Below are 44,154 nucleotides of genomic sequence, written 5' to 3' on the forward strand. Positions count from 1 at the left end.
GACAGCGCTGAGCGCGAATACCTGCTGTCCCTCGGGGCGGAAAAAGTCATCGTTACCGAAGAACAAGACCTGCTGATGCAGATCAACAAGTTCACCGACAACCGTGGCGTCGACGTGGTGTTCGATGGCCTGGGTGGCCCGCAGATGTCGCTGCTCGGGGACGTCCTGGCACCGCGTGGCAGCCTGGTGCTGTATGGCCTGCAAGGTGGCAACCAGACGCCATTCCCGGCCTGTGCGGCGTTCCAGAAGAACATTCAGTTCTTTGTGCACTGTATCGGCAACTTCACCGGCAAGCCGGAGCTGGGCATTATCCAGGACCAGGTGGCGTTGCAGCGCGCATTGCGCGATATCAACCAGCTGACAGCCGACCGTGTGCTTGTCCCACTGAAAACCACGGTATTTCCGTTCAGTCAGTTCGTCGAAGCACACCGATACATGGATGAATGCCCGTGTCGCGAACGGGTGGCGTTGCAGGTTGAAGCTGTTTGAGCTGTAGGAGTATTCGCAAATGAATACTCCAGCGCCTGAGCCGATGAGGCAAATGCGCCATTTGACAGGGCTTAACCCGCAGCGGGGTTGAGCCGCCGCAGGGGCGCTGCGCCCCGTAAACAATACCGTTATTGCCTCGCGCCGCCCTGAAATCCAGTGCGGCGCTCCTGTGTGGGCGTCATTTAAATTGGCTGGCAGTTCATCTGAACTGCTTTTTGACGCTGTTCTGTATCTGTTAATCATTATTTGAGTGCCGATAATTGAGCCTTCATTGTCATCTCAAGGATTGAGCCATGATTGATTGCACGACAGTTGCGTTACGCACCCTCAGAACTAACGAAGCTCGGATTGTTTCTCCAGGAAAGTGCAAAACGAATACGCTATTGATTTGCACGGAGCCAGGGTGTGCAGATGATTGATATTCGTCGGATGCTTCTCTGATTTCTTAGTTAAAACAGTGTAGGACGTTGTCGGAATATTCCTAAGGCTAACAGCTATTTCGCTGGAGGTCGCGCAGACGCTGGATTCGCCAGCGGGGCGGCCATGGGCGCCCTCAATGCTCTCACCTGCGCTTTTGTTGCAAGGTGCTAATGTTGACTCCAACTTGTACTGCGCAATGGATGACAAGCCTACAGATGTAATAGGTCGAGCAATCCTGTTTGGTAGTTGCTTGAAACTGATATTTCAACTCAGGTAGTAGAACGATGAGCACTATTCATGAACAAGCCATGAGCTATGTTTACCAGCAAGTTCTGCAACGTTTAATCGGGCACTTTACGCGCGCCGAACGAACGTCACTTCAATTGCTCGTTCAGCGAATCGTGGTGGCCGCAGGCGGCATGGAACAAGTGGGCAATTACAAAGTACTGATCGCCCACGGTGGCGGCGAAGTGAGCAGCTACACCCTCGCGTTGCTGCGTGCGGCGCAACTGACCATCGCCGGACGCTCGCCCAAGACTTTTCAGATACGGGTGGCAACATTGCGGCATGCGGGTATGACTCAGGCAACGCTCGACTCTCTGAATCAAAGTTACGCAGCGCTGTTCTTCCATGACGACCCCCGCGTCGAGCTGTTGATGGTGGAAAATCATGAGGTGCTGCCGTTCAACCATCAGCGCCCGGCGTCCAGTGCCGCTCGGGAAATCAGCCAGCGTAACAAGCTGATGATCGGGCACCTGACGTCCGGCGATATCCGCGCCGCCCTGTGCGATGACACGCTCCTGGCCCTGGGCGATTTCTATCAGCGGGTCGCTACCTGGAACGGCGGCGTGCACGCCTTGGTCAGCGGTGATTCAGCGCGCAAGCAAAGCCAATACATCGCGTGGTTGAAAAAAAGTGCGCTGGCGACCGGCCTTGCATTTGCGCCCGCCAAACCATCGTCGCTCAATGGGTGGTTTGCACGCATGGAGGAATGGAGCGTGGGTTGCTACCGCGACCTCTATGGCGAGCACTATGTCGGCAACGAAAGTCCGGGCGGGGGCGGGCATCGTCATTTGGCCTATATCGGCATCGCCGACCTGCTCAAAGACGCCGACGTCGCCCATGCGCCACTGCTCACCGGGTTCCTCGCCCACAAGCGGGACCCGTTCGAGTTCCATTTCAGCCATCCCGCCTATCCCAACCCATTGCTCATGGCGCATTTGCACGGCGTGCAGGCCCAATGCTTGCGTGAGCTTTCCTACGAACATGGCGTCGCAGGATTTGTTCGACAGGCCGGTGACTACCTGCATCGCAGACAAGTACCGGTCGCGCTGATCAAAGAAGCGTCCGGGCGAGAAGGGCAGCTGTTGTCCACCGCATACATCCAGGAGTTCTCCGGTTTGGACGACAGCCAATTGACCTGCCTGTTGTTTGCACCCTTCGTTCAGCATGGCGAACGGTTGGAGAGTTTCTTGCGTCAATGCCATCCCGGCATGCTGGTGGCACTCCCTGAACTGCACAAGGCACTGCAGGGCAAACCCGCATCGGACATCCTGCATCAATGGCTGGTGGATACCAGTGGGTTGCCGCTGCCGCTGTTGCAGCACCTTTATCGTAAGCGCCCGCTGTTAGGCGAACGTGGCATGCGGGCGCGCAAACAAGCTTTCGCGCGGCCCGAGGCGCGCGTCGCCCAAGCATCGGGGCGTTAGCAGCGTGTATTGGCCAATGAAAGCCGGTGATCAACGATGAATCTTCGGGGGGAGCGGCAAGCAGACTTTGCCTATCAGGCGGTGTACCGGTACATGATCAACCTGATCAACGAAGTCAGCCGGGAAACGCCGGTGAAACTGCCTTCCCTGCGGCAGTTATCGACGCGCATGAATGTGTCGATCTCGACGATTCAGTACGCCTATTCGTTGCTGGAAAAGGAAGGGCGAGTGTACTCGGTGGCCAAGTCCGGCTACTTCGCCTGGCCCGTGGCTGCAAACGCGCCCCTTATGGCGGGTACAGACTTGCTCGAGCGTTTGTACACGGCCGCCCGGCGCCCGGCGATGGTGGTGCTCAGTGGCGATGAGCCGGCGCTGTTGGGGTCGCTGGATGGCGCGTTGCTGGCGTTGGAGCGTCAACTGGTACGCCGGTATCCCCATCACCTGCAACCTTCGCAACCCTGCGGTGTGTGGGAGTTGCGCGCGGCCTTGGCCGCACGCTATACCTCGTCGCCCACCCGTTGCTGGCAAGCGGATGAGGTGTATGTGGGGGCCGACCTTCAAGGCGTACTGGACATCTTGATTGATGCCCTGGGCCTTAAAGGCACCGTGGTGGTGGTTGAATCTCCCTGCGATTACCTGGTGTTGCGCCTGCTACAGGCTGCTGGCGTGCGGGTCATTGAATGGCCCTGGCGCGCCGACGGTCGCCCCGATTTGGCCACTTTTGAGCACCTGCTGCGCCATGAGCCGGTGCACCTGGTGCTGCTCTCATCCGTGGTCAGCATGCCCTCGGGTAACGCCATGACCGAGCCCGAGCGGCTGCACGTAGCGCGTCTGCTCGACCAGCACGGCTGTTGGTTGCTGGAGAACGATACCTTTGGTGACGTGAGCTTTGCGCCGCCCGGTCCGGCCTTGCGCAGCCTGGTCAACCCAGAACGGCTGATCGTATTTTCTTCGTTCGAAAAGGTGTTGGGCCCGGAGGCTCCCTTTGGTTACCTGCTGACACGGCAGATGAGCAGTGAATTGCAGCGCCAATTCTTACTGCGTTCGTTTCGACTGTCCGCTATCCGACAACGCGCCATTGCCCGGCTGTACGAAAGCGGTCGGTTCGACCAGCACCTGCAGACGTTGCGCCAGCGCCTCCATGAGCAGGCGCACGCCATGAGTCACCGCTTGGATGCGCGTATGCAAGGGCGCGTGCACTACCGGATGCCCGTGGCTGGGGCGAGTTTCTGGTTGCAGTCGACGGCGCCGGTGGACATGCGCCTGGTGTTTCAGCGCATGCTCGCCCAGCAGGTGGTGATTGCCCCCGGCGAGCTGTTCAGCCTCAGTGGTTTACATCATCAGCATATGCGCTTGAGTCATACCTTCAGCGGCCATCCCAACCTGGACATCGCCCTGAATACGTTGGCGCAGTCACTACAGCAGGCGCAGACTGAGTAGGAGCGAGCTTGCTCGCGAAAAACGTCAACGATAACGCAGGCTTCCTGGATAAACGCGGCGCCGGTGAGTTTTTCGCGAGCAAGCTCGCTCCTACAACTATCCAATGTGGGAGCTGGCTTGCCTGCGATAGCGGCCTGACAGCCGATCAGGATGTAGTGTGTGAAATTTCTCTTCAGACCGTCGGATCGATACCGTCGCGCAGTAGTCCAAGTCTCAGTAAACTGTCATTTTTTCCGAATCCTTCTTTTCGAGGTTTATGCATGACTATCAGTCCTTTTGCGGGCAAACCGGCGCCAGCCCAGTTGCTGGTGGATATCCCGCGACTGGTCACGGCCTACTACACCGGCCAGCCTGATGCAGCGATCTCCACTCAGCGCGTGGCTTTTGGTACCTCCGGGCACCGTGGCAGTTCGTTCGAACTGAGTTTCAACGAGTGGCATGTGCTGGCTATCAGTCAGGCCATCTGCCTGTACCGCGAAGCACAGGGCATCACTGGCCCATTGTTTGTCGGCCTGGATACCCATGCATTGTCGACGCCAGCCGGTGCCAGTGCCTTGGAAGTACTGGCGGCCAACGGCGTGCACGTGATGCTGGCCGAGGGCGACGAGTACACGCCGACGCCGGCGATTTCCCACGCCATTATCTGCTACAACCGCGGTCGTACCAGCGGCCTGGCGGACGGCATTGTGATTACACCGTCCCACAACCCGCCGCAAAGTGGCGGATACAAGTACAACCCGCCTAACGGTGGCCCGGCCGATACCCATGTCACCAAGTGGATCGAAGCCAAGGCCAACGAACTGCTCGCCAACAAGCTGGCCGGGGTCAAACGCATCACTCACGCCCAGGCGCTCAAAGCCGACACCACCTATCGCCATGACTACCTCAACAGCTATGTGGCCGACCTGATCAATGTGATCGACATGGACGCGATCCGCAGTGCCGACCTGCGCTTGGGTGTGGACCCACTGGGCGGAGCAGGGGTGCGCTACTGGTCGGCGATTGCCGAGCATTACCGCTTGAACCTGGATGTGGTGAACACCGAGGTCGACGCAACCTTCCGCTTCATGAGCGTTGACTGGGACGGCCAGATCCGCATGGACCCATCTTCCAGCTATGCCATGCAAAGCCTGATCGGTCTCAAGGAGCGTTTCGACGTTGCCTTCGCCTGCGACCCGGACCACGACCGCCACGGCATTGTCACGCCTTCCGGAGGTTTACTGGCGCCCAACAACTACCTGGCGGTGTCCATCGACTACCTGTTCCAGAACCGTCCGCACTGGCGTGCCGACGCAGTCGTGGGCAAGACCGTGGTGAGCAGCGGCCTGATCGACCGCGTCGCGGCGCGTATTGGCCGCCGCCTGTACGAAGTGCCAGTGGGCTTCAAGTGGTTTGCCGATGGCTTGTTTGAAGGTTCGTTGGGGTTTGGCGGCGAAGAAAGCGCCGGTGCCTCGTTCCTGCGCAAGGACGGCAGCGTGTGGAGTACCGACAAGGACGGTCTGATCCCGGCCTTGCTGGCTGCGGAAATGACCTCGCGCAAAGGCCAGGACCCTAGCCAGATCTACCGCGGCCTGACCGATGCCCTGGGTGAGCCGTTCGCCATCCGCGTGGATGCCAAAGCCACTCCAGCGCAAAAAGCCCTGCTGGGCAAACTGTCGCCGGAGCAGGTCACGTCCACGCAATTGGCCGGGGAGACCATTCAGCAGATCCTCAGCCATGCGCCGGGCAACAACCAGGCGATTGGCGGCTTGAAAGTCATGACCGAAAACGGCTGGTTTGCCGCACGACCCTCGGGCACGGAGGACATCTACAAAATCTACGCCGAGAGCTTTATCGGTGAAGACCACCTCAAGCAACTGGTGGAAGAGGCGCAGGTGTTGGTAGACGGCGCGATCAGCCAATAACTGACACTGTATGTAGGAGCGAGCTTGCTCGCGAAAAACGTCAACGATAACGCGTGCTTCCTGAGTGAACGCGGTGCCGGTGAGTTCTTCGCGAGCAAGCTCGCTCCTACATGATCAGGCCAGGTCCACCAGCACGATTTCGCTGTCCTCAATCGCTGTCACCCGCAATACCTGTTCATCCTCAACCGCCACACCATCTCGCGCCTGTGCCTGCACACCATTGACGTCAATCACGCCCGTGGCGGGCACCAGGTACGCCCGGCGGCCGCTGTCCAGTCGGTATTCCGCGCTTTCCCCTGCCTTCAGGTTCGCCGCCACCAAGCGTGCATCCGCACGAATCCGCAAGCTTTCACTGTCGCCAGCCTTGCCGCTGGCCAGGGTTACAAAGCCCTCGCGGTTGCCTTGTGGAAACGGTTTGGCGCCCCAGGACGGCGGCAAGCCGGCCTCATTGGGGATGATCCAGATCTGGAAGATCTTGGTTGGCGTAGCCTCCAGGTTGTATTCGCTGTGGGCAATGCCGGTGCCTGCGCTCATTACCTGCACGTCGCCGGCTTCGGTGCGGCCTTTGTTACCCAGGTTGTCGGCATGGCTGATGGCCCCTTCGCGCACATAGGTGATGATTTCCATGTCGCGGTGCGGGTGCTGGGGAAAGCCGCTGCCGGGGGCGATGATGTCGTCGTTCCACACCCGCAGGTTGCCCCAGTGCATGCGCTGGGGGTCGTGGTATTCGGCAAAGGAAAAGTGGTGATGAGCGTCAAGCCAGCCATGGTGGGCGCCGCCCAGTGTGTTGAAAGGTCGAAGTTCAAGCATGATCGTCTCCTGTTGATGGGCCTATCATCCAGCAGCGCATGATCGAGAAAAAGCGTAAAAAATGCCTATTTATGATTCATTTATTCGATGGTTAACCCAGGTGTTCACTTTCACTTCATCGCCTAACTGCATGACAGCAAAGCATTTGGCTGGAACTGAGCGGCGTTTCCGGCGACCATGACGGCTTGGTCAAAACAAGCTCAACGCAGGAGTCCGCGTGTCGCAACAACAGCCTGATCTACCCCCCGAACTGCGCCCCTTGGCTGAAATGCCGCTGTTGAAGCGGCTTGCCGCTCGCCTGTTCGGCCATGGCCTCACCCGTTTGCGTGCGCAGCACAGGTTTTCCTGGTTGCATGGCCAGGCCGACGGCTTTCGCAGTGGGCATGAGGCAGGCGTTGAGTACGGTTACCGCGAGGGTAAGGCTGATGGCATCGAGGAGGGCCGACAAGTCCTGCTGATTCGTGACTTTCGCCCCGATGAGCACCGTGCGCCAGGCATAGATGACAGCCTGTTCGACGATTGGCGATTGCCGCTCACCGCAGAGGTGAAGAAACGCATGAAGGCCGATGTCGCGCGCCTGCTGCCAGCCCATGCGCAGCCAAGTGCGGCGCAATGGAAGATGATCTTCAGCGATACCCCCTCGACCTCAGTGATCGCCGGCGCCGGCGCCGGCAAGTCGACGTCTTTGGTACTGCGTATCCTGCTGCTCAGCCATTACCTGGGCTTCGAGCTGAGTTCGATGACGGTGGTGACCTTCACTCGCGAGTCGCGTAAGGACTTCATCAACAAACTCATGGAAATTCTCAGCCTGTGGGGCCAACCCCTTGGCAGCAAAGAAGCCCAGGCCGTGGTGCGCACCTTTCACTCGCGCATCCTGCCGATGGTGCGCAGCCTGCCGGGTTTTGAGCGGCTGCAGGCCTTTGAGAACCTCAGCGGTGGTTTTGAAGATGCCGACAGCAACGCCTTCGACCTGCGTATCAGTGACGCCCAGCGGCAGCAGATGAACGCTTGTTATCACCACTTGTATGGCCGCCATCAGCGTTTTCGCGAGTTGATTGCACCCTTGGCCCGCCATGGCCTTCAGCTCAAGGAGCTGGAGCGCGATCATCCGGACGTGCAAAAGCGCATGGCCGTGACTGAATTGGCGGCCAAGCGCGATGAAGAACTCTGTGATGTGATTGAAGACCTATGGTTTCGCGCCGGCGCCTGGCCGATCAAAGGCATCGAACCCAGCCGTCAGGCCTTTGAAATCAACGGCGCGCAATTTCATTGCCACGGCTACATCCCGGAGCTGGATGCCTGGGTGGTGCTGGGGTTCGATGGGCGTGAAAACCCTCAGATCAGTCGGCCGAACTCGAAACTCTCGGTGCGTGCAGAATGGGCGGTGAAGCGCACGTTGTTTCAAGCTTTCTGCAATAAGCCGCTGATATGGATTGATAATTACGAATCTTCCAAGCGCCTTTTGAGCAGCCTGGGCGGCGATGCTACGGCCGGGCCAGGCTTTGATTACAAGGTTAAAGGCGAGCTCGCTTCGGCGCCCCTGTTGGACAGTTTTGTCATGGCAGCCGGGTTTATCGAGAACCTTGGTTTGGATGTGCCTACGGCGGTTGGCCAGATGAGCTTCGCCAAAGACGACCCGGACCGGCTGTTCTTCGAGGCTCTGAGCATTTTTTGGAAGGCCCTGGAAGATCACCTGCTGGAACAATCGCCGCCGATCATGACCTACAACCGGATGTTCTCGCTGTTTGGCGAAAATACCCCGGAGAACCTCAAGCTGCTCAGCGATCCGCTGTTGCGGCCGATGTCGCATCTGATGATTGATGAATTCCAGGACGTATCGCCGCAGATCGTGTCCTGGATCCGCGCCAGCCTGCGCGAAATCCGCAGCCGTGGGCCGGCCATGCACGTCGGGCGCGGTGCGCAACGCTCCTCCTTGCTGTGCGTGGGGGATGACTGGCAATCGATCTATGGCTGGCGCGGTAGTTCGCCCAAGTACTTCATGGAGTTCAACAAGGAGTTTGTTTCGCCCAGCACCACCCGCGTGATGCTGGGGGAGAACTACCGCAGCCACCAGCACATCATCGACGCTGCCGAACATATCGTCCGTAGCGCGCCGGCCATCCCGGGCAAGAAGGCCAGGGCCAGTGGCGAGCCCAAGGCGCTGGTGCCCGTCACGGTGTTGGAACGTGACGACGCGGCACTGGGGCAGCGGTTGCAGGAGCACTATCAGCGGGGCGATTCGATCCTGATGCTTTATCGAAAAAGTAGTGATAAGTTATTGATTCATGAGCAAATTCAGTCTGTGGTTAATGTGGATTCTAGCTTGGCGCCTCAGGCGCGCAGGTTGAAACAGCTGACGTATCACAGTGCCAAGGGCCTGCAGGCGGATGCGGTGTTTTTGCTGGGTGACTGTCAGCATGTCACCAGCTCGCCGTACAAGAATCAGGTCTATCGCATGGCGGGTTTGGGTAAGGATGGCGACAGCGAGCCTTATGACAATGCCCAGAGAGACGAAGTGTTGCGCCTGGCCTATGTGGGGATTACCCGGGCGGTCAGCCATTGCTATTGGTATGTGGAGAAGCCGGAAGGTCAAGGCGTGAATGTGCCCAGGGCGTCTGAGCGGGTGGATGGCAGGAAGGCGTTTTTTGATGATCAGCGTGCACCGAAGGGGGCTGGCTGACCTGCGATGGCGGCCTGCCAGCCGACGCCTACCTACCTGACACCCCAACGATCGAAAATGTGGGAGCTGGCTTGCCTGCGATGACGGCCTACCAGCCGATACCTATCTACCTGAAACCCCACGATCAAAAATGTGGGAGCGGGCTTGCTCGCGAAGACGGCCTCACAGTCGACACCGTTATACCGAGAGCATATCCATTCCTGCGGTAACGGCCGCTTAGGGTTCCGCTCTGACAGCGGCTCACTTTGCAAAAGCGGCAAAGTAAGCAAAACGCTCTTGCCCCACCACTCGGCACCTCGCCTAGGCTCGGTGTGCCCGAACGCAGGCTTGAATCCGTGGGCCGCCGCCACGCGCCATCCATGGCGCGGGGCGGCTAACCCGGCGTCCTGCCGGGTTAGCCACGAATTCAAGCCTGCATTCGGCCAGCGTGGTTTAACGGGGCGCCTGAGATCAAGATCAAAAGCAGATCAAGATCAAGAGCGACTCGCTTCGCATCGTGGTTACCGTCAGAGTGGGCGGTTAGCCCCGCCTCACGCCCGCAACGACAACGGCGGTACGAAACTCTCCAATTCATCCTCCACGGCCTCGATGATGCGCTCCACATCAGCCGCGTTCATCACCGTAGCGCACGGAATCCCCGCGATAGCGATCAACGTCTCGCCACTGGCCCGGTCGAACAGGCGGGCGATCATGCTGCCGGGGGCGTCCATGCTGCCCTCAAAACCCATCGGGTGAAAATGCCAGCGCATCAGCTGGCAGGCGTTGGGAAATGTCACTTTGTTCATGTTGCCCACCTTGTTCATTGAGCGCTTCCTTTAGCTCGCGGCAGGGGCCAAGACCTTCGCTGGTCATGACATCTAAGGGCTTAAAAATAGCATTCGTTCGCAACTGCAAGGTGACTTTTTTGAGCCCGTTCGGCGGTTCTTTCGCCTAATTTTGATATGGATCATGTCCTACAGAGGAATAGGCAAAAGGCCATTAGTCAGGCGCTCGATTTGACCATTGAAGGGGCGGGTAAACTTCGGCACTCTCAAGCATTTTCTCCCGCCGTAGAGCCCAATATGCCCGACATCGCCCCAGACGATGAGTGTCAGAGTTCCCACGCTACCGGCGCGCTGGTGCTGCGCCACCACCTGTGCTGGCGCCATCGCGATCTGGACGGGGTGATGGCTTACTACCATCCCGAGATCCAGTACCACGATTTCTTCCAGAACCGTGTGGTGGGCTATGCCGAGTTGCGCGAGTACTTGCAAGCCAGCATGCCCCGTGAGGCAGATGAGGCTATTGAACACACTGACCGCATCCGCGCCGATGGCGATACGGCGTTTATCCAGTACCGCATCACGTTGCGTGGCGGCCAGGGCCTGGTGTCGTTTCGTACCAGTGAGGCCATTACGGTGCGCGACGGGTTGATCTGGCGGGTGAATGAATATGCGTCCCTGGTGCACGAGCAACCCGCCCAGGCACTGCGCCCTACGGTCAGCCGCCTGGGCCTGTCGCCCCAGCAGTTGGGTTATATGGCCAATGACCTGCAACAATATTTTGAGCGTCAACAGCCGTACCTGGACCCGGAGCTGGACCTGCAGCGGGTCTCCAAGGCCTGTGGCTACAGTCGCAACCAGATGTCCTACCTGCTGAACCAAGTGCTGGGGCAGAGCTTCTATCGCTACGTCAACCAGGCGCGACTCCAGCATTTACTGGCCGCGCTGGACCACGCCACCGCGCCGGTCAAAGTCGATGAGTTGGCCTTTGCCGCCGGTTTCAATTCACTCTCGGCGTTCTACAGCGCTTTTCGCCAGCACACCGGGCAATCGCCCAAGGCGTACCTCAAACAAATTTCTGTGCGTGCACGCGCGCAAGACAGCCTCTGACGCTGCGCTCTAGGATCGACCCTATCGAACCGATGTAGGGGAACCTGGCATGCCAGCATGGCGCAGTATCAGTTTATGGATGGACCAGTTGGACGACCCGCTGGTAGCGCGCCCGTCGCTGGAGCACGACTTGGACGTCAATGTGGCGATTATCGGCGCCGGCTACACCGGCCTGTGGACCGCCTATTACCTGAAGCGCCAGGCCCCCGAGCTGAAAATCGCGATCATCGAGGCACAGACTGCTGGGTTTGGCGCATCCGGTCGCAATGGTGGCTGGTTGATGGGTAACCTCTTGGGGGAAGACCGCCTGCTGGCTGAGCTTGCCCCTCAGCACCGGCGCGCTTCGTTTGACCTGCTGCACGGTATTCCCGATGAAGTGGCTCGGGTGCTGGCTCGCGAGGGCATTGACTGCGACTACCGCAAAGGCGGCGCCTTGTATTGCGCGGCACGCTACCCCGAGCAGGAGGGCAGCCTGCGCCGCTATCTGGACAAGCTTTACGCCCAGGGCCTCACCGAAGACGACTACCGCTGGCTCAACCCGCAGCAATTGGCCGAGCAGGTCCGCATTGCCAAGCCTTATGGCGGCATCTATGCCCCCCACGTCGCGACGATCAACCCGGCAAAGCTGGTGCGTGGCCTGGCGCGGGCCGTTGAGAGCCTGGGCGTGACCATTTACGAAAACAGCCCCGTGACCCATTGGCAGTCCGGCGGCCTGCGCACCGCCAAGGCCAGCGTGCGCGCCGCCTGGGTGGTGCCTGCGGTCGAGGGTTACGCCAATACCTTGCCCCTATTGGGCCGCTACCAGTTACCGGTGCAGAGTTTGATCGTCGCCACCGAACCGCTGCCGGCCAGCACCTGGGCAGACATCGGGCTCAGTCAGGGTCAGGCCTTTGGCGAGAGCAGCCGACAAGTCACCTACGGCCAGCGTACGGCCGACAATCGTCTGGTCTTCGGCGCCCGTGGTGGCTATCAATTTGCCGGCAAGTTGCGGCACAACTTCGACCTGACCGACAGCGAAGTGGAGTTGCGTCGCTACCTGTTTGGCGAACTCTTCCCACAGCTGAAAAAGGCCAGGATTACTCATTCCTGGGGCGGCAACCTCGGCATGTCGCGCCGTTTTCGACCACACATGCTCTGTGACCACAGCACCGGCGTCGCACTGTCCGGCGGCTATGGCGGGGAGGGCGTGGGCGCCACCAACCTCGGCGGCCGCACCCTGGCCGATTTGATCCTCGGCCGCGACACCCTGCTGACCCAACAACCCTGGGTAATTCGCGAAGGTGGCCTCAAAGCACTCAAGGCCTGGGAGCCGGAGCCGTGCCGCTGGCTGGGGTACAACGCGATCATCCGTAGTTTTGTCCATGAAGACCAGGTTTTGGCCAACCCCAACACTGCGCCCTGGCGCCGCAAGCTGGCGACCAGCCTTGCCGGTTTCATGGAAGGTTTCATGCACTGACTCGTCACCCACAGGGGAAAAACCATGAGCATCACCCAATTCAAAGACACGCTGAACACCCCTCTGCCAGACGCACTGATGTTGCCAGCCAATAGCACCGGTATCTGGGATATCCAGGAAACCGTGCGCAAGACCTATGTCCTGATTCTGTAACGCTTTGATCCTTGATCGCCTGCCATAAAAACAGCCCTAAAACCGCCAGGAAATCGAACCATGAAAGCCATTGCCCTGTTGCCCTTGATGTTGGTGGCCTCTATCAGCCAGGCCGCCGAGACCGTGAAGATCTATAACTGGTCGGACTACATCGCGCCGGACACCACCAGGAATTTCCAGAAAGACACCGGCATCGGTTTCACCTATGACGTGTACGACAGCAACGAAACCCTCGACGGCAAGCTGATGACCGGTAAATCGGGCTACGACGTGGTGTTCCCCTCCAACCATTTCATGGCGCGACAGATCCAGGGCGGCGCCCTGAAAAAGCTCGACAAGAGCCAGTTGCCCAACTGGAAAAATCTCAACCCGGTGCTGCTCAAGGCCCTGGAAAACAACGACCCCGGCAATGCCCACGGCTTCCCGTACCTGTGGGGCAGCACGGGTATCGGCTACAACATCGACAAGGTCAAGGCGGTACTCGGCGCCAACGCCCCGGTGGATTCCTGGGACTTGATCTTCAAGCCGGAAAACATGGCCAAGCTGCAAAAATGCGGCGTCGCCATCCTCGACAACGGCCCCGAACTGCTGCCAGCCGCGCTGAATTACCTGGGCTTGCCGCACCACAGCAAAAAAGCCGAAGACTACAAGAAGGCCGAAGCCTTGCTGATGAAAGTGCGACCTTACGTGGCGTATTTCCATTCCTCGAAATACACCGCCGACCTGGCCAATGGGGACATCTGTGTCGCCGTCGGTTTCTCCGGCGACATCCTGCAGGCCGAAAGCCGCGCCAAAGAAGCCAAGAACGGCGTGAATATCGGCTACAACATTCCCAAGGAAGGCGCGGCAATCTGGTTCGACATGGTCGCCATGCCCGTCGACGCACCCAATGAGAAAGCCGGCTATGCGTTCATGAACTACCTGCTGCGCCCGGACGTGATGGCGAGTATCACCAACTACGTGCACTACGCTAACGGCAACGCGGCGGCCGACAATCTGGTAGACCCGGCGATCAAGGCCGATACCAAGGTGTATCCAAGCGCGGAAATGATGGGCAAGTTATTTGCACTGCAAGCCATGCCGTTGAACATCGACCGGGTGCGTACTCGGGTTTGGAATACCATTCGTACGGGGCGTTGATTAACATGAAAACAGCGCCCCCAGGAAGGCCGACAAGTCATTGGTACTGGGCGGGATAAATAATCACGTCATAGTTAAGACATGTGATGTCAATTATTTGGAGTGGAAAGTGTTATTGCCTGCGTGAGAGATTTCAATCCGCAACGCGTAACACTTTCACATACACTCATTATCTGACAGGTGACTTATATGTCTTCCATACAAAGCCTCCCCACTGGCGGCACGTGGACCCAACCGGAAAACAGCCCGCCCACTTTGCGCGGCACAGACCAGCGTGAGCGCCTTGAAGCCAGGCGTGGCGAGCCCTCGGTGCTCATCGGCGGTGGCGGTGCCGACCAGCTGGTGGGGCGCCAGGGTGAAAACACATTCAAATATGAAAAAAGTACCGACTCCCTTAGCGATGACCCTGACACCCTCTTGAACTTCAACCCCAAGGAGGATGAAATCGATGTGTCTGGGGTATTAAAAGACCACAATATCTCAGCTATTAATATTCAGCCTGGCCCACCCGTGGAAGTGGGGGATGTGCAACTGACTCATGAGTTTGGCGTGAGCACTTTGACTATCAAGGTCAACCCTGAAGGGCCGAACTTTTCTATACGCGTTGATGGCGTAAATCTTTTGCCGCAGCATATTAATTTCTTTCACTCTGACTAAGCCTATGGATTCTCCAAGTCATGCCCCAGCGACTGAATGAATAACGAAAACAGCTCGGGTTGCGACGAAATGTCCAGCTTGGCGTACAAATGCCTGCGGTGCACTTTTACGGTGTCCGGCGAGATCTTCAGGCGTTCGGCCATGGCCTTGGAGGAGAACCCACGCAACACCAGGCGGGCGATTTCCAGTTCGCGGTCCGACAGTACACCGCTGCCGAAATGACTCAGGGCATCGCGAATCTGGCTGTCCATGGCTGGTGCTCGCTCGGTGCTTTGCTGCCAATGCTGCTGCATGAGCGGCAACACCCAGGCCGACAGCGTGGTCAACAGCCCGGTTTCTTCAAAGCTGAAGCGCCGTTGCATGCCCAGTGACAGCGACAGGGTGCCGGCGCCGGGCAATTGCAGGATCAATTGCACTTCGTCTTCCAGCACATTGTCATGGAAATAATTGAGGAAGTACTCACTCTGGCGAAAATGGTCCGGCGCCACTTCCTCCAGGCGGTAAACGCCGCTGGCATAATGCTCGCGGCAGGCTTGGTAAAACGGGTCAAGCAGGTACAGGCCGTTGAGGTACACCAGCATCGACGCGGGCTTGCTGCTGGGCTGGGCGTCGTACTCTTCCAGGGCCTGGGGCGGACCATCCAGCGGGTAGAAAATCGCCAGGGCATTATCGAAGGGCAGGCATTGGTGCAATAACAGCACCAATTGCTTCCAGAACCGCTCGGTGCCGATCTGAGACAGGGTGCGGCCCAATCCCGCGTGCATACCTATTTCCCGGAACAGGTTCATCTCAACATCCCCACCCTCAAATGATCGGCCAAGGGTTAGGCTTCTGGCGGGCACCGTCAAGGGGAGTACGCCAATAGGGGAATTGGCCGACAGCCCTGCCAACCGATAACGTCGTCACTGTCCAACGGGAAGCATATCCCGAGGAAAAATCATTTTTCGTTTCTGCCTCACACCAAAAACAACGACAGAGGATAACGATATGAGTGCTACCCCCGCGCCCGATGGCGTGCTCAAGCCCACCCTGAGCGTCTTTGATGTAGTGGCTATTACCGTTTCAGCGGTAACGCCGGCCAGTTCCGTCTTTGTGATCGCCCCATTTGCCATCCAGCAGGCGGGCAGTGGCGTGTTCCTGGCATTCGTGATGGCGGCGTTGCTCGCGTTGATGTTTGCTTTCTGTTACGCCGAGCTCGGCCGCGCCCATAACAGCGCCGGTGGCGAGTACGTATATGCCAAGCGCGTGTTTGGTGGCATGGCCGGTTATGCCACCTTCCTGACAGTGCTGGTGATGTTGTTGTTTATCCCGCCGGTATTGGCGACCGGTGCGGCGACTTATCTGAATAACGCTCTGGGCACGACATTCGACGCGCAAACTGTCGCCCTGGTGATCGTGGTATGCAGTTACGCCCTGGGCATCCTCAATATCAAGCTCAACGCCTGGATCACCGGCACCTGCCTGCTGTTGGAAGTGGCGGCGTTGCTGGTGATTGTGGTGATCGGCTTCGGTAATCCGGTGCAACCGGCCAGTGTGTTGCTGCAGCCACAAATCGTCGAAAACGGCGTGTTGCACCTGGCGCCCTGGGCGTTGGTGATCGGTGCCGTCGGCATCGGCCTGTTCTCGTTCAACGGCTACGGCCCAGCGGTGTTGCTGGCCGAAGACATGAAGTGCGGCGGCAAGGGCGTGCACAAGGCGGTGCTCTGGTCCCTGGGGTTGGTGGTGGTCATCGAATTGGTACCGATCACCGCGCTGTTGATTGGCGCGCCGTCCCTGAGCGAGATGATCAGCAGCCCCGACCCGATCGGCTACCTGTTGACCAGCCATGGCAATGAAACCCTGTCGCGGTTGGTGAGCGCCGGGATTTTCCTGTCGGTGTTCAACGCGATCGTCGCCATCGTGATCCAGATTGGCCGGGTGGTGTTCAGCAGCGGTCGCGATGCGCTGTGGACGCCGAGTATCAACAAGCTGTTCACGCGTATTCACCCGCGCTGGGACTCGCCGTGGCTGGCGACGCTGTTCCTGGCGATACCCTCGGCGCTGTTGAGCTTCAGTTCTAACCTGGCCGACCTGACCTCATTCAGCGTGCTGCTGATCATGCTGGTGTACCTGGTGGTGGCGCTGAGCGCGCTGATGAGCCGGGTGCTGCTGCGTGATCGCGAGCATCCCTATCGCATGCCGTTATGGCCGCTGCCAGCATTGCTGGCGGTGCTCGGTGCCGGTTACCTGCTGGTCACCTTGATCCTTGAGGCCTCGGTACGCGACATCATGATCATCATCGGCTTGCTGGCCCTGTCGGTGATTTTGTATTGCATCAGTGGCCGGTTGAGTCCAGCGTTTCAGAAACTGTAGGGAGTGGGTATGCGTGCACGTCAATTGGGCATCACGTTGGGGCTGGGCATGCCCGGCGAATTGAATGCCATCACCGATGTTCCCGGCGTTCGCGTCGGCCATGCCACGCTCAAGGCGCATGTCGACGGCAAGCAGGTACGCACCGGCGTCACGCTGATCCAGCCGCGTGCCGGGGAAGCTCGACATCAACCCTGTTTTGCCGGCTACCACGTGCTCAACGGCAATGGCGACGCCACGGGGCTTGAATGGATCAGCGAGGCGGGGCTGTTGACCACGCCGATGGCCATTACCAACACCCACAGTATCGGGGTAGTGCGCGATAGCCTGATCGCCCTGGAGCGCGAGCGTCTGGCGGACCCGGCGGTGTATTGGTGCATGCCGGTGGTCATGGAAACTTATGACGGCCTGCTCAACGACATCTGGGGCCAGCATGTTCGCCCTGAGCATGTGCGCCAGGCCCTGGACCAGGCTGAAAGCGGCCCGGTGCAGGAAGGCGCGGTAGGCGGTGGCACCGGCATGATTTGCCACGAGTTCAAGGGCGGCATCGGCACTGCGTCACGGCAGTTGCCAACGGAGCAGGGCGGCTGGACCGTCGGCGTACTGGTGCAGGCCAACCATGGCAAGCGCCAGGAGCTACGGGTCGATGGCTACCCGGTGGGCCGTCACTTGATGGATATTGCTTCGCCCTTTGCCGAGCGTGGCACTCCCGGCATGGGCTCCATCGTGGTGATCATCGCCACTGACGCTCCCTTGCTGCCCCACCAATGCCAGCGCCTGGCACAGCGCGCGTCCATCGGCATTGCGCGCACCGGTGGCGGCACCGAGGATTCCAGCGGCGACCTGTTCCTGGCGTTTGCCACCGGTAACCGTGATTTGCCACCGGCCGACTATGGGCGCAAGGACCTGCCGCTCAGCACCGGGTTGCAGATGGTCAACAACGATCATATTTCGCCGCTGTTCAGCGCGGCGGCAGAGGCGGTGGAGGAGGCGATCATCAATGCCATTCTGGCAGGTGAAGATATGACCACCCACGACGGCGTCAAGGTGCCGGGCCTGGCTGGCGAAACCCTCTTGGCAGCCCTGCAACAGTGTGGCTGGAGTATGTCCCGGTAATGGGGGGCAGCGCACTTTAATAGTGCGAATAGTGGCTCTTTAATGTTGCTAATGACACCGTGACAATATATTGGATCCATTAATCAAGTCGGCCGCTCACTTAGAGTGCCTTTACTTGTATTTAATATTTAAATAGTGGTGAGCGCCGATTCGGCCACACAAACGCAACGGCCCCCAATAAACACTGCGTGCGACTTCTTCAACTTGAACCTGCGTCACAATTGTGCGATGGAAATAGATGTAGACGAAAGATTTCAAGTTGTGTCAGTTTTCTTACGCCTTCAAAAGAGGTGAGTGATAGGACTATCCTCGCCCGCGAGGTTCCTATCGAACAAAGACTGATGCACTTGCAAACAAGGAAGTACGTTTATGTCAAAAGTAAAAGACAAAGCTATTGTATCTGCCGCGCAAGCCAGCACTGCTTACTCGCAAATCGATAGCTTCAGCCATTTGTATGACCGTGGCGGTAACCTCACAGTCAATGGCAAACCGTCCTACACCGTGGACCAGGCAGCGACCCAGCTGCTGCGGGATGGCGCCGCGTATCGGGACTTTGATGGCAACGGCAAGATCGATCTGACCTACACCTTCCTCACCTCGGCTACCCAGAGCACCATGAACAAACATGGCATCTCAGGGTTCAGCCAGTTCAACGCCCAGCAGAAAGCACAGGCCGCACTGGCCATGCAATCCTGGTCGGATGTCGCCAACGTGACCTTTACCGAAAAGGCTTCCGGCGGTGACGGCCACATGACGTTCGGCAACTACAGCAGTGGCCAGGACGGCGCCGCGGCCTTCGCTTACCTGCCCGGTACCGGTGCAGGCTACGACGGCACCTCGTGGTACCTGACAAACAACAGCTACACGCCGAACAAGACCCCGGACCTGAACAACTATGGCCGGCAGACCCTGACCCACGAAATCGGCCACACCCTGGGCCTGGCTCACCCTGGCGACTACAACGCCGGGAACGGCAACCCGACCTATAACGACGCAACCTATGGACAGGACACGCGTGGCTATAGCCTCATGAGTTACTGGAGCGAGAGCAACACCAACCAGAACTTCAGCAAAGGCGGCGTCGAGGCTTACGCTTCCGGCCCGCTGATCGACGACATCGCCGCGATCCAGAAGCTCTACGGTGCCAACCTCAGCACCCGCGCCACGGACACCACCTACGGGTTCAACTCCAACACCGGGCGTGATTTCCTCAGCGCCACTTCCAATGCCGACAAGCTGGTGTTCTCGGTATGGGACGGTGGCGGCAACGACACCTTGGACTTCTCCGGTTTTACCCAGAACCAGAAGATCAACCTCACTGCCACCTCGTTCTCTGATGTGGGCGGCCTGGTGGGCAACGTGTCCATCGCCAAGGGCGTCACCATCGAGAACGCGTTCGGTGGTTCGGGCAACGACCTGATCATTGGTAACCAAGTCGCCAATACCATCAAGGGCGGGGCCGGCAACGACCTCATCTACGGCGGCGGCGGTGCGGACCAGCTGTGGGGCGGCGCTGGCAGCGACACTTTCGTGTACGGTGCCAGTTCCGACTCCAAGCCAGGGGCTGCGGACAAGATCTTTGACTTCACCTCGGGTTCGGACAAGATCGACCTGTCCGGTATCACCAAGGGTGCGGGCGTGACCTTCGTCAACGCATTTACCGGGCATGCCGGCGATGCTGTACTGAGCTATGCCTCAGGTACCAACCTGGGCACCTTGGCCGTGGACTTCTCCGGGCACGGCGTGGCGGATTTCCTCGTCACCACCGTTGGCCAGGCGGCTGCCAGTGACATCGTAGCCTGATGTAAAGCGCGCGGCGCTTCGGTGCCGCGCTCCAGGCTGGAGTTGGATATGCCACGTTTTTCCCATTTGATCGCCTGTGTTGTGCAGGTGTTGTTCGTGTCGGCAGGAGCCCACGCAATGGCTAGCAGTCTTGTATTACCCACCTCCGCGCAGCTTGCCGGGCAGTGGGAGCTGAAGCAGCAGGGTCAGGTGTGCGCGCTCAAGTTAGTGGAGCAAGCCAACGCCTTGGAGGGTGATATCGCCTGTGCCGAGCAATGGCTGGGCGACAAGCCGCTGACGTGGTCGCCCACGCCGGATGGTATTTGGCTGTTTAACGCTGAAGGCTCTGGGATTACCCATTTGAATCGCCAGAAAGAAGGCGACTATCAAGCCCGCACTAAAGCGGGCGAAGTTGTAAGGCTGCAACGAAAACTTTAATTAAAAGTTATAAGCATATAACTCGATTTGTTAGGCGGCCGTACCCTACTCGGTAGGGGTGACCCTTTTGCGTAATTCGCTGCAAGGAAAAACAATTAATATGGCGAAGTCCCATGGGGTGGCGCCCTTATTCAGGGCGTTGGGTGAATACAAGAGTATTTTGATCAGCGTTGGCTGTTTCACGGCATTGATTAACCTATTAATGCTGGTGCCCTCGATTTACATGCTGCAAGTGTATGACCGTGTGTTGTCCTCCCAGAATGAAACCACCCTGGTGATGTTGACGCTGATGGTCGTAGGCTTCTTTGCGTTTATCGGCCTGCTGGAAGTGGTGCGCAGCTTTATCGTGATCCGCATTGGTAGCCAGTTGGAGCGACGTTTCAACTTGCGCGTGTACAAAGCCGCGTTCGAACGCAACCTGCAGCGCGGCCAGGGGCATGCCGGGCAATCCTTGGGCGACCTGACCGCTCTGCGCCAATTCATCACGGGGCCGGCGCTGTTTGCGTTTTTCGATGCGCCGTGGTTCCCGATCTACCTGTTCGTGATTTTCCTGTTCAATGTGTGGCTCGGCGTGCTGGCCACGGCCGGCGCAGTGTTGTTGATTGGCCTGGCGTGCCTTAACGAATACCTGACCAAAAAGCCACTGGGCGAGGCCAGTGGTTATTCGCAGCAGTCCACCCAATTGGCTACCAGCCATTTGCACAACGCCGAAACCATCCAGGCCATGGGCATGCTCGGTGCGCTGCGCCAACGCTGGTTTGGCGTGCATTCGCAGTTCCTGGGCTTGCAGAACCAGGCCAGCGACACCGGTTCGATCATCACCTCCTTAAGCAAATCCCTGCGCCTGTGCCTGCAATCCTTGGTGCTGGGTCTGGGCGCCTACCTGGTGATCAAGGGCGACATGACCGCCGGGATGATGATCGCAGGCTCCATCTTGATGGGCCGCGTACTCAGCCCCATCGACCAATTGATTGCAGTGTGGAAGCAATGGAGTTCGGCCAAGCTGGCCTACCAGCGCCTCGACGAACTGCTGCGCGAATTCCCGCCAGAGGCCGAGCACATGGCTTTGCCTGCGCCCCACGGCCAGGTCAGTTTCGAGCAGGTCAGCGCCGGCCCGCCGGGGCGGCGCATGGCGACCCTGCATCAGGTCAGCTTCAACCTGGCTGCCGGTGAAGTGCTGGGCGTGCTCGGTGCGTCGGGCTCCGGCAAGTCCACCCTGGCCCGTGTGCTGGTGGGCGTGTGGCCGACCCTGGCCGGTACCGTGCGCCTGGACGGCGCGGATATTCACCGCTGGAACCGCGACGACCTTGGCCCGCATATCGGCTATTTGCCCCAGGACATCGAGCTGTTCAGCGGCAGCATTGCCGACAACATCGCGCGCTTTCGCGAGGCCGACCCGGAGCGGGTGGTCAAGGCCGCGCAACAGGCCGGTGTGCATGAATTGATCCTGCGCCTGCCCCAAGGCTACGACACCGTGCTGGGCGACAACGGCGGTGGCTTGTCCGGCGGCCAGAAACAACGCGTGGCCCTGGCCCGCGCCCTGTACGGCGGGCCGCGCCTGATCGTGCTGGACGAACCCAACTCCAACCTCGACACCGTCGGCGAAGCCGCATTGGCCAGCGCCATCATGCAAATGAAAGCCCAGGGCAGCAGCGTGGTGCTGGTCACCCATCGTTCCTCGGCATTGGCCCAGGCCGATAAATTGCTGGTGCTCGGCGAAGGCCAGTTGCAGGCATTCGGGCCCAGCCAGGAAGTGCTGCGGGCCTTGGCAGGGCAGCAGGAAGCGCCGAAAGAAAAACCCGGTGTCAGCTTCAGTCGTCACTACCAGGCCGGAAGGAATCCAGGCGCATGAGCAGCCTTACTGTTGAACCTCAAATTAAAGAACGCGATGCCGGCTTTTTCGTAAAAATGGGCTGGGTGATGACCATTGTCGGTGCCGGTGGTTTTTTCCTCTGGGCCAGCCTCGCACCGTTGGATCAAGGTATACCGGTCCAAGGCACCGTGGTGGTGTCCGGCAAGCGCAAGGCGGTACAAACCTTCAGCCCCGGCGTGGTCAGCCGCATCCTGGTCAAGGAGGGCGAACTGGTCAAGCAAGGCCAGCCGCTGTTTCGTCTCGACCAGACCCAGAACCAGGCCGATGTGCAATCGCTGCAAGCCCAGTACCGCATGGCCTGGGCCAGCGTGGCGCGCTGGCAGAGCGAGCGTGACAACCTGCCCGGTATTACCTTTCCTGCTGAGCTGAGCGCCAACCCTGATCCAGCCCTGATGCTGGTGCTGGAAGGTCAGCGCCAACTGTTCAGCAGCCGTCGCGACGCGTTTGCCCGTGAACAAGCCGGGATCCGCGCCAGCATCGAGGGCGCCAACTCTCAGCTAAGTGGTATGCGCCGTGCCCGCAGTGACTTGACCGCCCAGGCCCAATCCCTGCGCGCGCAACTGAGCAACCTGCAACCCTTGGCCGACAACGGCTACATCCCGCGCAACCGCCTGATGGACTACCAGCGCCAATTATCCCAGGTGCAGCAGGACCTGGCGCAAAACGCCGGTGAAAGCGGCCGGATAGAGCAGGGCATTGTCGAATCGCGCCTCAAGTTACAGCAGCACAGCGAGGAGTATCAGAAGGAAGTGCGCAGCCAACTGGCCGACGCGCAACTGCGCAGCCTGACCCTTGAACAGCAATTGACCTCCGCCGGCTTCAACCTGCAACACAGCGAGATCAACGCGCCGGCCGATGGCATCGCGGTCAACCTCAGCGTGCATACCGAAGGCGCCGTGGTGCGCGCCGGTGAAACCCTGCTGGAGATCGTGCCCCAGGGCACACGCCTGGAAGTAGAAGGGCACCTGCCGGTGCATTTGGTGGACAAGGTCGGCACACACTTGCCTGTAGACATCCTCTTCACCGCCTTCAACCAAAGCCGCACGCCACGGGTGCCGGGCGAAGTCAGCCTGATCTCCGCCGACCAGATGCTCGATGAAAAGACCGGTGCGCCGTACTACGTGCTGCGCACCAGCGTGAGCGAGGCGGCGATGGAAAAACTCAACGGCCTGGTGATCAAGCCCGGCATGCCCGCCGAGATGTTCGTGCGCACCGGCGAGCGTTCGCTGCTCAACTATCTGTTCAAGCCGCTGCTGGACCGTGCCGGCTCTGCGTTGACCGAGGAATGAGCATGAAGCCAGTGTTCATTTCGCTGTTGTTGGTGTGTGGCAGTGCCCAGGCGGCGATGGGGCCCTTCGATGTGTACGAGCAGGCGCTGCGCAACGACCCGGTGTTCCTCGGCGCCATCAAAGAGCGCGATGCCGGCCTGGAGAACCGCACCATTGGCCGCGCCGGCTTGCTGCCGCGGCTGTCCTACAACTACAACAAGGGCCGCAACAATTCCGAAGCGCACCTGCCTGACGGGCGCGGCGGCAGTTACCGCGACGACCGCAACTACAACAGCTACGGCTCGACCTTCAGCCTGCAACAGCCGCTGTTCGACTACGAAGCCTACGCCAACTACCGCAAGGGCGTGGCCCAGGCGCTGTTCGCCGATGAAAGCTTTCGCGACAAGAGCCAGGCGTTGCTGGTGCGGGTGTTGAGCTATTACACCCAGGCGCTGTTTGCCCAGGACCAGATCGACATCGCCAGGGCCAAGAAGAAGGCGTTCGAACAACAGTTCCAGCAGAACCGGCACCTGTTCCAGCAAGGCGAGGGCACGCGCACCGATATCCTTGAAGCCGAGTCGCGCTACGAGTTGGCCACCGCCGAAGAGATCCAGGCCCTGGATGAGCAGGACGCCTCGCTCCGGGAGCTGGGCGCGTTGATCGGCGTGCAAAGCGTCAATATCAACGACCTGGCACCGCTGAACCAGAGCTTTGCCGCGTTCACCCTGACCCCGGCCAACTACGACACCTGGCATGAGTTGGCGCTGACCAACAACCCCGTGCTGGCTTCGCAGCGCCAGTCCCTGGAAGTAGCGCGCTATGAAGTGGAACGCAACCGTGCCGGGCATTTGCCCAGAATCACCGCGTATGCCACCTCGCGCAAGCAGGAGTCCGACAGCGGCAACACCTATAACCAGCGCTACGACACCAACACCATCGGCGTCGAAGTGAGCATGCCGCTGTATGCCGGTGGCGGTATCTCGGCCTCCACCCGCCAGGCCAGCCGCGCGATGGAGCAGGCGGAGTACGAGCTGGAAGGCAAGACCCGGGAAACCCTGATCGAACTGCGTCGCCAGTTCAGTGCGTGCCTGTCGGGCGTGAGTAAGTTGCGCGCCTATCAGAAAGCGCTGGCATCCGCCGAGGCGCTGGTGGTGTCGACCAAGCAGAGCATTCTCGGCGGCGAGCGCGTCAACCTCGACGCGCTGAACGCCGAACAGCAGTTGTACAGCACCCGCCGCGACCTGGCCCAGGCGCGTTATGACTACTTGATGGCCTGGACCAAATTGCACTACTACGCGGGCAACTTGCGTGACACCGACCTGGCCAAGGTAGACGAAGCCTTCGGCCCGGATGGAAAACTGTAGGAGCGAGCGTTTTGTGGCGAGGGAGCTTGCTCCCGCTCGACAGCGAAGCTGGAGCCGGCTTTTTTGGGGAGCGCTTCGTACTCCACCGGGAGCAAGCTCCCTCGCCACAGGGTAGGGAATAACAATAATAGGGAGTGTGCACATGATCACCGATTCACCACGTTTCAAACCCTTCACCGCAGGTTCCTTGCTCTTGCTGTCCGTTGCGGCACAGGCGCAATACACCGAGACCGGCCAACCGGGTAACCCCGCCAGTTGGCGCTCCGCCGAGTACCAGAGCGACTGGGGCCTGGGCCGCATGAAGGCCGATGAAGCCTACGCCGCCGGGATCAGCGGCCAAGGCGTGAAAATCGGTGCGCTGGACTCAGGGTTCGATACCAATCACCCGGAAGCTTCCAAAGACCGTTTTCACCCGGTCACCGCCACTGGCACCTATGTCGATGGCAGCGCCTTCAGCACCACGGGCGCGCTCAACCCGAACAATGATTCCCACGGCACCCACGTCACCGGCACCATGGGCGCCGCCCGCGACGGCGTGGGTATGCATGGCGTTGCTTACAACGCGCAGGTCTATGTGGGCAACACCAACGCTAACGACAGCTTCCTGTTCGGCCCGACGCCAGACCCCAAATACTTCAAGACCGTGTACACCGCTTTGGTGGACTCCGGCGTGCGCGCCATCAACAACAGCTGGGGCAGCCAGCCCAAGGACGTCAGCTACCAGACCCTGGACAACATGCACGCGGCGTACGCCCAGCATTACAACCGGGGCACCTGGCTGGACGCTGCGGCGGACGTGGCCAAGGCCGGTGTAATCAACGTGTTCAGCGCCGGCAACAGCGGCTATGCCAACGCCAGCGTGCGCTCGGCCTTGCCGTATTTCCAGCCGGAACTGGAAGGCCACTGGCTCGCCGTGTCCGGGCTGGATAAAGCCAATAACCAGAAATACAACAAGTGCGGCATCGCCAAGTACTGGTGTATTTCTACCCCCGGCGCGCTAATCAACAGCACCATTCCTGACGGGGGTTATGGGGTCAAGTCGGGCACCTCGATGGCAGCGCCCCATGCCACCGGCGCGTTGGCGCTGGTGATGGAACGTTATCCCTACATGACCAACGAGCAAGCCTTGCAGGTGCTGCTGACCACCGCCACGCAGCTCGACGGCACGATCACTCAGGCGCCTAACGCCATCGTTGGCTGGGGTGTGCCTGACCTGGGCCGGGCGATGCATGGCCCGGGGCAATTGCTCGGGCCTATGGAGGTGAACCTGGCCGCCGGGCAGGGCGATGTGTGGAGCAATGGCATTTCCGACCAGGCGTTGGTCCAGCGCCAGGCCGAGGACCGTGCCGAGCACAGCGCCTGGCAGCAAACCCTGATCGACAAGGGCTGGCAAAACGGCGTGGGCGCGACTGCCAGCCAGCAGGACCAGACCGACTACGCCATCGGCAACGCTCGCGACCAGGCTGCTGCTAACCGCGTGTACGAGGGCAGCCTGATCAAGGCCGGTGCCGGCAGCCTGGTGCTCAGCGGCGACAGCACCTATCGCGGCGCGACCCTCGTCAACGGCGGTCTGTTAGCGGTCAATGGCTCGCTGGCCTCGGCGGTGACGGTGAATGACAGCGGCACCCTGGGGGGTTCCGGACGTATTGCCGCGTTGTCGGTAAACAGTGGCGGCCGTGTGGCACCGGGCAATTCCGTGGGCACCTTGCAAGTGGCAGGGGACGTAAACCTCGGCGCCGGCTCGACCTATGCCGTGGAACTGACGCCCACCAGCAGCGACCGCATTGTTGCCGGCGGTAAGGCAGTTCTGGGCGGCGGCACCGTCACGCTGGCGCTGGAAAACAGCCCCACCTTGCTCAGCCAGAGCGAGGCCCAAAGCCTGATTGGTCGGCAGTACTCGATTCTTCAAGCGGCGGGCGGTATCCAGGGCCAGTTCGGGCAAGTGCTGCCCAACTACCTGTTCCTCGGTGGCACCCTCGACTACGCCGCCAACGCCGTGCAACTGAATGTCGGGCGCAACGACGCCAGCTTCGCCAGCGTCGGCGCCACCCGCAACCAGCGCAACGTCGCGGCGGCCGCCGAGCAATTGGGCGCTGGCAACCCGGTGTATGAAAGCCTGCTGCAGTCGCAATCGGTCGCCGTGGCCCAGCAGGGCTTGCAGCAACTGTCCGGGGAAATCTACCCGGCTGTGGGTGCGATGCTGATCAACGACAGCCTGCAACTGCGTAATGCCGTGGGCGAGCGCCTGCGCCATGTGCCAGTGACCGGTGAAAGCAACCTGTGGTTCAAGGCGCTGGGCGCCTGGGGCAAGACCGACAGCCGCACTGAAACGGCGGGTTCCACCACCTCCATCGGTGGCCTGTTGGCGGGCGTGGATGGCGCGCTGGATGAGCAGACCCGCGTGGGTGTGGTCGCCGGTTACAGCGACAGCTCCTTGAACATGGGCAGTGGTACCCATTCATCGGCGTCCATCGACAGCTACCACTTTGGCGCGTACGCCGGGCGCGAGCTGGGTGACTGGCGCCTGAGCGTCGGCGGTGCCTACAGCTGGCATCGCGGCGACGTGAAGCGCGATCTGCAATGGGGTGACGTCAGCGGCAAGCAAAAAACCAAGCTGGACGCGACCACGGCGCAAGTCTTCACCGAAGCCGCGTACCGCATCCGCCTGCAAGCGGTGGCCCTGGAGCCGTTCGCCAACCTGGCCTATGTGCATCTGAACAGCGAGTCCTTCCACGAAAAAGGCGATGCCGCTGCCCTGGAACGCGGCAGCGACCGGCGTGATGCGGTGCTTAGCACCCTCGGCGTGCGTGCGCTGAAAACCCTGGCCCTCAATGACCACCAGCAACTGGACCTGTCCGGTTCGTTGGGCTGGCAACACAGCCTGACGGCGGTGGAGTCCGAAGAGCATTTGGCGTTTGTCGCGGGCGGGCCTTCATTTGCCGTACGCAGTGCGCCATTGCTGCGCGACGCTGCCCTGGTGGGCGTGCAGGCCAGCCTGGCGCTGAATGCATCGACACGGGTCAACCTGGATTACAACGGCCAGCTGGGTGGGCGCGCGAAAACACAGGGCGTGGGCTTGAGCCTGAACTGGCAGTTCTGAAGACACCGCGAACCTGATCGTTCCCACGCTCCGCGTGGTAACGCCTCCTGTGACGCTCCGCGTCACGCTTTGGGACGCAGAGCGTCCGGGGCCGCATTCCCACGCGGAGCGTGGGAACGATCAGCGGCGGTGTTCTGGAGAAAGTGATTTACACACGTGCAATAAGAAAACTAAGGAAGGTCACCGTGAAAAAACGCAAGTCAGGGTTAACTACCGCCATCCACACAGGCCCGGGCTATCCGCTCAAGGCGCTGAGCTGCGTGCCATACGGCGCGTTGCTGTGTTGCCTGGCAAGTCTGGGAACCGCCCAGGCCGCACCCTATGTGGAAACCGGCAAACTGGGCGACGCCGCCAGCTGGCGCAGCAATGAGTTCAAGGCCGACTGGGGCCTGGGCGCCGTGCACGCCGACACCGCCTATGCGGCTGGCTATACCGGCAAGGGCGTCAAGCTGGGGATCTTCGACCAGCCGGTGTACGCCCAGCACCCGGAGTTCGCCAGCCCCGACAAGGTGGTGACGATTGTCACCGAGGGCATTCGCCAATACACCGACCCGTATATCCCGGTGAAGGCGGGCGACGCGTTCCGCTACGACGGCACGCCGTCCAAGGACTCCAACGGCAAGCTGGGTAACCACGGCACCCATGTCGGCGGCATTGCGGCCGGTAACCGCGATGGTGGGCCGATGCATGGCGTGGCGTTCAACGCCCAAATCCTCACCGCCGAAAACGGTGACCCGGGGCCGGAAGACGGGATCATCCTCGGCAATGACGGCGCCGTGTACAAGGCCGGCTGGGATGGGCTGGTCGCCAGTGGCGCGCGTATCATCAACAACAGCTGGGGCATCGGCATCGGTGATCAATACGCCAAGGGCGGCCGCGATCCGGCGTTCCCCAATTTCACCGTCAACGAAGCCCAGGCGCAGTTCAATACCATCCGCCCGATCCTCGGCACCGTTGCCGGTGGTGCCTACCAAGGCGCCATCGACGCGGCCCGCAGCGGTGTGCTGACCATCTTCGCCGCAGGCAATGACTACAACCTCAACAACCCGGATGCGATTTCCGGCCTTGCGTATTTTGTGCCAGAGATCGCGCCTAACTGGCTGTCCGTCGCGGCCCTCCAGCAGAACCCGAATACTGCCAGCCCCGATCCTTACGTGATCAGTACGTTCTCCTCGCGTTGTGGCTATGCGGCGAGCTTTTGCGTATCGGCACCCGGCACCAAGATCTACAGCTCGATCATCAACGGTACCAGCCTGGAAAACCTCACCACCGACTGGGCCAACAAAAATGGCACCTCCATGGCCGCACCTCACGTGGCGGGCGCCGCAGCGGTGCTGATGGAGCGCTTCCAGTACATGAGCGGCGACCAGATCTCCACCGTGCTCAAGACCACCGCCACCGACCTCGGCGCGCCGGGCATCGACTCGCTGTACGGGTGGGGCATGATCAACCTGGGCAAGGCGGTCAACGGCCCAGGGATGTTTATCACCGCCGAGGATATCCCGGCCGAGTTCCGTATCGACGGCGCCTACGGCAGCGGCCAGTTCGTCGCGGACCTGCCGGGTGTCGGCGCGGTGGTGGATGCCGGCAAACCCACCCAGCGTGTGTGCGATGACCTGCACTGCGGGCGGGATGTGTGGAGCAACGACATCTCGGGCCATGGCGGCTTGACCAAGCAAGGCATCGGTACCTTGGTGCTCACTGGCGCCAACACCTACAGCGGGCCGACGCTGGTCAACCAGGGCTTGCTGGCAATCAATGGTTCGGTCACCTCCGACGTTACCGTCAGCCAGAGCGGTGTGGTCGGTGGTTCGGGGCGTATTGGTTCGCTGAGCGCGAAAAACGGCGGCACCGTGGCGCCGGGTAATTCCATCGGCACCTTGAACGTGGCGGGTAACGTCAACTTTGAGCCGGGCTCGACCTACGCGGTAGAACTGTCGCCCACCAGCAGCGATCGCATCGTCGCGGGCGGCACCGCTACCCTCAACGGTGGCACCGTGACCCTGGCCCTGGAAAACAGCCCGACCTTGTTGAGCGCGACCCAGGCCCAAAGCCTGATCGGCCGTCAATACAACATCCTGCAAGCGGCAGGTGGCGTCACCGGCAGTTTTGCTGCGGTGCTGCCTAACTACCTGTTTGTCGGCGGTACCTTGAACTACGCCGCCAACGGTGTGCAGCTGGATGTGGCACGCACCAACAGCTTCGCCAGTGTGGCCGCCACGCCGAACCAGCGCGCCGTGGCCGCCGCCGCCGAGCAATTGGGCGCGGGCAATGGTGTGTATGAAAGCCTGCTGCTGGCACCCACGGCCGCTTCGGCCCAGGGCGCGTTCCAGCAACTGAGTGGGGAAGTCTACCCGGCGCTGGAAACCGCACTGGTCAATGACAGCCGCTACGTACGCGAAGCCGTGGGCGAGCGCCTGCGCAATGGCGAAATGGGCGCTTCCAGCCAAGCCATCGACAGCCGTGGCAACGTGTGGGTCAAGGCGTTGGGTGCATGGGGCAAGACCGACAGCCGCAACGACACGGCGGGCTACACCACCTCCATCGGCGGCATGCTCGCCGGTGTGGACGGCGCCCTCGATGAGGCCACGCGCATTGGCCTGGTGGCCGGCTACAGCGACACGTCGCTGAACATGGGCAGCGGCACCCACAGCCGCGCCTCGGTCGACAGCTACCATTTCGGCGCCTATGCCGGGCATGAAATCGGCGCCTGGCGCCTGAGTGGCGGCGCGACCTACAGCTGGCACCGCGCCGATGTCAAACGAGACCTGCAATACGGCGACGTCAGCGGCAAGCAAAAGGCCAAGGTCGATGCCCACAGCACCCAGGTGTTCACGGAAGCGGCGTACCGCATCAACCTGCAACCGCTGGCCCTGGAGCCGTTCGCCAACCTGGCCTACGTGCACCTGGCAACTGACAGCTTCAAAGAGAAGGGCGACGCCGCCGCGCTGAGAAGTGGCGACGACAGCCGTGACCTGGTGCTCAGCACCTTGGGTATGCGGGCCTTGAAGACCTTCAATATCAACGACCATCAGCAACTGGAAGTCTCCGGCACCCTGGGCTGGCAGCACAACCTGAGCAGCACCGATTCGGAGCAGCACCTGGCGTTTGCCTCGGGCGGCCCTTCGTTCACGGTGGAAAGTGCGCCGATGGTACGCGATGCCGCATTGGTCGGAGCACGGGTCAGCTTGGCATTGAGCAAGGATGCGCGGGTGAACTTCGATTACAACGGCCTGCTGGCCAGCAAGGAGAAGGTGCACGGCGTCGGCTTGAGCCTGGACTGGGCGTTCTAAAGGCCAGATGCAGTTGGTTGTGGCGAGGGAGCTTGCTCCCGCTCGGGGGCGCAGCGCCCGCAAGTTTTTGGGGCCGCTGCGCAGCCCAGCGGGAGCAAGCTCCCTCGCCACACAAGCTCGCTCCTACAGGTGGTAACAGATAACAGGTGTTTTGGCTTTCTCTACAAATCCAACAACAGAGAGGCACGACCAATGGGTATCTTTGACTATAAAAACCTCGGTACCGAGGACTCCAAGGCGTTGTTCGCCGATGCCATGGCGATCACGCTGTATTCCTACCACAACCTGGATAACGGCTTTGCCGTCGGCTACCAGAACAATGGCCTCGGCCTGGGCTTGCCTGCCACCCTGGTCAGCGCGCTGATTGGCGGCAGCAATGCCCAAGGGGTGATCCCCGGGATCCCCTGGAACCCCGACTCGGAAAAAGCCGCCCTCGACGCGGTGCAAAAAGCCGGCTGGACGCCCATCAGCGCCAGCACCCTGGGCTACAGCGGCAAGGTCGATGAACGCGGCACCTTCTTTGGCGAAAAGTTCGGCTACGGCACGGCGCAGGCCGAGGTGCTGGGTAAGTACGATGACGCGGGCAAGCTGCAGGAAATCGGCATCAGTTTTCGCGGCACTTCGGGGCCTCGGGAAAGCGTGATCACCGACTCCATCGGCGATGTGATCAGCGACCTGCTCGCCGCCTTCGGGCCCAAGGATTATGCCAAGAACTACGCGGGCGAAGCCTTCGGCGGCTTGCTCAAGAACGTGGCGGACTATGCCAGCGCCCAGGGCCTGGGCGGCAATGACGTGGTGGTCAGCGGCCACAGCCTTGGGGGCCTCGCGGTCAATAGCATGGCCGACTTGAGCGACAACAGCTGGTCGGGGTTCTATAAGGACTCCAACTACGTGGCCTACGCGTCGCCCACCCAGAGCGCCGGCGACAAGGTGCTTAACGTCGGCTATGAAAACGACCCGGTGTTCCGTGCCCTGGATGGCTCGTCATTCAACCTGTCGTCCCTGGGCGTGCACGACAAACCCCACGAGTCGAGCACCGACAACATCGTCAGCTTCAACGACCACTACGCCTCATCCCTGTGGAACCTGCTGCCATTTTCCATCCTCAACCTGCCCACCTGGGTCTCGCACTTGCCCACCGGCTACGGCGACGGCATGACCCGCATCCTCGACTCGGGCTTCTACGAACAGATGACCCGCGACTCGACGGTGATCGTCGCTAACCTGTCCGATCCGGCACGGGCCACCACCTGGGTGCAAGACCTCAACCGCAATGCCGAGGCGCACAAGGGCAATACCTTCATCATCGGCAGCGACGGTGACGACTTGATCAAAGGCGGCAGAGGCGCGGACTTTATCGAAGGCGGCAAGGGCAACGACACGATCCGCGACAGCAGCGGGCATAACACGTTTTTGTTCAGCGGGCAGTTTGGCAATGACCGGCTGATTGGCTACCAGGCGACGGACAAGCTGGTGTTCAACGACGTGGCGGGCAGCACCGATTACCGCGACCACGTCAAGGTGGTGGGCGGGGATACAGTCATTAGCTTTGGTACGGATTCGGTGACGCTGGTGGGTGTGAGCAGTCTGTCGGGGGAGGGGATAGTCATCAGCTAACGTATTCGGTGTGGGAGCTGGCTTGCCTGCGATGGCGGCGGTCGAGACAGCCATGCGGTGACTGACAAATCGCTATCGCAGGCAAGCCAGCTCCCACATTTGAGGGGTTTTGCTAGATGATCATTTTTCCTTACGCACAGTGGCCACATCATCGGCCTTGATACGAATGCGCTTGCCGGCAATATCAGTGAACTCGTAGAAGCCGTCGGCGGTCTTGGCGTTGGGCGTGTCCTTGGTCAAATACTGCGTGCCGTTCTGCAAGGTCACCACGGTTTGCGTGGAGCAACCGGCCAATACCAGAAAAGTGAGTGCAACCAGTGGCAGACCCAAATTCTTCATGTTCATAACCCTTACCTTTAACCCTGAAAAGTCCCGCAGCGTCTGGCTGCGCGGCCATAAATATTACTTGATCAACCCCCTCATCAGATTGTTTTTTTGCAAAAAGTTGCAGGCGCCATTTATCTATTACTGATTGCAACAACCGCTTTGCCCCGGCACTCTGTATGCATAACCAGTATTTGATTACTCTGCGCCATGGCCAACCCCCTCGAAGACCCCTTGTATTACTTGCATAACTTCCGCCAAGTGCTGGTTTGGTTGGGGCAGCGCTATGCCGATTTGCTCGATGCGCACGAACAGCATTTCATTCAGCAATTTGACAGGTTGCCTCTGGCGTCCCAGGCGTTGTTGGTGCGGATGGTGATGCGCAAGGGCGTGCATTTTCGTGCCGCCAAGCTCCATTACCTGGAAATCGGTTGCCCTCATGCGGCGGCGGGGCCTTTGCGTGAGTTGGGATGGGTAGAGGATCAAAGCCCGCTGCCGTTTGCCACCCTGTTCGCCCTGCTGCAAAAAAGTGAACTGCTCGGCGCCTTCAAACCCTGGATCAATCAACCCAAGGGCAACAAGGCTGACTGGCTTGAGCCCTTGGCCGCGCAATTTACCGAGCCGCGCAGCTTTGCCCAGTGGTGTCCCGACGTGGACGATGTGCTCTATAGCCTGACGGTGATGGAGTTGTGTGATCGCCTGCGCCTGATGTTCTTCGGCAACCTGCACCAGGACTGGTCAGAATTCGTGTTGGCAGATCTGGGCATCTATACCTATGAAAAAGTCGAGTTCTGCGCCGAGTCTCGTGGTTTACGCAGCCGTGACGACGTGCATGGGTTTCTATTCCTGCACCAGTGCCAGCAAGCCTTTGAAGCCGGTGAGGCGCTGGATACGGTGTTGGCGCAGGTCGCCACGTTGTGCACCGACAACCCCTGGCTGGAAAAGCGTCGCGCCAAGCTGCTGTTCCAGATCGGCCAGTATTGCGAACGGTGCGCCGAGCTGGCACTGGCCGAACAGATCTACCGCAATTGCACTCATCCCGGGGCGCGGGCGCGGCTGATCCGCGTACTGGAGCGCCAGGAGGATTACGCCCAAGCCATGGCCCTGGCGACCGAGGCGCAACAGGCCCCACACAGCGCAGCGGAACAACAACACCTGCTGCGCGTAGTGCCGCGCCTGCGGCGCAAACTCGGCGGGCCGGCGCTGCCCAGGGCCAGGCCCCAAGCGGTGGCACGCCTGGACCTTTCGCTGGTGCAGGAACCGCTGCTATCGGTGGAATCCTGCGTGCTGGCGCACCTGAGCGAACCGGATGCACCGGTGCATTACGTCGAGAATGGCCTGATCAATTCGCTGTTTGGCTTGTTGTGCTGGGAGGCGATTTTTGCGCCGCTGCCGGGGGCGTTCTTCCACCCGTTCCAGCGTGGGCCGGCGGACCTGCACAGCGAGGACTTTTATCAACGCAGGGAAGCCTTGTTTGCCGCGTGCTTTGCGCAACTGGAGGACGGTCGCTACAAGGCCAGCATCCGCCAACGCTACATGGACAAATGGGGCATTCAGTCGCCCTTTGTGTTCTGGAACCTGCTCAGCGAAGACCTGCTGGAGCAAGCCCTGGCCTGCCTGCCCGCCGAGCATTTGCGCCATTGGTTTACGCGCCTGTTGCAGGATATCCGTGCCAACCGGGCCGGGATGCCGGACCTCATCCAGTTCTGGCCCGCGCAAAATACCTACCGCATGATCGAGGTCAAGGGCCCCGGCGACCGCCTGCAGGACAACCAGTTGCGGTGGCTGCAATTTTGCGGCGAGTACCAGATGCCGGTCACCGTCTGCTACGTGCGTTGGGCGGAGCAACCCGCTTGAGTTACAGCGTGGCCGTGCGGGCGCTGTGTGAGTTCACGGCCAAGGTCGGTGACCTCGACCTGCGCTTTACGCCGTCGCCCAGCGCCCAGGAAGGCATCGTCGGCCATCGCACGGTGGCATCCCGGCGCAGCGCGCACTACCAGCACGAGGTCCCCCTGGAGGGCGACTACCAGCAACTCAAGGTGCGGGGCAGGGCGGACGGCTACGACCCGGACGCCAACCGCCTGGAAGAAGTCAAAACCTACCGTGGCGAACTCGCTGCCCAGCCCGCTAACCATCGGCAACTGCACTGGGCCCAGGTCAAGGTGTATGGCTGGCTGATGTGCCAGAAACTCGGGCTCGATCATATCGACCTGGCGCTGGTGTACTTCGACATCGTCGGCGAAGGCGAAACCGTGCTGAACCAGCGATTCGATGCGCCAGACCTTGAGCAGTTCTTCAATCAACAATGCGCGCTGTTCCTGGACTGGGCCCGGCAGGAGATGCAGCATCGCGCGACACGCAACGCTGGCGCGCAGAGCCTGGCGTTTCCCCATGCCGACTTCCGTACCGGGCAGCGCGACTTGGCCGAGTCGGTCTACAAAGCGGTGACTACGGGCCGGTGCCTGATGGCCCAGGCGCCCACGGGTATTGGCAAGACCATCGGCACCATTTTCCCGCTGCTCAAGGCCCTTGCGCCGCAGCAACTGGACAAACTGTTCTTCCTCACCGCCAAGACGCCCGGCCGCAAGCTGGCCCTGGATGCCGCCCAGGTGCTGTACGACAGCAGCCCCGAGCTGTCACTGCGTGTGCTTGAACTGGTGGCCCGGGACAAGGCGTGTGAACACCTGGACAAAGCCTGTCACGGTGATTCCTGCCCGTTGGCCAAGGGTTTTTACGACCGCCTGCCTGCCGCCCGCCAGGCCGCGTCCAAGGTGCGCCTGCTCGATCAACGCAGCCTGCGCCACGTGGCGCTGGCCCATCAGGTATGCCCGTACTACCTGAGCCAGGAAATGGCGCGCTGGAGCGACCTGATCGTCGCCGACTACAACTATTACTTCGACTTTGGCGCCATGCTGTTCAGCCTGGCCCAGCTCAACCAATGGCGCGTCGCGGTGCTGGTGGACGAGGCGCACAACTTGGTCGAACGTGCGCGCTCGATGTACAGCGCCAGCCTGGATCAGTACAGCCTCAAGACCTTGCGCGATAACGCGCCCGAGCCCCTGAACAAACCCTTGCAGCGCTTGAACCGTGAGTGGAATGCCTTGCACAAGGATCAACTCGCACCGTATCAGGCGTATGCGGCCAAACCTGACAAACTGCTCCAGGCCCTAAGCCTGTGTACCAGCGCCATGGGCGACTACTTCAACGACCACCCCGAAGCCCTCAACGGCGACCTGCAAGCCTTCTACTTCGACGCGCTGCAATGGGCCAAAGTGGCCGAGCTGTTCAACGAGCACTTTATCTTCGATATCACCAAACGCACGTTCAGCGGCAAGCGCAGCAGCTCGACTCTGTGCCTGCGCAACGTGGTGCCCGCTGAGTTCATGCGGCCCAGGTTGACCGCCGCACGCAGCAGCGTGCTGTTTTCCGCAACCCTGAGCCCGCGCCATTATTATGCGGACTTGCTGGGCCTGCCGGCGGATACCGCCTGGGTTGATGTGGCGTCACCATTCAAGGCCGAGCAATTGCAGGTCAGCATCATTGACCGCATCTCTACACGGTTTGTGCATCGCCAGGCATCGCTGGAACCGATTGTGGAACTGCTCGCCGGGCAATTCGCCGCGCAACCGGGTAACTACCTGGCGTTTTTCTCAAGCTTCGATTACCTGCAACAGGTGGCCCAGTTAATGGCCGAACGGCACCCGCAGATTGCGTTGTGGTTGCAGGCGCGGGGCATGGCCGAGGCCGAGCGCCACGCCTTTTTGGAGCAGTTCACCCACCACAGCCAGGGCATTGGCTTTGCGGTGCTGGGCGGTGCGTTTGGCGAAGGTATCGACCTGCCCGGAGCGCGCCTGATCGGTGCGTTTATCGCCACCCTGGGTTTGCCGCAGCTCAACCCGGTGAATGAGCAGATCAAGGCTCGTATGGGCGCTGTTTTCGGCGCGGGGTATGACTACACCTACCTGTATCCCGGTATTCAGAAAGTTGTGCAGGCAGCGGGGAGGGTGATCCGCAGCCAGCAGGATCGCGGGGTGGTGATGCTGATCGACGACCGCTTTGGCGAGTCGCGGGTGCGGCAGTTGTTGCCGCGTTGGTGGGCGATCAAGCCCCTGTAGGAGCGAGCTTGCTCGCGAAAAACGTCAACGATAACGCGGGCTTTCTGAATTAACGCGGCGCCGGTGAGTTTTTCGCGAGCAAGCTCGCTCCTACAGGTTTGTGTTAGACCACCTCCAGGTAGGAGCTTTGTATCTCCCGCGCCAACTCACGCACGGTGTCGATGAATTCTGTCAGCCGAGTGTGCAGCCCATCTTCCAGAATCTCATCAATCCCCGTGTACCGCAGCCGCGCCTCGAACTCCGCCGCCAGGCGTTGCGCCGTGCGCCCATAACTGCCGGGCAGGTCGGCCAGGATATGGCTCAACTCCTCGATGCAGGCATGCAGCGAACGCGGCACATCACTGCGCAACAGCAACAGCTCGGATACCGAGCGTGCATTCAAGGCATTCGGGTACAGCTCGGTATAGGCCTCAAACGACGACAACGCGCGCAGCAGCGCGCTCCACTGGTAATAACCGCGTGCCGATACGTCGCTGACTTCTTCCGACTCTTCGCCGAACATCTCATAGCGCGCGTCCAGCAGGCGCAAGGTGTTGTCAGCACGTTCGACAAAGGTGCCCAGGCGAATGAAGCGGTAGGCGTCATTGCGCATGATGGTGCCCGAGGTCGCGCCACGAAACAGGTGCGAGCGTTGCTTGACCCAATCACAGAAGTGGCTGATGCCATGCCGTGCCAGGCCACCGGCGGCGATGCTGCGCATTTCCAGCCAGGTGGCGTTGAGGTTTTCCCACATGTCGGCGGTGATGCGCCCGCGTACCGCATGGGCATTGCCTCGGGCGGCGCGCAGGCAGTTGTAGATGCTGGCCGGGTTTTCTTCGTCGAGGGCGAAGAAGTGCAGCATGCGCTCGGCATCCAGGGTCTGGTGCCGTTCCAGGTAGCTGTCCAGGGTGCCGCTGCTGAGCAACGACATCGCCAGTTCATCCAGACCATCGCTGCGCCCGGCCTGGGGCATCAGTGACAGCGAATAGCTGACTTCCAGCATGCGCGCCAGGTTCTCGGCGCGTTCCAGGTAGCGCGACATCCAATAAAGGTCCGCAGCGGTTCTACTCAGCATACTCAGCCCTCCACCACCCAGGTGTCCTTGGTTCCACCGCCTTGCGACGAGTTGACGACCAGCGAGCCTTCCTTCAGCGCCACGCGGGTCAAGCCTCCGGGCACCAGGCGGGTTTCCTTGCCCGAGAGCACGAAGGGTCGCAGGTCGATGTGCCGGGGTGCGATGCCGTTTTCGACAAAGGTCGGGCAGGTGGACAGGCTCAAGGTGGGTTGGGCGATATAGGCATGGGGACGCGCCTTGATGCGCTGGCGGAAGTCCTCGATCTCGGCGGCCGTCGACGCCGGGCCCACCAGCATGCCGTAGCCGCCGGAGCCTTGGGTTTCCTTGACCACCAATTGCTCAAGGTTGGCCAGCACATGGGACAGTTCATCGGGCTTGCGGCATTGGAAGGTCGGCACGTTCTGCAGGATCGGTTCCTCGTCCAGGTAGAAGCGGATCATCGCGGGTACGTAGGGGTAGATCGACTTGTCGTCAGCCACCCCGGTGCCGATGGCATTGGCCAGCACCACATTGCCAGCGCAGTAAGCCGCCACCAGCCCCGGCACGCCGAGCATCGACTCGGGATTGAACGCCTGGGGGTCGAGGAAAGCGTCGTCGATGCGCCGGTAGATCACGTCCACGGCCTTGGGGCCGTCGGTGGTGCGCATGAACACCTTGAGGTCCTGCACGAACAGGTCGGCGCCTTCCACCAGTTCCACGCCCATTTCCCGGGCAAGGAACGCGTGTTCGAAGAAAGCGCTGTTGAAGCGCCCAGGGGTCAACACCACCACATTCGGGTTGTCGAGGCGGCTGGCGTTCTTGAGGGTCTTGAGCAAGAGGTTGGGGTAGTGGTCCACCGGGGCAATGCGCTGCTTGGCGAATACTTCCGGGAACAGGCGCATCATCATCTTGCGGTCTTCGAGCATGTAGCTCACGCCGCTGGGGGTGCGCAGGTTGTCTTCCAGCACGTAGTAGGTACCGTCGCCGTCGCGCACCAGATCGACGCCCGAGATGTGCGAATAGATGCCACGGTGCAGGTCGAGACCGACCATGGCTTTCTGATAGCCCTCATTGCCCAGGACCTGGTCAGCGGGAATGATCCCGGCCTTGATGATGCGCTGGTCGTGGTAGATATCGGCGAGGAACATGTTCAGTGCATTGACCCGCTGGATGCAGCCGCGCTCGATCAGGCTCCATTCACTGGCGGGAATGCTGCGGGGAATGATGTCGAAGGGAATCAGGCGTTCGGTGTCTTGCTCGTCGCCATACAGGGTGAAGGTGATCCCGGCGCGATGGAACAGCAAATCCGCTTCACGGCGACGCTGGGCCAGCAGTTCCGGCGGCGTGTTGGCCAGCCAGCGAGAGAAGTCCTGATAGTGCGCACGGCATACGCCATTTGCGTCATTCATTTCATCAAAGAAAGATCGAGCCATTCCAGTACCTTGTCAGTGCCCAGTGTGGCTTTGGGTGGCACTGCCGCTTAAAAAAAACGCATGTTTTTATGAGCCCGTGGCTGAAGGTGCCAACAGACCTGGTCCTTACTTTCTTATGGGGGCGGCTCTGGGTCGGGGGGTAACGCATGCTCCTGTTTTCCGGCTGGTGAATGGATAAAGCAATGCCTGTGCCGGAATGCGGTTAATCACCGGTAAACCTCCTGTAGGAGCGAGCTTGCTCGCGAAAAACTCACCGGCACCGCGTTTATTCAGGAAACCCGCGTCATCGTTGACGTTTTTCGCGAGCAAGCTCGCTCCTACAGAGGGCGGGGCTCGCCCTAAACTGGTGCGTCAACCCACTTGAACTTCACCGAGCCCCGATTCTTCTAAGAAGTTTCGTCACCTTGTGGAGCACCGTCGTGTCCAGAATCATCTCCCCCCACACTCCGGAAGCGGCCCTGAACGACCATAGCGAACACAACGCAAAGATATTCGGCTCGCCCAAGGACCGCCTCGACTTTTACCGGCGCGAAATCCAGTACGAAACCAGCATCCTGGCCAACCGCACCGACGCCTACCTGACCGCGCAATCCTTCCTGGTGATTGCCTTTGTCTCCGGCATGGGCAACCTCAACCCGGAATGGGGCAAGCTGTTCACGCTGGTGGTGCCGATCTTCCTGGTTTCGCTGGGTATTCTCAGTTCGCTGAATGCCTGGCCCGGTATCCGTGCGGCGTATGAAATCATCGACCACTGGCACTACAAGCAAAGCGAATTGCTGCGCAGCGAACCGGTGATGGGCATGGCCTACGATGAGTCGCCACTGTTTTCTGAGATGGAGTCGAGCCACAAGGGCTATCGCAAGTCGTTGTTGTTTTCCATGCGTGCGCCGTGGTTGTTCATGGTGTTTTGGTTGGTGTTGGGTATCTATGCGTTCTATATCCAGGTGGACAATCCACTGCGCTGACCACGCGGACGGAACTTCAGCCGTGGCCGTGACGCCTTAGTTCTATGCGGTACAGATTTTTTACCGGCCTGCAAAGAGGTGCCTAATGACCCAGCCTAAAGATCCCCAGACCCACAATCGCAACGACCCCGCCATCGACGGCGGCGAGCCTGCCCCTGGCACCGCCGCCGATGCGCCCAAGGATCCAACGCCTGCGAGCGACCCGAAGGCCAAGGAAAACGACTACAGTCCAGACTTCAGGCCCGAGCGCGAGCACAAGCCTGAAACCGATGCCGATATCGATACTCAAGGCGGTTAGAGGAGATGCACATGTCAAAAGAACTGGACGATGACCTCAACGACCCCGGCAACGAAGACCCGGGTTCGTTGATGGACGATGCCGAGGTGCCGCTGAACGACCTGGATGAAGCAGCGGACGTTGGCAACACTGAAAATCAGGACTGATCCAGCGGCGGGCCCGAGGGATTGCTGAGCTTGAAGTAGACGTCCTCCTCGGCCCCGCCCTCCCTGTTTGAAACCCCGGCGCGGTGCAGGATTCAATTTTTTTGCGCAGCCTGACGCTCATACCACGCCAGCATGGGCTGGGTGCTCAGGCCATGGGCCAGGATGCTCAATGCGATGACCGACAGCGTCAGGTTGACCGCCACCGCACTGCTGGTGCCCACCAGCCCGTGGTTGAGCGCATAGAACAGGTAGTAAATGCTGCCGATCCCACGAATACCGAACCAACTGACCAAGCCACGTTGGCGACTGTCTAGCAGGCTGCCCCAAGGCATGGCGAATACACTGGCTGGGCGAATGACACAGAACAGCAACGGCGCCACCGCCAACGCGGCCCACTCCCAATGGCTGACCAGCACGATGCCCAAGACCGTCACCAGGAATACCTCCATGGCCCGCTCCACCAGGCTGCCGAAGGCCAGCATGTCGCCCATCATCACGCCTGCCGCGATCTGGGTGTCCTTCAACTGGCTGACGTCGCCATGCAAGGCTTGTTCGGGCTCGATTTCAAGGTGGCCCACCACCGGTTGCGCCAGGTGCTCGGCGGGTGTCTGAGCGTTGCCGGTGGACTTCACTTCGGCCTGACGCAACCCCAGGCCCGCTGCGAATACCGACAGGAAGCCGAAGCCGCCCACGGCTTCGGCGGTCACATAGGCAAGGGCAATCAATGCCAGTGTCAGGTAATCATTGGGCGAAAGGGTGCTGTCGGCATTGAGCAGGCGCAGACGCAACGTTACCCGGCCGATACCTCGGCCCATCCAGTAGCCGATCAAAAGCCCGACCGGTACCGCCCATACCAGGTTTTTCAGCACCCAACCGCCGACCCAGTCGCCATCGAAGCCGCCGTGTTGCATGAACAGCAGGCCGAAGATCACAAACGGAAAGGCGCTGCCATCATTCAGCCCCGCTTCGCCGGACAGACCGAAGCGCAGCGCGTCGTAGTCCTGGGCATTGTTGACCTGAACCAGGCCCGCCAGCACCGGGTCGGTCGGCGCCAGGATAGCGCCTACCAGTAAAGACACCCCCCACGACAGATCAAGCAGGTAATGCAGCAACAACCCGGTGCCGAGGATGGTCAACAGCATGACCGGGCCGGCCAGGCCGAAGGCGATGCGCCAGGTGCGGTGCTTGAGCGGCAGGCGCAATTTCAGGCCGCTGACAAACAGCGAAAACAGCACTGCCACTTCGGTCAGGTGCTCCATCCAGCGCGCCGACCCTTTGATGTCCAGGTGCAGCAGGTCCACACCCAGCGGGCCGATGGCGATACCCAGCAACAGGCACACCGCCGAAGTGGTGACCGGCATCCAGCGCAGGTAGGAGGAGGTGAGGGCGAGGGTGAGCAGCACCGCGCCCAATACGGCCAACCATAGAATGAAAGTCATTGTGCGTGCACCCGGCCGTGGTTCATTCAGGTTGGAGGGCCGTGGCCAAGTGCGGGTTCAAACAATCGCCAACGAGGAAGCATCGGTTAACACACTGGCTGGAACGCCTTTACCCGGCTTGGCCACCCATGCAAGTCGAAAGCGCTGAACACGCGTTCAATCGGTGATCCCACACATCTGCACAGGTACCCGGCATGACGGGCATTTCTCCCGCACCCTCGCATTCCTCGCTGCCGCTGTTCACGCCCGGCGCTCCATCATCACCTGTGCTCCCTGGCGTCGACGACGTGCCGGATACGCCTATTCCGAGAAGCACGACGATACGCCGACCAGGCGGGGCGTTATCTTGGCCCATTGCTTTGGATACAGATGAACAACGGCGCTTGCGCCTGATCACCCTGAATCACGCCCACCACCTGGGCGACCAACCGCTGGTGATGCAAACCAAGGGCGGCGTGCTCGAGTTTCTGCGCTATCGGCAGCCGCTGCCGGCAGAGGCAGGCAGCGACTCGGCAAAAATCCTCGAAGCGCTGGTCAATTCGCCGCAAGGGCAACGGATGGGCAAAGCCCTGCAGCAAACCATGCAAGGCATTGAAAGCGAAAGCAGCGCAAGCGATTACCTGCTGGCGGCCATGGCACTGCAGTTGGACCCTGAGTCGATCACCGCGCCCAATCGCAACAAGGTCGCCGGGTTCGATCTGGGCAGTGACACCCATCAAGGGCACCACGCATCCACAGTGGTGGCCGGCTTGGCCGAGCATTTGAGCAATACTGGCAGAACCAGCGCCGCACTGGCGAGTGTCGGTGCGTACCTGTTGCTGGCCAAGTCGGCGCCGCAGTTTCTGATCAAAGATACTCCTGCGACGGTGAAAGTCGGCAGCCAGGCATGGGCCAGCCTGGCGATTGCTGCGATGACGATTGAGGCGCAGACACCAGGCAAAGTCCCCGGCATGACGTTTGCCCAGGTCATGAGCGAGGCGCAAGAGGCGCGGCGGGTTGACCCAGCCGTTACCCAAGCGGCAGAGACAGTGGCGTTGCTGGACTGGGCCGTGGCCAGTGGCGTTCTCACAAAAAGACAGAATGGCGACTATCTGCCCGCGCAACTTGAATTGGCAAGGGCCGCATTCAACGCGCAGCTGGACACCCGGCTCGCTGCCTCCCAGGCACTGGACAACGAATTACCCACACGGAAAGAGATTGCACTGGCCAAGCTCAAAGAGCGATTTGGCGACCTTGGCGCGTTTTTCGAAGAAAAAGTATTTGCTGTTGATCAGCACTACGTGAAGATTGAAGGGGGAGGGATTTCGCTCTTGGATGTTGCCATGAACGACTGGCTGGAGTCCCGGCCCTTCAAGGCGCACGAACCCAGCAGCTCCCTCAAGGGCAACGAGCTGCAAAGGGTACTAACGGGTTTGAACGCCAACCGGCAATTTGGCGTGCCGGCAGAATTCGAACGGCAGTTCAGCCGTGCA

General features: G+C 60.5%; 31 protein-coding genes and 2 pseudogenes (1 of these 33 cut by a window edge). 26 read left to right on the top strand and 7 right to left on the bottom strand.

Features of this window, described 5'->3' with window-relative positions; all coding sequences use genetic code 11:
- The 4 genes from ODQ19_RS23510 to pgm form a co-directional block, all read left to right on the top strand.
- Positions 1 to 489 carry the end of a zinc-dependent alcohol dehydrogenase family protein gene (locus ODQ19_RS23510; RefSeq protein ID WP_116668005.1) on the top strand. Its footprint begins 534 nt before the window's first position, so only the last 489 of its 1,023 coding nucleotides appear in the window; its start codon lies off the left edge, out of view; its stop codon occupies positions 487 to 489.
- Positions 490 to 1,193: 704 nt separating this feature from the next.
- The gene (locus ODQ19_RS23515; RefSeq protein WP_330211355.1) at positions 1,194 to 2,618 is read left to right on the top strand and encodes a hypothetical protein; all 1,425 of its coding nucleotides are present in this window, start codon (positions 1,194 to 1,196) and stop codon (positions 2,616 to 2,618) included.
- 36 nt (positions 2,619 to 2,654) lie between these two features.
- Complete coding sequence (locus ODQ19_RS23520) at positions 2,655 to 4,058, top strand: aminotransferase-like domain-containing protein (protein WP_116668007.1); 1,404 nt, start codon at positions 2,655 to 2,657, stop codon at positions 4,056 to 4,058.
- 260 nt (positions 4,059 to 4,318) lie between these two features.
- Positions 4,319 to 5,962 (top strand): phosphoglucomutase (alpha-D-glucose-1,6-bisphosphate-dependent), encoded by a 1,644-nt coding sequence (gene pgm / locus ODQ19_RS23525; RefSeq protein WP_330211356.1) that lies wholly within the window; start codon positions 4,319 to 4,321, stop codon positions 5,960 to 5,962.
- A gap of 114 nt (positions 5,963 to 6,076) precedes the next feature.
- Here pgm and ODQ19_RS23530 read toward each other — a convergent pair whose 3' ends face one another.
- On the bottom strand, positions 6,077 to 6,772 hold the full coding sequence (locus ODQ19_RS23530) for a pirin family protein (protein ID WP_116668009.1): 696 nt from the start codon (positions 6,770 to 6,772) through the stop codon (positions 6,077 to 6,079).
- A 217-nt stretch (positions 6,773 to 6,989) separates the two neighbouring features.
- Here ODQ19_RS23530 and ODQ19_RS23535 point away from each other — a divergent pair, with 217 nt between their 5' ends.
- Positions 6,990 to 9,452: a UvrD-helicase domain-containing protein gene (locus ODQ19_RS23535; protein ID WP_330211357.1), complete on the top strand. Its 2,463-nt coding sequence runs from the start codon at positions 6,990 to 6,992 to the stop codon at positions 9,450 to 9,452.
- Positions 9,453 to 9,982: 530 nt separating this feature from the next.
- Here ODQ19_RS23535 and ODQ19_RS23540 read toward each other — a convergent pair.
- Positions 9,983 to 10,255 carry a DUF1652 domain-containing protein gene (locus ODQ19_RS23540; RefSeq protein WP_003191138.1) on the bottom strand — a complete coding sequence of 91 codons (273 nt, stop codon included), beginning with the start codon at positions 10,253 to 10,255 and terminating at the stop codon, positions 9,983 to 9,985.
- 258 nt (positions 10,256 to 10,513) lie between these two features.
- Here ODQ19_RS23540 and ODQ19_RS23545 point away from each other — a divergent pair, with 258 nt between their 5' ends.
- The 5 genes and pseudogenes from ODQ19_RS23545 (at position 10,514) to ODQ19_RS23565 (ending at position 14,729) form a co-directional block, all read left to right on the top strand.
- On the top strand, positions 10,514 to 11,323 hold the full coding sequence (locus ODQ19_RS23545) for a helix-turn-helix transcriptional regulator (RefSeq protein ID WP_116668011.1): 810 nt from the start codon (positions 10,514 to 10,516) through the stop codon (positions 11,321 to 11,323).
- A gap of 49 nt (positions 11,324 to 11,372) precedes the next feature.
- Positions 11,373 to 12,779 (top strand): NAD(P)/FAD-dependent oxidoreductase, encoded by a 1,407-nt coding sequence (locus ODQ19_RS23550; RefSeq protein WP_330211358.1) that lies wholly within the window; start codon positions 11,373 to 11,375, stop codon positions 12,777 to 12,779.
- A gap of 66 nt (positions 12,780 to 12,845) precedes the next feature.
- A pseudogene (locus ODQ19_RS23555) lies at positions 12,846 to 12,932 on the top strand (cupin domain-containing protein); the annotation flags it as partial.
- Between the two features lie 60 nt (positions 12,933 to 12,992).
- Positions 12,993 to 14,072, top strand: coding sequence for a polyamine ABC transporter substrate-binding protein (locus ODQ19_RS23560; protein WP_330211359.1), 1,080 nt, complete (start codon positions 12,993 to 12,995; stop codon positions 14,070 to 14,072).
- A 189-nt stretch (positions 14,073 to 14,261) separates the two neighbouring features.
- Complete coding sequence (locus ODQ19_RS23565) at positions 14,262 to 14,729, top strand: M10 family metallopeptidase C-terminal domain-containing protein (RefSeq protein WP_330211360.1); 468 nt, start codon at positions 14,262 to 14,264, stop codon at positions 14,727 to 14,729.
- Positions 14,730 to 14,731: 2 nt separating this feature from the next.
- Here ODQ19_RS23565 and ODQ19_RS23570 read toward each other — a convergent pair whose 3' ends face one another.
- Positions 14,732 to 15,517 (bottom strand): helix-turn-helix transcriptional regulator, encoded by a 786-nt coding sequence (locus ODQ19_RS23570; RefSeq protein ID WP_116668015.1) that lies wholly within the window; start codon positions 15,515 to 15,517, stop codon positions 14,732 to 14,734.
- Positions 15,518 to 15,716: 199 nt separating this feature from the next.
- Between ODQ19_RS23570 and ODQ19_RS23575 the strand changes: the two genes are divergently transcribed.
- From ODQ19_RS23575 to ODQ19_RS23620, 10 genes are all read left to right on the top strand, one after another.
- Positions 15,717 to 17,081: an APC family permease gene (locus ODQ19_RS23575; RefSeq protein ID WP_330211361.1), complete on the top strand. Its 1,365-nt coding sequence runs from the start codon at positions 15,717 to 15,719 to the stop codon at positions 17,079 to 17,081.
- Between the two features lie 9 nt (positions 17,082 to 17,090).
- Positions 17,091 to 18,194, top strand: coding sequence for a DmpA family aminopeptidase (locus ODQ19_RS23580; protein ID WP_330211362.1), 1,104 nt, complete (start codon positions 17,091 to 17,093; stop codon positions 18,192 to 18,194).
- 369 nt (positions 18,195 to 18,563) lie between these two features.
- Positions 18,564 to 19,997: a serralysin family metalloprotease gene (locus ODQ19_RS23585; RefSeq protein WP_116668018.1), complete on the top strand. Its 1,434-nt coding sequence runs from the start codon at positions 18,564 to 18,566 to the stop codon at positions 19,995 to 19,997.
- A 48-nt stretch (positions 19,998 to 20,045) separates the two neighbouring features.
- Positions 20,046 to 20,414: an AprI/Inh family metalloprotease inhibitor gene (locus ODQ19_RS23590; RefSeq protein WP_116668019.1), complete on the top strand. Its 369-nt coding sequence runs from the start codon at positions 20,046 to 20,048 to the stop codon at positions 20,412 to 20,414.
- A gap of 100 nt (positions 20,415 to 20,514) precedes the next feature.
- Positions 20,515 to 22,266 carry a type I secretion system permease/ATPase gene (locus ODQ19_RS23595; RefSeq protein WP_330211363.1) on the top strand — a complete coding sequence of 584 codons (1,752 nt, stop codon included), beginning with the start codon at positions 20,515 to 20,517 and terminating at the stop codon, positions 22,264 to 22,266.
- On the top strand, positions 22,263 to 23,576 hold the full coding sequence (locus ODQ19_RS23600) for an HlyD family type I secretion periplasmic adaptor subunit (protein WP_116668021.1): 1,314 nt from the start codon (positions 22,263 to 22,265) through the stop codon (positions 23,574 to 23,576). Before ODQ19_RS23595 ends, ODQ19_RS23600 begins: the two co-directional genes overlap by 4 nt.
- Positions 23,577 to 23,578: 2 nt before the next feature.
- The gene (locus ODQ19_RS23605; RefSeq protein ID WP_003191155.1) at positions 23,579 to 24,919 is read left to right on the top strand and encodes a TolC family outer membrane protein; all 1,341 of its coding nucleotides are present in this window, start codon (positions 23,579 to 23,581) and stop codon (positions 24,917 to 24,919) included.
- Positions 24,920 to 25,061: 142 nt separating this feature from the next.
- Entirely contained in the window at positions 25,062 to 28,019 is a 2,958-nt protein-coding gene (gene eprS, locus ODQ19_RS23610) for an autotransporter serine peptidase EprS (protein WP_330211364.1), read from the top strand.
- 185 nt (positions 28,020 to 28,204) lie between these two features.
- A complete protein-coding gene (locus ODQ19_RS23615) occupies positions 28,205 to 31,312 on the top strand; it encodes an autotransporter outer membrane beta-barrel domain-containing protein (RefSeq protein WP_330211365.1) in 3,108 nt (1,035 codons plus the stop codon).
- Between the two features lie 192 nt (positions 31,313 to 31,504).
- A complete protein-coding gene (locus ODQ19_RS23620; protein WP_330211366.1) occupies positions 31,505 to 32,929 on the top strand; it encodes a polyurethane esterase in 1,425 nt (474 codons plus the stop codon).
- A 120-nt stretch (positions 32,930 to 33,049) separates the two neighbouring features.
- On the opposite strand, the gene ODQ19_RS23625 is transcribed toward ODQ19_RS23620, so the two are convergent.
- Positions 33,050 to 33,274 (bottom strand): YgdI/YgdR family lipoprotein, encoded by a 225-nt coding sequence (locus ODQ19_RS23625; protein ID WP_003191162.1) that lies wholly within the window; start codon positions 33,272 to 33,274, stop codon positions 33,050 to 33,052.
- Between the two features lie 189 nt (positions 33,275 to 33,463).
- On the opposite strand from ODQ19_RS23625, the gene ODQ19_RS23630 reads away from it, so the two are divergent.
- Together ODQ19_RS23630 and ODQ19_RS23635 are read left to right on the top strand one after the other, a co-directional pair.
- Positions 33,464 to 35,110: a VRR-NUC domain-containing protein gene (locus ODQ19_RS23630; protein WP_330211367.1), complete on the top strand. Its 1,647-nt coding sequence runs from the start codon at positions 33,464 to 33,466 to the stop codon at positions 35,108 to 35,110.
- Positions 35,107 to 37,368 carry an ATP-dependent DNA helicase gene (locus ODQ19_RS23635; RefSeq protein ID WP_330211368.1) on the top strand — a complete coding sequence of 754 codons (2,262 nt, stop codon included), beginning with the start codon at positions 35,107 to 35,109 and terminating at the stop codon, positions 37,366 to 37,368. Before ODQ19_RS23630 ends, ODQ19_RS23635 begins: the two co-directional genes overlap by 4 nt.
- A 103-nt stretch (positions 37,369 to 37,471) precedes the next feature.
- On the opposite strand, the gene ODQ19_RS23640 is transcribed toward ODQ19_RS23635, so the two are convergent.
- Complete coding sequence (locus tag ODQ19_RS23640; protein ID WP_116667463.1) at positions 37,472 to 38,422, bottom strand: alpha-E domain-containing protein; 951 nt, start codon at positions 38,420 to 38,422, stop codon at positions 37,472 to 37,474.
- A 2-nt stretch (positions 38,423 to 38,424) separates the two neighbouring features.
- Positions 38,425 to 39,834: a circularly permuted type 2 ATP-grasp protein gene (locus ODQ19_RS23645; RefSeq protein ID WP_330211369.1), complete on the bottom strand. Its 1,410-nt coding sequence runs from the start codon at positions 39,832 to 39,834 to the stop codon at positions 38,425 to 38,427.
- 419 nt (positions 39,835 to 40,253) lie between these two features.
- On the opposite strand from ODQ19_RS23645, the gene ODQ19_RS23650 reads away from it, so the two are divergent.
- The 3 genes from ODQ19_RS23650 (at position 40,254) to ODQ19_RS23660 (ending at position 41,243) form a co-directional block, all read left to right on the top strand.
- Positions 40,254 to 40,799, top strand: coding sequence for a hypothetical protein (locus ODQ19_RS23650; protein WP_057975968.1), 546 nt, complete (start codon positions 40,254 to 40,256; stop codon positions 40,797 to 40,799).
- An 85-nt stretch (positions 40,800 to 40,884) separates the two neighbouring features.
- The gene (locus ODQ19_RS23655) at positions 40,885 to 41,097 is read left to right on the top strand and encodes a hypothetical protein (RefSeq protein WP_096144667.1); all 213 of its coding nucleotides are present in this window, start codon (positions 40,885 to 40,887) and stop codon (positions 41,095 to 41,097) included.
- A gap of 11 nt (positions 41,098 to 41,108) precedes the next feature.
- Complete coding sequence (locus ODQ19_RS23660; protein ID WP_330211370.1) at positions 41,109 to 41,243, top strand: hypothetical protein; 135 nt, start codon at positions 41,109 to 41,111, stop codon at positions 41,241 to 41,243.
- 92 nt (positions 41,244 to 41,335) lie between these two features.
- Here the strand turns inward: ODQ19_RS23660 and ODQ19_RS23665 are convergent, their stop codons facing one another.
- Positions 41,336 to 42,682: a cation:proton antiporter gene (locus ODQ19_RS23665; RefSeq protein WP_330211371.1), complete on the bottom strand. Its 1,347-nt coding sequence runs from the start codon at positions 42,680 to 42,682 to the stop codon at positions 41,336 to 41,338.
- A gap of 359 nt (positions 42,683 to 43,041) precedes the next feature.
- Here ODQ19_RS23665 and ODQ19_RS23670 point away from each other — a divergent pair.
- Positions 43,042 to 44,154 (top strand): annotated as a pseudogene (locus ODQ19_RS23670) (SET domain-containing protein-lysine N-methyltransferase); the annotation flags it as partial.

The sequence above is a fragment of the Pseudomonas sp. AM4(2022) genome, from assembly GCF_036346515.1.
Classification (GTDB): Bacteria; Pseudomonadota; Gammaproteobacteria; order Pseudomonadales; family Pseudomonadaceae; genus Aquipseudomonas; species Aquipseudomonas paracarnis.

Bases quoted from the DNA above. Each gene is read 5' to 3' on its own strand.
- ODQ19_RS23630 (WP_330211367.1), top strand. From the start codon at position 33,464: ATGGCCAACCCCCTCGAAGACCCCTTGTATTACTTGCATAACTTCCGC.
- ODQ19_RS23595 (WP_330211363.1), top strand. From the start codon at position 20,515: ATGGCGAAGTCCCATGGGGTGGCGCCCTTATTCAGGGCGTTGGGTGAA.
- ODQ19_RS23640 (WP_116667463.1), bottom strand. From the start codon at position 38,422: ATGCTGAGTAGAACCGCTGCGGACCTTTATTGGATGTCGCGCTACCTG.
- ODQ19_RS23530 (WP_116668009.1), bottom strand. From the start codon at position 6,772: ATGCTTGAACTTCGACCTTTCAACACACTGGGCGGCGCCCACCATGGC.
- ODQ19_RS23520 (WP_116668007.1), top strand. From the start codon at position 2,655: ATGAATCTTCGGGGGGAGCGGCAAGCAGACTTTGCCTATCAGGCGGTG.
- ODQ19_RS23600 (WP_116668021.1), top strand. From the start codon at position 22,263: ATGAGCAGCCTTACTGTTGAACCTCAAATTAAAGAACGCGATGCCGGC.
- ODQ19_RS23625 (WP_003191162.1), bottom strand. From the start codon at position 33,274: ATGAACATGAAGAATTTGGGTCTGCCACTGGTTGCACTCACTTTTCTG.
- eprS (WP_330211364.1), top strand. From the start codon at position 25,062: ATGATCACCGATTCACCACGTTTCAAACCCTTCACCGCAGGTTCCTTG.
- ODQ19_RS23620 (WP_330211366.1), top strand. From the start codon at position 31,505: ATGGGTATCTTTGACTATAAAAACCTCGGTACCGAGGACTCCAAGGCG.
- ODQ19_RS23540 (WP_003191138.1), bottom strand. From the start codon at position 10,255: ATGAACAAGGTGGGCAACATGAACAAAGTGACATTTCCCAACGCCTGC.
- ODQ19_RS23655 (WP_096144667.1), top strand. From the start codon at position 40,885: ATGACCCAGCCTAAAGATCCCCAGACCCACAATCGCAACGACCCCGCC.
- ODQ19_RS23570 (WP_116668015.1), bottom strand. From the start codon at position 15,517: ATGAACCTGTTCCGGGAAATAGGTATGCACGCGGGATTGGGCCGCACC.
- ODQ19_RS23590 (WP_116668019.1), top strand. From the start codon at position 20,046: ATGCCACGTTTTTCCCATTTGATCGCCTGTGTTGTGCAGGTGTTGTTC.
- ODQ19_RS23515 (WP_330211355.1), top strand. From the start codon at position 1,194: ATGAGCACTATTCATGAACAAGCCATGAGCTATGTTTACCAGCAAGTT.
- ODQ19_RS23605 (WP_003191155.1), top strand. From the start codon at position 23,579: ATGAAGCCAGTGTTCATTTCGCTGTTGTTGGTGTGTGGCAGTGCCCAG.
- ODQ19_RS23565 (WP_330211360.1), top strand. From the start codon at position 14,262: ATGTCTTCCATACAAAGCCTCCCCACTGGCGGCACGTGGACCCAACCG.
- pgm (WP_330211356.1), top strand. From the start codon at position 4,319: ATGACTATCAGTCCTTTTGCGGGCAAACCGGCGCCAGCCCAGTTGCTG.
- ODQ19_RS23550 (WP_330211358.1), top strand. From the start codon at position 11,373: ATGCCAGCATGGCGCAGTATCAGTTTATGGATGGACCAGTTGGACGAC.
- ODQ19_RS23660 (WP_330211370.1), top strand. From the start codon at position 41,109: ATGTCAAAAGAACTGGACGATGACCTCAACGACCCCGGCAACGAAGAC.
- ODQ19_RS23580 (WP_330211362.1), top strand. From the start codon at position 17,091: ATGCGTGCACGTCAATTGGGCATCACGTTGGGGCTGGGCATGCCCGGC.
- ODQ19_RS23575 (WP_330211361.1), top strand. From the start codon at position 15,717: ATGAGTGCTACCCCCGCGCCCGATGGCGTGCTCAAGCCCACCCTGAGC.
- ODQ19_RS23560 (WP_330211359.1), top strand. From the start codon at position 12,993: ATGAAAGCCATTGCCCTGTTGCCCTTGATGTTGGTGGCCTCTATCAGC.
- ODQ19_RS23645 (WP_330211369.1), bottom strand. From the start codon at position 39,834: ATGGCTCGATCTTTCTTTGATGAAATGAATGACGCAAATGGCGTATGC.
- ODQ19_RS23585 (WP_116668018.1), top strand. From the start codon at position 18,564: ATGTCAAAAGTAAAAGACAAAGCTATTGTATCTGCCGCGCAAGCCAGC.
- ODQ19_RS23665 (WP_330211371.1), bottom strand. From the start codon at position 42,682: ATGACTTTCATTCTATGGTTGGCCGTATTGGGCGCGGTGCTGCTCACC.
- ODQ19_RS23545 (WP_116668011.1), top strand. From the start codon at position 10,514: ATGCCCGACATCGCCCCAGACGATGAGTGTCAGAGTTCCCACGCTACC.